This is a genomic window from Synergistes jonesii (assembly GCF_000712295.1).
In the GTDB taxonomy this organism is placed as follows: Bacteria; Synergistota; Synergistia; order Synergistales; family Synergistaceae; genus Synergistes; species Synergistes jonesii.
In genome coordinates this window covers 1-57671 of record NZ_JMKI01000045.1, presented here as the reverse complement: position 1 = coordinate 57671, position 57671 = coordinate 1, and the positions used below count along the sequence as shown (strand labels likewise).

Sequence of the window (57671 nt, the reverse complement as noted above, 5' to 3'; positions counted from 1 at the left end):
TGGCCACTTTCATACCGATAAAGCCCGTCAGACCGCTGCAAAGAGCGCCTGCCACAAAGCACGCCGCGCTGGGAACGTTTATCTTCCACGCAAGGATGGCCGCCACTATGATGACGAATGGGACGAGGGTCTTATACTCCCTGTAGAGGAAGGCCATGGCCCCTCCCTGTATAATGCCGGATAATTCTTTTACCCGCTCGTTCTCCACACGAAAACCGGAGATCTTACACGACGCTGCTGCCGCGAAGAGCAGCGCGATCACTCCCGTCACTCCTACTATCGCTAAAAGATTCATCTTATGTGTGCCTCCTTGATATTTTTGTATATAAAAACTGTGCCCGGCGGACGGGCCGGTACACAGAAATGCCGATATAAAGTGGCGGAGCTTTTACAAAAGCTCCGCTTTCGCCGGCGCCGTACCGCAATAATCAGGCGTGCCGGCTTACAGGGGGATGTTCCCGTGCTTGCGCGCGGGACGCTCTTTTTTCCTGCCCCAAAACATGCGCAGCGTTTGAATGATCTTCATTCTCGATTCGGCCGGCTCGATCACATCCTCGAATTTTCCAAGCTCGGCGGAACGATAGGGGTTTAAGAATTCCTTTTCGTACGCCTGCTTGTACATCTCCCGGGCCGCCGCCGGATCGTCGGCCTGCTCGATCTCATTTTTATAAAGTACCTTTACGGCGGCGTCGGCTCCGACCACGGCGCGCTCGCATGTCGGCCAGGCCATCACGAAATCCGCCTTCATGTCTATGCTGCACATCGCAGGCGTCGCCCCTCCGTAGGACTTTCTGATCGGCATGATGATCTTGGGGACCGTCGCCTCCGCCCATGCATAGAGCATCTTGGCCCCATGCCTGATGATGCCGTCATGCTCCTGGTTGACGCCGGGCAGATATCCCGGGACGTCCACGATCGACAAAAGGGGAATATTGAAGGAGTCGCAGGTCCGGATAAAGCGCGCCGCTTTGCAGGAGGCGTTGATGTCGAGACAGCCGGCCAGGGAGCTGGGCTGATTGGCGACGACGCCGACCGGCATGCCTCCCATGCGAACGAATCCCACCACGATGTTGCGGGCATACATCGGAGAAATTTCAAAAAAGAAATTGTTGTCGGCAAGCTTCGTAATAATGCCTTTCATATCGTAGGATTTGCGCTTGCTTTCGGGAATAATGTCGTTGAACTCTTCTATCCTGCGATTTGCGTCGTCGTTGGTGGCGAAGATAGGCGGCAGTTTCTGGCAGTTATCGGGGAAAAAGCCCAGCAGGCATTTGATCTGTTCGATGCAGTCGTAGTCGTCCCTCGCTACCAAGTTGCAGAGCCCCGATTTGCTGCTGTGTGTCATCGCGCCGCCCAGAGTTTCGAAGTCCACGACTTCGCCGGTCACCTCTTTGATGACGGCAGGACCGGTGATAAAAGCCTTGCTGCTCTTGTCGACCATGACGACGAAATCGGTGAGGGCGGGGGAATAACAGGCGCCGCCCGCGCAGCTGCCCATGATGGCGGAAATCTGGGGGATGACTCCCGAGGCTGTCACGTTGTTATAAAAGACGGTGCCGTAGACCGACGCTCCCGGCCCCTCCTGCAGCCTGCCGCCGCCGGAATCGTTGAGCCCAATGATGGGCGCCCCGACCTCCAGCGCCAACTCTTGCATTCTGGCGAGCTTCAATCCGTGCATTTCGCCCATCGATCCTCCCAGAACGGTGGCGTCCTGGGAGTAGGCGAAGGCTTTTCTGCCGTTGATGAGCCCGTGCCCCGTGACGATACCGTCCGCCGGCGCGTCGACTTTATCCATGCCGAAGCGCGTCGCCCTGGGCTTTACGAACATGTTGTATTCCACGAAGGTGCCGGGATCGAAGAGCAGGTCGATCCGCTCCCTCGCCGTCAGCCTGCCCTTGGCATGCTGCTTGTTGATTCTCTCTTGCCCGCCTTGGAGCATAATGTGTGCTTTTTTATCGAGCATGGTTTGAAGTTTTTGATTCATATGACCATCCTCCCTTTGATTTTTCTGGCGGCCGCCGCTGCGCGGCTCTTCCGCGCGGGGAAATCAAGCGCCGCGCAGAAGAGCCGCGATTTTCGTTAGACTAATCCCTTCCAGGGGCTCAGGTCGAGCCCGCACTTCTCAAACCTTTCGCCAAGGAAGTTGAGCGCGTTCTTATACATGACCTTTTCCATGATGCCCGGCCTGAGGTCCAACTCTTCCCACTGCTTCAGAATTTCGCTGAGTTTGAAGACCCCCCACTCGGAGCCGAAGATGAACTTGTCCTGCAGGCGCCTGTTCATGTCATAGGTCATGCACTGCGGGAAATATTTGGGCCACATGCCGGAGGTTTCGCGCATCACGTTCGTCTTATGCATCGCGACGTGGTTGATGACTTCCGGCCACGGCTCTCCGACGTGCAGCGCGATGATCTTCAGGCGCGGGAAATCCGCGGCGACTTCGTCGACGTCAAGGGGCTGGCAGTAGGTCATGCTGTAAAGCCCGTCGCCGCCGGGGGCGCCGCTGCCCATTCCGGTATAGCCGATGTGGAACTGGACCGGCGCCTCAAGCTGCTGGCAGAGGTCCCACAGCGGATAGAAGCGCCTGTCGTTGACGCGGAATTTCTGAGTGCACTGCTGGAACTTAAGGCCGATCAGCTTCAGTTCGGTGATGGCTCTTTCCGCTTCATGAAGGGCGTTCTGCCCCTGCCAGGGGTCGACCGAGCCCCACGCGCCGAAGAACGCGTCGGGGAACTCTTTCCACAGGCCGTAAACAAAATCGTTGCTGGTGGGCGGTTCGCCCATGCCGCTCGTCGCGTCCCAGGCGACCGGCTGCATCTTTACGCCGTGCGAGCGGGCGTCGTTCGCCATCACTTCGTGTCCTGTCTCGTCGAACTCCGCTTTCAGATCCTCCAGCGTTCCCTTTCCCGACTTACCGACCCAATGGGGCTGGGTGTATTTTCTGGAGGCCAGCATAGCCTTCATTGCCGGCGGATATCCGCCCTTAACGAAGGGATGCGCATGTACGTCGATGATGTGGAATCCTCTTTCTTCAAGCGTCTTTGGGGTTCTGTCTCCTTCAGGTTTGGCCATTGCTCATACTCTCCTTTCAGATTTAATGCAGGAGCATTAAAAATTCAAGCAAAAAATAATGAAAAACGCAGACGGACTAACGATACTTGGCGATGTCGGGATCTCTCTTCTCGCCGAAGGCCTTGCCGCACTCCTTGGCCTCGTCCGTGTTGAAATACATGCCGAGCGCGACGCCCGCCATGGACTGAATGCCCCAGACGGAGGCGCTGTCGGCGTTGAAGGACATTTTCAGCGCCGCCAGAGACGTTGGGCTGGACTTGACGATGGCGTCGACCCATTTGTCGGTCTCTTCCATCAGCTTTTCCGGCGGGACTACCGCGTTGACCAGCCCCATCTGCAGGCACTCGTCGGCGCTATACTTTTTGCACAGATACCAGAACTCTCTGGCCTTCTTCTCGCCGACTATGCGGGCGAGATAGGCGCTGCCGTATCCGGCGTCAAAGCTCCCGACCTTGGGTCCGACCTGCCCGAACTTGGCGGTAGAGGAGGCGATGGTAAGATCGCACACCACCTGGATGACATGGCCGCCGCCGATCGCATAGCCGTTGACCGCCGCCACCACCGGCTTGGGGATGCTGCGGATGGTGTGCAGAAGCTGGGCGAACAGGCTGGGCATCGGCAGCTTTTCAATGGGCTGAGCGTCGGCCTCCGCGTCGCCGGGGGTGCCTCCGATCGTAAACGCGCGGTTTCCCGCCGCAGTGAGGATGACGGCCCCGACTTCCTTGTCCGTCCACGCGCTCTCAAGCGCGGTGATCATCTCGTGCAAAGTGCGATTGGTAAACATATTCATCTTATCCGGTCTGTTGATGGTTATCTTTGCCCGGTCGTTATACTTTTCGTATAGTATATCCTGAAATTCCATGTTTACATCAACCTCCTTCTTCCAGCGGCCGGAGTCCCGGCCGCCCTTTTTAACTTAGGACTTTTTGAACGTTAGATGTCCTAGGACGTCTATTTTGCCTCCCAGCCTCCTCAAACAGCTTAACCTCCCCAGTAAAACCGGCGCTGCCGATGCTTTGTCAGGCCGTAATCACAAAGCATCGGCGTGGGGCGCCGGGCGGTTAGGCTTTGATTATGAAGGCTTCGCTTTCGCCGACGCCGCCGCAGATGGTGCAGAGGCCGTATCCGCCGCCGCGGCGCTGCAGCTCGTAAGCCAGCGTCATCACGAGGCGTCCGCCGGTAGCTCCCGTCGGATGGCCGATGGCGATAGCTCCGCCGTTGATGTTCGTCTTCGCGCGGATGGCTTCGACCTTTGCCGGGTCTTCATCGCCGAGGAGCAATGTCGAGGCGATAGGCATGACCGCGAAGGCTTCGTTGATCTCGATGACGTCCATCTGATCGATCGTCATGCCGGCCTTGGCGAGCACCTTCTGCGCGGCGAATGCCGGTATCGTGGCGATGTACTTCGGATGTCCGGAAGCCTGGGCGTGGGCCACGATCGTCGCCAGCGGCCTCAGCCCGCGGCGCGCGGCCTCACTTTCGCTCATCAGCACGAGCGCGCTGGCGCCGGTGTTGAGCCCGGGGGCGTTGCCCGCGGTGACGGTCGGGCTCTGGTTGACCGTTTTGAGCTTCGCGAGCCCTTCGAGCGTCGTGTCGGGGCGAGGCGGCTGGTCCTCCGAAATCACTATGTCGCCCTTTTTGGTGTGAACGACGTAGGGCTTGATTTCCTCCTTGAATTTGCCGGCCTTGAAGGCTTTCTGGTAATACATCTGGCTGCGATAGGCCCATTCGTCCTGCATCTCGCGGGTGATGCCGTACTGCAGGGCTACCTCTCCGGCCTGTTTCGCGCGGGGCTCGCCGGTGTAGGGGCAGGAGACCACCATGATGTCTTTGAGCAGGACGTCGCCGAGGCGGGTCCCCCAGCGCATGCCCTCGAGAAAGTACGGCACGTTGCTCATGTTTTCGGAGCCGCCGCCGATGGCCACCTTCGCGTCGCCCAGCTCTATCGCGCGCTTGGCCATCGCGATCGCTACCATCGACGAGCAGCAAGCGCGGTCGACAGTGGCCGAGTTGGCCTCGGGGGGCATACCGGCGGCGAGGGATATCTGCCTCGCTATCGAGCGGTTCGCCGTGGGCATGTTGATGCCGATGTATGTCTCCTCCACGTCCGCCGGGTCGACGGCGGCGCGCTCCATGGCCTCTTTCACGACGAACGAGCCCAGGGCCACCGTGTTTTCGCCCTTCATCGGGCCGCCGAATTTGTCAAAGGGGGTGCGTACCGCGGATACTATGACTACCTTTTCCATCTCTGTTTGTCACCTTTCTCTTTTTTCTTTGCTATATGACCTTTTTATCGTGCAGCTCGGCGAGACGCTCGTCCGAGTAACCGATCCGTTTCAACACTTCGTCCGTATCGGCGCCCAGGTTGGGAAGCGGCGCGTAGGTGGGCTCGTGATGCTCCATCTTTATCGGGCAGCCGACGACCGTGAGCTCGCCGACGATCGGATCGGGAATCTTGACCAGCATCTGGCGTTTCGCAGTATGCGGGTCGTGAGCTACGTTTTCCGCGTTCTGCACGGGGCCGCAGGGGAGCCCCTGCGCCATCAAGAGGTCGCAGGCCTCAAGCATCGTCTTGTCGGAGAGCCACTCGTTGATGATCGGGCGGATAAGCGTCTCCATATGGGCGCCGCGGCCGGGGCCAGACTGGATATCCGGGTTTTCGAGCAGTTCCAGATGCCCGATGGCGGTGAGGAATTTCTTCCACATAGATTCGGTCGGCACGATGAGCGCCACGTAGCCGTCCTTGCATTTGAAGGGCCCCCAGGGCGCGATCAGTTTGTCGGGGCCTCTCGTGACGACGTTCCCGGTGAACGCGTAGACGTTGTGCGAACGCTCCGCGAGTGCGATCATGCAATCGTACATCGACACGTCGAAATATTCTCCCTTGCCTGTGCGCAGCTTGTTGACGTAGCCGAGCATCGCCGCGTAGGCCGCGTAGACGCCGGTGCCGGAATCGCCGAGCGCGAAGCCGAGCCATGTCGGCGGTCCCTGAGGGTCGCTCCCGCACGTGTACATGAGCCCCGCCATCGCCTGCGCGATGATGTCGTAGGCCAGGCGCTTCGCGTACGGCCCCTCGTACTTCTTTGAGCGTCCGAAGCCGCTGATGGCGACGTAGATGACTTCCGGGTTGACTTCCTTGATCTTTTCATAGGTGAAGCCGAGTTTGTCCATGAGCCCGGGCTTCACGTTCTCGATGATGATCTCGGTATCTTTGATGAGATCCCAGAGCACGGCCTGCCCCTCCGGCGACTGCATGTCGATCGTGACGCTCTTTTTGCCGCGGTTGAAGCGCGCGAAGTAGCCGCTCTGCGCCCCTCCGGCGTCGTTTTTGAGCATCGGCGCCATCTCGCGCGCCGTGTCTCCGCTTCCCGGGCGTTCGACCTTTATGACCTCCGCGCCTTGGTCGGCGAGCATCATCGTACAGGTCGGTCCAGCGACCTGCTGCTCTATGCCGAGAACCTTTACTCCTTCAAGTATTCCTGCCATGTAAGTGTCTCCTTCCATATTTTTGTTTATATATTTGAAGCCTTGTTCGCCATATCCGACATCGCCTGTTCGGCCATCTTCTCGGCCTTCGCCATGGCCACCTGCTCGAAGGTGAACTCGGTGACCTCTTCAAGAGGAGTGCCTGGGCCGAATACGCCGCTGACTCCCTTTTCCATGAGCCCCGGGATATCCTGCTGCGGAATGATGCCGCCCAAGATGAAGACGGTGTCCTCCATGCCCTCTTTCGCCTTGACCTTATCGATCACCTTGGGCATCAACGTGTTGTGCGCGCCGGAGAGCAGGCTCACGCCCACGACGTCCACCTTTTCTTTCGCCGCTATATCCGCTATCTCGTCGGGCGTGGCCTGCAGCCCCGTGTAGATAACTTCGGCCCCCGCCTCCTCAAAGGCGCGCGCCACAACCTTCGCGCCGCGGTCGTGCCCGTCGAGGCCCGGCTTGGAAATCAAAACTTTAACCATGGTTTTACCTCCCTGAATCTAATCGCTTTGCGGGGGCCGGCGTTAATAGATTTTCAGCGGCGTATATTTTCCATACACGCCCTTGAGGACGCCGCATATTTCGCCGAGCGTCGCGTAGGCGCTCACCGCTTCGATCATATAGTCCCCCAGGTTCTCGTCGTTCCGGGCCGCCTTCTCCACGGCGGCGAGGGCGCGCTTCACCCTCTCGTTGTCGCGCTCCGCCTTCAGCTTGTTGATTCTCGCCGTCTGCTTGATCGCGACATCCTCAGGTACCGTGAACTGTGCCGGTTCTATGGGCTTGCCGTCCTTGAACTCGTTGACGCCCACGACGATGCGCTCCTTGTTGTCCACGCTTTTCTGGTACTTGTAGGCGTTATCCGCCAGCATCTTCTGCTGGAAGCCCTCCTCGATGCACTTCATGGCCCCGCCCTTTTTCTCTATCGTGTCGAGCAGCTCGAGGACCTCTTTCTCGATGGCGTTCGTGAGGGCCTCGACGGCGTAGGAGCCGCCGAGCGGGTCTACCGTCTCCGTCAGCCCCGACTCATAGCCCACGATCTGCTGCGTGCGCAGCGAGACCGTCACAGCCTGCTGCGTGGGCAGCGAGATCGCTTCGTCATAGGAGGAGGCGTGGAAGGTCTGAATCCCGCCCGCCGCCGCCGCCATCGTCTGAATGGCGACGCGGACGATGTTGTTGATGGGCTGCTCAGCCGTCAGCGCGGAGCCGCTCGTGAAGGCGAATATTTTCAGGCGCTGCGGCTCCTCCTCTGTCACATGGTAGCGTTCCTTCATGATCCGCGCGTACAGGCGGCGGGCGGCGCGGTACTTCGCGACCTCCTCCAGGAAGTCCAGCTGCGCGCCGAGGAAGAAGTAGCTGTTCGCCGTGGCCGCGACGATGTCCACCCCGCGCTTCACAGCTGCGTCATAGTACTCGATCATATCCGCCAGCGTGAAGGCCAGCTCCATCGCCGCGGTGGCGCCCGCGTCGCGTATGTGGTAGCCGGAGACCGCGATGGGCGTCCAGTGGGGAAGGTGTTTGCCGCAGTATTCCAGCACGTCCACGGAGAGCTTGACGCCGGCCTCCGGCGGGAAAATATACGTGCCTCGGCACATGTACTCCTTCAGAATGTCGTTCTGTAGGAAGAAGCCGATCGTGTTGGGGTCGATGTTGTTCTTCTTCGCGAAGGCCACGTAAAAGGCCAGCATGATTATCGAGTTGGCGTTCGCCGTCGTGCGGATCTGGCGTACTTTCTCGAAGGGGATCCCGTTGAACAGCGCCTCGATGTCAGCCAAGGAGTCGATGGCGACCCCCACCTTTCCGACCTCGCCCTCCGACATGGGATCGTCGGAGTCGTAGCCCATCTGGGTCGGCAGATCCAGCGCGACGGAGAAGCCTGTGCCGCCCTGTTCGATGATGTAACGGAAGCGCTTATTGGCCTCCTCAGCGGACGCAAAGCCGGCGTACTGTCCCATCGTCCACAGGCGGCCGTCGCGGTACATCTCCTCGCGAATGCCGCGCGTGTAGGGATAGTGCCCGGGCTCGCCGAGCTGCGCCTTGAGGTCCTCTCCTTTGATGTCGTCTTCGGTATAGACCCTCTTGAGCTCATATCCTGAAAGCGTGGTATGTTTCCGCTCTTCTGCCATTCTTATTGCCCCTTTCACCTTTTCTATAACCCCAGCTTTATTGACTTAGAAAGCTGATTTTCATCTTTTTGTCGTGGAATATCCGTTCGTCCATAAGACGCAGCTCCGGCGATATGCGCGGAGAGAATTCCATTTTAGAGAGGACGTCCCTCTCAAGGTCTACGCCGGGCGCTATTTCCGTCAGCGTAAGGCCCTCTTTTTCCAGCCGAAAGACGGCCCGTTCTGTTATGTAAAGCACCTGCTGCCCCTTCTCCAGCGCGCTGCGCGAAGAAAAGGTCACCTGCTGCACACGTTTTTTGAATTTGACTCCGGGGGCGTCCATCTCAATCGCAAGCCTGCCCCCGCCTATCCGGCACTCCATCTTTCCGGCCGTGAAGGTGCCCATAAAGCAGACCTTCGGCGTATTCTGCGTGATGTTGATGAAGCCTCCCGGCCCTGTGCAGCGCGAACCAAACTTGGAAACATTCACATTCCCCTCTTCATCTATCTCGCCCAGCCCGAGAAAGGCGGCGTCGAGCACTCCGCCGTCGTAGATATCGATGTTGTCGGTTATCGGGAGGATGGCGTCGGGGTTTACCGAAGCCCCGAATCCGACGCCGCTCACCGGAACGCCGCCGTAGACGCCGGTCTCGATAGAGAAGGTCACCTGATGGCTGACGCCCTCTTCGTTGGCGACGCTCGCGACGCTGTCGGGCATCCCGATGCCGAGATTGACGAGGTTGCCGGCATTTATCTCGAACGCCGCGCGCCTGCCGCAGACCTTGCGCGGCGTGAGCTCCATCGGCCGGATCATATCGAGCCGCATCCGCACGTCGCCGATCAGCTCCGGGCGGAAAGGAGAGCCGTCGTAGCATTGCAAATGGTTTTCCGGCTTCGCCTGTACCACGTAATCGACCAGCGCACCGGGAATCGCCACATGCCGCGGATCAAGGCCCCCTCTTTTAGAGACCCACTTCACCTGTACGATCACCGTTCCCCCGCAGCTGTGTACCGCGGCGGCCATCGCGTTCTGCTCGCTGTAAATCGCCTCTTCCTCGAGCGAAACGTTGCCGTATTCGTCGGCATAGCTGCCGCGGATAATGCAGACGTCTATAGGGAAGGACTTGTAATAGAGATATTCCTCTCCGTCGAACTCGATTAACGAAACGACGTTGCGCCCGGACTCTTTGGCTTTTTCGTTTACCTTGCAGCCCTCAAGCCGCGGATCGCAGAATGTGTGCAGCCCCACTCGCGTAATAACGCCCGGCCTCTTTCCCGCGATCGCCCCAAGCAGCTGCCCGTAGACTCCCAGCGGCACCGTGTAGCCGGCGATCTGATTCGCGCTGACCGCGCGCCCGATCGCGGGCGACATGCCTACGTGGGCGGCGTAGATCGAAGCGATGATGCCGGGTTCTCTGATAATGCTCAGGCCGCAGCCGTCTTCCGTGAGGTCGCCGGGAGAAATGCCCGAGACTACGTGGAGCCCCTTCGGGCTACCGTGGATGAAAAAAGATTTCGCCATCTCGCGCAAGATCTCGTCGGGAGCAGAAAACCCACCGAAGCCGCCGATGCCGATCACGGCATTGTCTCTAATTAGTGATATTGCGTCGGTAGACGAAATTATCTTGCTCATCCTTTTCACCTCGCAACACAACTCGGAGCACCTCATTTCCGCCGCGTGCCGGCGGCGGAAATGAGCTGTAGATATTTGATTCTGGCTACTGTTCCGCTTTCGGGGCGATGCCGCTGCCGAATTTCCCTACTATGAACTTAGTGATGTAGGGGAATATGAATATACAGATTACCAGCGTCACCGCCAGCTGCGCCGTCGCAGATTCCACATAGGGCTGATACTGCGGCAGGCGCTCGCCGATGATTCTCGGCGCGACGACCGACAGGCCGCCGAGGCAAGTAGCCGCGACCGCGGCGTATCCGGGACGTCTCAATATAAGCTTGTCCGCGGCTATCATTATCGGCAGGAAGATGCAGACGATGAGCCCGATAAGCACGATATTGGCGACTCCGGCCTGCGAAAGGGCCTTTAGGTTGATGCTCGCCCCCAGGCAGCAGCCGAGGAAGAAGAGTATCACAGGGGTAGCCGTCGAGAAGAGCTTACGGACTTTTTCATCGGCGTTCGCAAGCACCATGCCGAGGGCGAACGGGACGAGCGAGGAGACGGCGCTCATGTAGTCGAATCCCGTGCCGTCGGCCACGCCCAGAATCACCAGCGGCGTGGCGGGGACGGCTATCAGATTGAGAATGCCCATCGCGGACTTGTCGACCGTATCTCCGTAAGACTGCATCAATCCGGCGTAGACGCCGGGGTTGCAGCTGGCCAGGGCGATCGTGATCGCCAAAGCAGAAGCCCCCCAAACGCCCTCGGGGCCAAATAATTTCAGCGTCAGCCACGCACCGGTGAAAGCCACCGCAAGGCGCACGATGACCAACAGGCCGCCGCGGGCGCAGACCGAGCCCAGGTCGCTGTATTTGGTCTGGCTGCCGGCTGTGAAGAGCAACATGCCGATGGTGGCCATCGCGCCGGCCCCGCTGAAGGCCCCGGAGGTGGGACCGCCTATTTTGAGCGCCGCTGGGATAAAGGTGTTGACCACTGCGGTGATAATCATAGGCACTACCATTATTCCGCCCGGAACTTTATTTACTTTGCCTAAAATATCCATAGCCTGCCCCCATTTCTATTTTTTTTGCCGCACATTATTTGCGGGACTCGGCGAACTCAGGAGCGCACTTTTTAAAGGCGCCGAGCCCCTTCGGACGGCCGACGGCTATCTCGGTACGTCCATTATGTTTTACATAAATATCTTTAAATTCAAAATCCATGCTGGTAACCTCTCCTTACCCCCACGGACTCACTTTTCGCTAAGCTGGCTTGCGCTGCGCGACCTTTTCGGCGATGACGCAGTTGACGGGCTCGTGCCTCTGGTCGCGCTCAAGGCAGCCGTTGCAATAGATGCACTTGATTATCTCCTTCTCGCGGCCTTCGACCTGCTTCTTGATCCAGTCAGGATCGGCGAGCGCCGGACGGCAGACGCCTATCAGGTCGGCTTTGCCGGCTTCGAATACCTCTTCGCCGTGCTTGAGGTCTTTGATCTTGCCGGAGACGATGACGGGGATGTCGGAGCCGACCTCGCGCAGTGCATCCTTGATTCCGGCCGAGAGGTAGACGTGGCAGCCGTAGGGCAGGTTGGCCGTCGCCATGCAGCGGCTTCCGCTGTACCCCGTATACCAGGCGCCGTCTTCTGTCTTGCCGCCGGCCGATACGCTGATGAAGTCCATGCCGTCGCGCGCGAATATCTTTGCGATCTCCGTCGTCTGCTTCAGCGTGTTGCCGCCTATGACGAACTCTTCGCCCGATATGCGGCAGCCTACGCAGTAGTCGTTGCCGACTTCCTTGCGGATGCCTTCCATGATCTCCGTAACGATGCGGCAGCGTCCCTCGGTGTTGCGTCCGTACTTGTCTGTGCGCTTATTGAGCAGAGAGATGAAGGAAGAGAGCGTATAGCCGTGCGCCACATGCAGTTCTACGCCGTCGAAGCCGGCCTTTCTGGCTCTGACTGTGCTGTCGATGAACTGCTGCTTGCATTCGTCGATCTCTTCGTAGGTAAGATCCTCAATGGCCTGTTTCCAGCCTGTGCGGACCGACTGCTTCACATAGTGGATGAGCTGGACCGTCATTTTGCAGCCTTCGGCGTGCACGGCGTCCGTCATCTCTTTGAGTCCGGGGATGAATTTGTCGTCGCAGATGCGGAGGAGGTGGGGGCTCTTTCTGTCGAGCACGCCGCAGGCTTCAACGTCGATAAGGCCGAAGCCCCCCTTCGCGCGCGCCACATGGCGTTCGATGAGCGGGTCGGTGACGAAGCCGATCTCGTCGGCGAGACAGGTGACGGCGGGAAGCCATACGAGGCGGTTTCTCAGTTCCAGGTTTCTAAATTTTACGGGTTCCAGTATTTTCATAGTCATGATATTTTCCTCCAATTTTAATAAAAATTAGATTTGAACGGTGAAGGGCGAAAGCGCCCTTCACGCATTTTATGGTGGCCGGGCAGAGAGGTGTCCGGATGTCAGGCCTTTTTACTTTTTCTTGTTTTCTTCCGCCATTATCGCGTATATCTCGGCGCGGAGCTCATCCTTCTTGACCTTGCCGATATTCGTCTGCGGCAGGTCGTCGCGGATCTCAAGGCGCTCGGGAAGCTTGAATTTCGCGAGCTTGCCTTCAAGGAACTTGACGATCTCCTCCAACGTAATGCTGTCGCCGGGATCCCTCATCGAAACGAAGAGGCAGGCCTTTTCGCCGAGTATCGGGTCGGGCATCGGGACGAGCGCCGCGTCGTGGATTCGCTCGTGTTTCAGCACAAGATTCTCGACCTCTTCGCAGCTGAATTTCTCGCCGCCGCGGTTGATCGCGTCCTTGATGCGCCCCATGATGACGAAGCCCTTGCCGCTCTTGTGCATCGCCGCGAGGTCGCCCGAACGGTAGAAGCCGTCCTCCGTGAAAGCCTTGGCGTTGTGGTCGGGCGCGTCATAGTAGCCGCGAATCGTGTAAGGGCCGCGGAAGATTATCTCGCCAGGGCGCTCTGCTTCGCCGCGCCAGCGCGCCGTCCCGTCGTGTACGCTTTCGGCTATTACGGCGCCGTTGTCCTTGTCGACGATCTTCCACTCGTCGGCGGGGGAGACCGGAAGTCCGATCGTGTTGTATATGACCTCTTCGTCGTCGAAGAGGCTCGTCTGCGTGATGGTACCTTCGGACATGCCGAACTGCGAGATCAGACGGCAGCCTAATTCGGGATACACGCGGGCGGCGACGGTGGGCTCGATCTTCGAACCGCCGTTGATGACGATCTCCCATGATGAGAGGTCGTACTTGCTTCTTTCCTCAAAGTTCAGCATGTTTATAACCATCGCCGGAACCATCGGTATGTGTGTGATTCTTTCCTTTTCGATCAGCTTGCAGATATCCTCCGTGCGCGGCGAAGTGCTCATTATGACTTTGCCGCCGAAGGTGAAGGCGCCCTGGATGCCCGGGGCTGCTAGGACCATGTTGTGAGCTACGGGCGCCACTGCGAGCTGCACCGTGTACATGTTATATCCCAGTTCGCGGCTCGACTCCTCCGCGACATAGCGATAGGCGTTGTATTCGCGCGGAATGAGCTTGGGGATGCCCGTCGTACCGCCGGAGAGCAGGATGATGCAGACATCGTGCGGGTCGGGCAGATATTTTTTCAGCAGATCGGGGTCGTCTTCGCCCTCGATCGGAGTGTCGAGCAGTTCGTTGATGTAAGAATATCCCGCGGGAATTTCCTGGTTGACTCCCGCGATCATTTTATGTTTCATATACGGCAGCTCGGCGGCTATTTGATCTACCAGCTCCACATAGTTATATTTCTTTGCGAGACCTGGTATAATATATCCGATCGCCTTTGCCTTTGCGGCGATCTGCGATATTTCCGTGTACCTGTGCTGGGGCAAGCACATAACGGGAATAACGCCGATTTTCTGTAGAGCGAGGTAGATAAAAACAAACTCCGGTATGTTTGTCAGCTGAATGACTATGCGGTCTTCGTGCTTAAGCCCCATCTTCAGGAAATGCAGGGCAAGGCGGTCAGAACCTTTTTTAAGCTCTCCGTAGGTGAAGCGTTGTTCTCCTCCTACCAATGCTTCGCGATCCCAAAAGCGTTCCGCTATGCTGTCGAAGACCTGTGAGAAAAGTTCCTTTTTCCAGTAACCTCTCTCATCGTAAAGTTTTGCGAGTTCCGGTCTGTAAGCAGTCCAATGTTGTAGCATGGTTCCCCTCCGTTCGGATAATTGATAGTTGCCGTGTGGTTATGTGTGGTTTTTTGTCCGCCGCGAAAAACTCATCTCTTTACGGTAACAAGAAGCAAACGGCACAGCATCACCTCTCACATTGTCTATTTTTAAGCATAAAACAACCGCAATGATATGTCACTAATTAGTGATATATCATCACACAATATTCCTTCAGAAAGGAAAACCCTTCTTTAACGCAGTTTCTTCAATATTGCGACAATCTGTTCCTTCTCTTCCCTCGTCAATCTTGCGAAGAACTCGGCAAGGTTGGACATGTGCCCCGCAAAGACCACATCCATCAGATCCCTGCCCTTCTGAGTTATTCCGATGAGATAAGAGCGTCTGTCATGCGGATTATCCCAACGATAAACAAGTCCCGCCTGTTCCAGATTCCTTACCACTACAGTGATGTTGCCGCTGCTTGAGAGCACTTTGTCTATTATCTGCTGTATCGTCTGTTCTCCCCTGTTATAGAGAAGCTCAAGTACTGTAAACTGCGGCAGAGTAAGCCCCCTCTCACGGAACAGCTCGTTAGACATTCGATGCGCGTTGCGATAAGTCCTTCCAAGTGCGATGATGAGTTTACCGTTCAGCCTGTCTTTGGAGTTCATATCAAACCTCGATCTACTAAATTCTCATCAAATTGACTTATCTAACGTTTGTTGTAGAATAGCACTAGTTAGTGATGTTGTCAATGTAATTTTCAGATTACTTAGACTAAACAAAAATATGATTTTACAAAGGTTTGGTTTTGTTTTTAAATACTCGTTCACAAGGGAATGACTAATATTTATGTTAAAAAAGATCGTTTTCTTCTATGGCCCCAAATATAATTTCAAGCGCCATCTGCCGAAGAGCAGGGCGCTGACCACGATCAGCGAGCTCGCGATATACAGCGACAGAAAAATGCGGGAACACACCTTCAAGATACAGAGCAGGCGCAGTTCCGACGGCGCCGCCGCGGAGAAGCAGGAGGAGCGGCTCTCCGTCCCCTGTCTCGTAGCCTACTCGGAGCAATACGCTTCGATCAGCGAGAGCGCGCTGCATTCCTTTCTGAGCTTTATAGATCAGTTCGAGGTGGAGTCGCTATATTTGCAAAACCCTCCCGCGCATCTCGCCGAACAGTTTCGCAACATGCACAGCCGCGTAAGGGTCATAAAGTATGAGTACAAGACGCTGGATATGGAGGGGCTCAAAAGAATCAACCGGGAATATCCGCAGGTAATCATCGGCCAGGAGGAAGTAAAGCGGCGGCTGCTGACCGCCCTCTATCCGCTGGCGGCGAATAAGCTTGCCAAACCGCTCGTGCTGCTCTTCTACGGCCCCACCGGCGTCGGCAAGTCGGAGACGGCGAGGTATATCGGCGACGTGGTTGGGCAGAGGCTGTTTCGCCGCCAGTTCTCGATGTTTCACAGCAACGAGTTCGCGCCGTATCTCTTCGGCGGCCGCCACACCGGCGACTCTCTCGCAAAGGATCTGATGGAGCGTGAATCGTCCGTCATCCTCTTCGATGAATTCGACAAGCCCAATCCGCTCTTCCACAGCGCTTTTTATCAACTCTTCGACGAGGGGATATACGAAGACAGGAATTACCGCGCCGAAGTAAAGAACGCCGTCATAATCTGCACCACGAACTACGCCTCCGCCAACGAGGCGCGAGAACGGCTCGGGGCGCCTCTCTTCGCGCGCTTTGACGCGGTGATAGGATTTCGCCCGCTCGACGACGGCGCCCTTGGCGACATTCTCAAAAGGAGCTGCCGTGAGGCGGTGTGCAAGCTCAGCGACTGGGAAAGAAAAATCGTTTCGGAGGAAGACCTTTACCGCTCCCTCATCCCGCTTCTCTACGGCGGCGACGGCGTGCGCGGCGTTAAACGGCTCGTGCGGGAAAAAATCTCCGAAACGCTTCTCGGCGACGCGCTCCGCCGTTAAAACACGGACCCTATCAACCTCACGTCGTCAAAGACGGGAAATTCACGGCGCGTCCGGCGCACGGTATCAGCGGAAATTTCTCCGCCGACGCCGCCCTCTTCCTGTATTGCCTCCGTGACCATCTCTCCCCAAGGGTCGATGATGCCGCTTTCCCCGACCATCGTCAGATGTTTATAGGGGCCGACCAGGTTGCACGATAAAAGGTAGGCGGAATTTTCCATTGCGCGCACCTTGTTGAGGATTTTGAAAGCTTCGCTGCGCGGATAAGGCCAGGCGGCCGGCACGACGAATATTTCCGCGCCCATGCCGAGCGTCATCATGCGGAACAGCTCGGGGAATCTTATATCGTAACAGATGGCGAGCCCCAACCGTCCCAGTTCGGTGCCGACCACCGTCGGCTGCGTGCCATGCGTGAACACGTCGGCCTCGTGCCCGTAACAGGAGAACAGGTGTATTTTACGATATTCCGCTACATCCGTCCCCTTTCTGTCGAAGAGGAGGCTGGTGTTGAATAATCTCTCCCCTTCCTTATGGACGAAGCTCCCGCAGTGGATAAAGGCCCCCAGCTCCCTTGCCTTATCCGAGAGGCGGCACATAAGCGGCCCCTCTTTCTCTTCCGCAAAATCCCAGATGGTACGATAGTTGAGCACACCGACATGCCACAGCTCGGGGAGCACGACGAGATCCGAGCCGCGGCAGTCGTCGATCATGCGAAAGACGCGCTCGACGAGCTCTTCGCGAGGCTCCTCCGCCTCTATCTTTAACTGGATAAGCGATGCTTTCATGTATGTCTCCCGTTCGCATTAGATTTTCCACAGCGAGAGATGAACTCTATCCGGAGCCGGCGCACTATTTCATCAGCGGGCTGCTGAGAAGGCGCTAATTCACGTGCGAGCATTGCCGCATTAACTTTTGTCAGGATTGCCGATCACAGCGTCGTGACGTCGTATGTCGGCTCCGTTTTCTCACAGCAGGCCGCGAAGCGCCGCTTCCGCTCTTCCCGTCTTCGCGCGTTGTTCTACAACGAGTGTTTTTATACAGCGTGCCATCGCGTTTGTCAAGCCGCATGCCTTTTCCCCCCAGGGCAAACGCTTATAAAATAAATACGTCAGTACGTTGGCAGACGCCATTTCCAAGGCCTGCATAGTAAGTAGGAATGCCAAGCCAGCAGAGCTTGCGCTTACTCCTCATACCGCATTTGTATGTGCTGCAGGTTTTCAGCATCTGTAAGGCCAGTTTTCCGCAGAGTATTCATTATTTCGGCCACGTTCTTCGCTATAGCACTGCAGTCGTCCTCGCTGAAGGCTATATCCAGCATCCAGCGTAGGTTGTTCTCGGTCGCCCAGCGTTCTCTTTTGATGCGCAGAAATTCTTTACATAGAGCTCTTTCAAACTGTAGATGAAGTAACGGTCTTCAGCAGAGTTCCTTTCATTGACATGGCGTGTATTGTGGATTCAGGCGACCCCGCTATACCGCCTAGGCTTCAATATCTTCGAATCAGCTCAGCTCGTTGGATAGATAGTGCACTATTTTCTCTATACGCCTATGCTCCTTCTCCAGAATTAGGGGCAGTATAAATAGTTTGCATATTGACTTATTTAAAAGCATAGTATATGATTCGCTCATCGTATCCTATTTGGGATACAATAAAGTGAATATAAAAAATAAAAAACGACAGGAGGCTTTCATATGGAACAACACTATGGTATTCTTTCTATTCTACCCCCTATTATTGCTATATTATTGGCAATAAGAACTAAGAACCTTTTGGTTTCTCTATTTGTTGCAGGATATGTAGGTGTTCTTACAATATCTAGTTGGAATCCTGTTCTTGCGTTATTTAATTATGTTAAGGATTTTATTTATGTTCAGGCAGCGCAAAGTGGGAATGCTAATTCTTTGGTAGCACTGCTTTTTATAGGTAGCTTTGTGGCCTTACTGACACAGTCTGGTGGTTCGGCGGCATTGGCAAATAAGGTCGTACATCTGCTTGATACAAGGTGTAAGACACAAATCGCTGTGTGGATCGGAGGCCTGATTGTTTTCTTTACGGACTCTGGTAACTCCCTAATTGTTGGGCCCGCTTTTCAATCTGTTACAGACAAGTTGCGTGTGAGTAGAGAAAAACTGGCTTACATTCTTGACTGCACTTCATCTCCAATCTGTATTCTGGTTCCCTTTATCAGTTGGGGAATCTTTATTATGGGGCTTATGCAAAAAGAGTTCGACCAGTTGAAGCTTCCTCTTGTGGATTATGATGTTTTTCTTAATGTTATCCCATTTCAGTTTTACGCTATAGGGACGTTGCTTATGGTTCCTTTGGTGGCGGTTACCGGATATGAATTTAGCGCCATGTGTCGGGCAGAAAAGAGGACCATAGAAACTGGACAGCCATTTTGGCCGGGGGCGAAGTTGGCGGGCGGTGGGACAGATACAAGCTGGATAAATGAAAAAGCAACCCCGTCAGTGGCTGTAATACCGCTTATTGTGTTATTTGGATGTTTGTTCGGCTTACTGATATGGCATGGTTTTCCGTTTAAAAACATACCTGGCAGCGTCTTGCGCGCGTCTCTATCCTGCGGTTATTTTCTAGGATCACTGTGCGCTATTGCATTGATGATTAGACAAAAGATCTGTAATGCGGAGAAATGCTTTAATATTTTTATTGAGGGAACTAAGGACATGATGTTTATTATAATCATGTTGCTTCTTGCCTGGTCTCTTGGATCAATATGTAAATCACTCGGTACTGCGATATATATAGTAGAATTATTACACGGTTCTATTCCCGGCTGGATCATTCCCGCCCTCGTTTTCACTGTCGGCGCAGTAATTTCATTTACTACAGGTTCTTCTTGGGGTACTTTTGCCATACTCATCCCACTTGCGATACCAATGGCACATCACCTAGGAGCGCCAATGTATGCCACTATTGGGGCAGTGCTGTCAGGGGGATTATTTGGAGATCATTGCTCTCCTATTTCTGATACGACGTTGCTGTCTTCGATGGGAGGTGCTTGTGACCACTTCGACCATGTAGAGACGCAGTTGCCTTATGCTTTAACAGTTGCTGCCGCTAGTTTAATAGGCTATTTGATTTCAGGGATAGTGGAATCAAAATTTGTACTTGTTATTTCTATTGGACTGATGGCAGTATTTACGATTGCTTTTGGCAAAATGTTTGGAGAAAAGCTTCAGAACAGAATCAATTTATGATTTATTTGAAGAGGTGTGATTTATGAGAAAAGTGTTAGTTCTTGGTGCTGGTCGGATTGCAAGGCCATGCATTCAATATCTTTTAGTAAACTGCCGCTATGAAGTATTTGTGTCTGATATCTGCGAAAAGAATATTGACCGCTGTATCGCCCGCCATCCGAATGGGCATAAGATTGTTGGGGATTCCATTGCCAATCTTAAAGACACTATTAAACAGGTATCACCGGAGGTTTTAATCTGCCTGTTACCGGCTACATTGATAGGGAAAGTGACGCGAGCCTGTGTCGATTCTTGTGTGCATTTTATCAGCCCGTCATATTTAAAACCGGAAGTACGTGAGCTTGAAGCCGAGGCAAAAAATAATGGCGTAACGCTGTTGTGTGAGCTAGGCCTCGACCCAGGCATTGATCATATGTCGGCTTCAAGAACCATCAGGGCAATACATGCGCAAAACGGCAGAATCCTTTCATTTAAGTCTTGGTGCGGCGCTTTGCCTGCTCCTAAATATAATAACAACCCTATAGGCTATAAACTTTCATGGGCACCAACAAGTTTGATAAGGGCAAGTAGGCGTGAAGCAAAGATAATCCGCAACGGAAGAACGATAGTTTGGCCAGACGGAGAAACGTACAATCATGCAAGTTTAATTGACATTCAGGGAATGGGTTGGTTTGAAGAATATGCGAATGCGGATTCTACTCCTTACGTTCAGTACTACGGTATACCAGAGGCAAAAGATGTTTATCGCGGTACTATAAGGAATATTGGCTGGTGCGAAATGATATGTAAGATGCAGAATCTTGGACTGTTTGATGAAGGAGAACATGATTTTTCAGGCAGAACGTACGCCGACGTTACAAGAGAATTGATAGGAGCAGAAAAAGAAACAAATCTAAAAGACGCTCTTTGTGCCTTTTTAGATCTTGAACCTTACTCAGCCGTCATACTCAAACTTGAGTGGTTGGGGCTTTTTGAAGAACGTCTTGTACCGATCAATAGAGGGACAATGTTTCAGTTCGTTGAATGCCTGTACAACGAGAAACTAGTGTTTGCTGAAGAAGAACAGGACGTATCAATAATGGAGCACCGATATCTCATAGAGTACTCTGACAGAAAAGTACTTAAGCGTTCCACGTTGGTGGATTATGGAATCCCTGGAAGTGACTTTTCAGTTGCACGCCTCACCGGCTTGCCACCGGCAATGGGAGCTAAACTTATACTAGATAAGAAGATAAAACAAAGTGGCATCCTTACGCCGACGATGCCGGAAGTGTATGAACCAGAGCTTACTGCGCTTGAAAAGATGGGAATCACATTTAAAGAAACAGAAACACTTGTAGAGTAACAAAACAAAGGAAAAAGCAGCCTGCTCGCGACTTTATATAAACCTCTGAACTTCGTTTTGCCGTTGACATTACCATGTGTGTTTATTATCATCTCATTTAGTTTGTTTTTTAGGATACATGATAGTGAAGGGTGATAATAAACTATGAAAAGAGCTGAAGAGTTAGCATATGAGTCGATAATTGAAATGATACTTTCGCGTTCATATGCACCGGGCGATAGACTGGTGGAATCTGAGCTTGCAGAATTATTAAATTTAAGTCGCACTCCGATAAGGAATGTTTTGCGCAAACTTGCTGCAGAGGGGCTGCTTGAGGTACGCGGTAATAAAGGTTGCTATATTCCTCAGCTTTCACCGGAAGATATGGCAATGGTGTTTAAAGCACGAGCTCATCTTGAAGGAAAAGCCGCGATGGAGGCGGCATATTGCCGGACGGAGCATGACATTGATACATTGAAGGAGTTACTTGCAAAGGAAAAAAACAAGTATGAAGAGGGTGATAAGAAAGAATACGCTGCCGTCAATGATCAGTTCCACCTTTTAATAGCAAGCATGTGCGGCAATAAGTATATTGAAAAGTTTACAAGGCAGGTATTTTGGCGTTCGGGGTTGTACATTTTTTATTTTGACAGATTTTACGTACCGTCAGCGCCTGACGAGGTTTTACGTGATTCAAGTAAATCTATAAGCTGCATTCAGCATGCAGAGATAGTAAACGCGATAATAATTGGTGACGGTAACCTGGCTGAAAACGCTATTCGTTCACACATATACTCGACATATTCAAAGATGGTTAACCGAGTGCCGTACGTTGGGCACATTGTTGGCATAAATCATAATTTCGTTTAAGTTGCCACAAAACGGGGGGATTTACTATGAATAAAGAGTGTTTCTGCGAAGTCGATTGCGATAAAAAAACTGATGCGGCTAAATTTGCAATATTTGCTTGGGAGGCCGGTAAGATACCGCGTGGTTTAATGCAGTTGGAAACCTTACGCGGCAACAGCACCAATCCGCAAACCTTTGATTTCCCCATTATTATAGAGAGAATACCCGGTGCGTGCGCGGAGACTGTTATCCAGAATCCCAGTCCTCTGGTTCTAAAGAGTATGATTAATAGAGCACAAGAGTTGCAAAAAATGGGTATAAAGGGGATAACAACAAGTTGTGGATTTAATGCTATTTTTCAAAAAGAGATTTCTAAAACGGTAAAAATTCCTTTTTTTTCATCAAGTCTTCTGCAAATACCATATATACGCGCCGTATATGGAAATAAACGGGATATAATTATATTTACGGCAAGAAAAGCCAATCTAAGACAGGAACATTTTTTTGCTACTGGAACTACGGATATATCAAATCTCCATCTCTATGGCATGAAAGAAGAATCTAAAGAATGGCTCAAAATGAATACACATTTCGACGCAAATATAGACATAGAGGTCCTAAAGAAGGATTTTGTAAGGTTGGCAAAAAAAGCTTTGAACGAGCATCCGGACGCAGTAGCGTTTTTGTTTGAATGTACAGATATGCCGCCATTCTCACAATTGGTAAGAGATACTGTTGGGTTGCCGGTTTATGATTTTGTTACTATGACGCGTTACTTCTACAACGCAGTATGTTGCGCTTTATGATAGTAGGGGTAGCGCAGAATTTTGTGTAAACCGCCTCAGTCGGATATCTGGCCTGCCCTGAGGGTTTAGACTCCGGCATCAGGTCATCTGCCAAAATGTATCATATTGCAATTAAGCCCGCGGCGGATTTTCGCCGCGCTGTTGACAATTCCGCGCCGACTTACTACAATGTTTTCATGCTTGGAGAAGGAGGAGCGGCCATGGCGCGTTTAACTGGATATATCGCAGACAGCATGATGATGTGCGCTTTCGCGTGTGGCTCCTCTTGTGATTTGCCGGACGCCTGAGCGCGTCGTGCGGGAAAAGAAATCATAAGACCGGGGCCGTTCGAGTTCCGGTCTTTTTTATTGCGGCCAACGAAGGGGAGTTGTCATGATCGAGATTCACGATTTGGGGAAATATTACGGCGAGCAGAAGGTGCTCTCGGACATTTCCCTCGAAGTGCGCAAGGGCGACGTCTTCGGCATAGTCGGTCACTCCGGCGCCGGAAAATCGACTCTGCTGCGCTGTATGAACGGCCTCGAAAGCTACGGCGGAGGCAGCGTGCGCGTAAAGGGCAAAGAGGTCAAGGAGCTCGGCGAACGCGAGCTGAAGCTGCTGCGCCGCGACATGGGGATGATCTTCCAGAACTTCAACCTGATGAACAGGAAGGACGTCTTCGAAAACATCCTCTTTCCGCTGAAGGTCTGGGGCACGCCCAAGGCGGACGCGGAGAAGCGCGCCGACGAGCTGCTCGAACTCGTCGGGCTCACAGGCAAAAAACATGAGAAGGTGCGCGACCTGAGCGGCGGGCAGAAGCAGCGCGTCGGCATAGCGAGGGCGCTCGCGCTGAACCCCGAGATACTTCTCTGCGACGAAGCGACCTCCGCGCTCGACCCGAAGACGACGATCTCCATTCTCGAGCTGCTGATGGACATAAACAAAAAGCTCGACGTGACGATCGTCGTAGTGACGCACCAGATGGAGGTCGTCAAGATGATCTGCAACAAGGTCATCATACTGGACGGAGGAAAAATCGTAGCTTCCGGCGACACGGAGAAGCTCTTCCTGGCGCCGGGGCCGGAGCTTCGCAAGCTTATCACGGACGACTACGCGGTGATACCGTCGGGCATCAACATCAGGCTGATGTTCCCGCGCGAGGTCGCGAACGAGGGCATCATCGCTAACATGGCGCGCGAGCTGGACGTCAAATTCTCGATCGTCGGGGGGCGCATCGAAAGATACCGCGATACGGTGATGGGCTTTCTCATCATAAACGTCGCGGATGGGGACGTTCCGAAGATCGAAAAGTGGCTCGGCGAAAACAATATGTATTGGGAGGTAATGAAGAATGGGCAGTGAACTCCTGGCGGCTCTTTGGGAAACGCTCTACATGGTGGCCGTTTCGACCTTTTTCTCAGGTATTTTCGGATCCTGCGTCGCGGTGCTGATGATCATGACGGGCCCCGCGGGGCTCTCGCCGAACAGGCCGGTCTACAGGGCGCTCGACGCCGCCGTCAACCTGCTGCGCTCATTCCCCTTCATAATACTGCTCATCGCGATAATCCCGCTGACGCGCCTCATCGCCGGCACTTCGATCGGGAGCACGGCGTCGATCGTGCCGCTGACGATAGCGGCGACGCCCTTCGTGGCGCGCCTTATGGAAGGCAGTCTTCTTGAAGTCGACCGCGGCGTCGTCGAAGCGGCGAAATCCTTCGGCGCGTCGACGGGACAGATAATCTTCGGCGTGATGATAAAAGAGGCGATGCCCTCGATCGTCCTCAACTGGGCCGTCGTCGCGATAAACCTGCTGGGCTACTCCGCGATGGCCGGAGTCGTCGGAGGCGGGGGGCTCGGGGACCTCGCGATAAAATACGGCTACAACAGATTCCAGACGGACGTTATGATCTACTCCGTCGCGATTCTGATAGTAATTGTCCAGGTGATTCAGTACATAGGCAATTACATATACGAAAAAATCAGATAACGGAGGCGGTCTGCGATAGAGTATGATATGAAAATTTTCTGCACAGCGCGCCCCGGAGTCTAAAAAATAACGACAAGGAGAAGAGAAAATGAAGAAAATCGCACTCGCACTGATAGCGGCACTGCTGATACCCGCTGCGGCCTTCGCGGCCGGCAAGGAAATCAAAATAGGCGTCACGCCGTTCCCGCACAAGGACATCATGAACGTCGTAAAGCAGCTCCTGGCCAAAGACGGCTACGAGCTGAAAATAGTCGAATTCACCGACTACGTGACGCCGAACACGGCGCTCGCGGAAAAGTCGCTCGACGCCAACTTCTTCCAGCACATCCCCTATCTGGAGAACACGGTCAAAGAAAAGGGTCTGAAGCTCGTCTGGGTCGCGAAGATCCACATCGAGCCGCTTGGCTTGTACTCGAAGAAGATAGGCAAGCTCGACGAGCTGAAAAACGGCGCCCAGATCGCGATACCGAACGACGCGACTAACTGCGCGCGCGCCCTCCGCCTGCTTGAGAAGGGCGGACTCGTCAAGGTCAAGGCCGGGGAACTAGTGACGGCCAAGGACGTCACAGACAACCCGAAGAACTTCAAGATACGCGAGCTCGACGCGGCGCAGCTCCCGCGCACGCTGCAGGATGTCGACGCGGCGGTCATAAACACGAACTTCGCGGTCGAAGCGGGGCTCATCCCTGCCAAAGACGCGATAATCATTGAAGGCAAGGACAGCCCCTACGCCAACGTCGTCGCCGTGCGCGCCGAGGAGAAAGACTCGCCGGCGATAAAGGCCCTCGTCAAGGCCTCGAACTCAAAAGAAGTAAAGGACTTCATCAACAAAGAGCTCGTGCCGAAGGGAATTGTCCCCGCGTTCTAAAAAAAGCGAAAGCGGCACCGCGGACTGACAGCCGCCCGGCGTGCGTCGGGCGGCTGTTCGACGCCATACGGATTCCGCGCGGCGAAGCAAGAGCGCGCCGCTACAGCGCCACCAGCACCGACCCCCCGACGGCGAAGACTATCCCGGCCCACTGCGCCGGCTCTATCTTATCTTTATAGACCAGCGTCGAAAAGAGCGACGCGAGCACCGGATTCGACGCCCCTATCGGAGTCGCGACCGTCGGCGGCACATACTGAAGCGCCAGCGAATAAAACCAGGCGCCTAGCCCGAGAGAGCAGGCTCCGGCCGTCACGCCGAGCGCCGAGTCGCGCCTCAGGAAGGCGCGCCACGGCCGTGCTTTCTTCTTTACAAAAAACGCGTGGAGAAACCATACGGCCGACGCCGCCCCAAAAAACGCGACGCCGCGCCCCAGAACGATCGTCGCGGGGTTGAGCCCGCAGACGAGAAGCTCCTTATTCAGCAGAAGCCCGGCGGCCCAGAAGACGCTCGCCGCGGCCGCCGACGCAAGCCCCCGGAAGGATAGCGGGCGCTCCTCCTTCCCCTTGCGGCAGAGCAGAGCCACGCCGGCCACGACCGAGAGAGTGCCGCCCGCTATAGCCGGCGTCAGCGGCGCGTCGTAAATCAAATACGAGACTATCGCGACGCATATCGGATAGGTGCTGGAAATCGCCGAACCGCGCGCCACGCCGAGCAGGCGGATCGAAAAGAAGAGAAAGACGTCTCCGAGAATGTTGTTGCATATCACAAGCGCGAGAAAAATAAAAAACTCGAACCTCGTCACCGGCGTCAGCTGCGCGTTCTTCGCGAAAAGCAGAAGAGCCCCGCACAAAAGGCCGCCGCAGGCGCGCGTAAGGGACATCTCGGCTGCGTCGAGCTTCCTTATGCCTCTCATCAGGAACGAGGTGCTTCCCCAGCAGAAACAGGTCACAACGCTCAAAAATATCCCGTAAAGCAAAAACATCACCGGCGTTTCACAGAATAACCGTGCGCGATGCCGCAGGCGAATATATAATATCATACGGCGTCCGCGGTAAGGGGGGCGTCGAAAAAAAAAAGAACGAGGTGCATCGATGAAAAATAAAACCATCCGCGCAACGCTCTGCGCTGCGCTGCTTATCGCCACGGCCCTCGCCTCCGCCTCCTTCGCGCTCGACTTCAGCGCGGAGTTCGTCGAAAAAGAGGGGGAGACGACGCGCAAAGGAAAAATTTACATGACGGCGGAAAAGTCGCGCTTCGAGCTTGACGGCTCCGGCGAGATAGAAGTCACGCGCGCCGACAAAAAGGTGATGTGGCTCGTCTTCCCTAAGAAAAAGGTCTACGTGGAAGAAGAATTCTTCGGCGCTCTGCCGGGCGACGCGACGAACGGCGATCCGAAGGACACTGGAGACCTCTCGCGCGAAGACTTAGGCTACGAAATAGTCGACACTTTCCGCCTGAGAAAATATCTCGTGACGGTGAAATACAATAACGGTGAAACGCAGGACCAGTACTACGAGTGGCGCAGGAACGGCTTCCCGATTCCGGTAAAAATGCAGTCGCTGAACGGCGAATACGCCTACGAATATAAAAAAATAAAATTCGCGCCGCAGGACCCCAATCTCTTCGCCGAGCCCAAAGGCTACAGGAAAATCGGCATCGAAGAGCTGGACGAGCTGGAAACGGTAAAGCAGAATAAAACTAAAAAGAAATAAATGGAGCAAAAGTAAATATAACTCCTGTCTGCTGAGGCGGAAAGATATAAAGAGGTTGAAAGCACAGAATATATACTGACTGAGCGGGCGGCAGAAGAGGCTGCTCGCTGATTTTCTAAGAGAGCTCCTCGGCAGATGAGATGAGCGAAAGCCCGCGCGCGGGCCTTTTTTCGTCAGCCGGTTTTATTTCCGCTGAAAAGCCGCGGCGGTCACCGCAGGAAGGAGCGCAGGTAGTCGTCCACCTGGTCGAAGTCTATCAGGAAGGAGTCGTGCCCGTTTTCGCTCTCTATCTCTTCGTAATAGGCGCGGACGCCGTTTTTGGCGGCGGCTCTGACGGCCTCCTCGACCTGCCAGTTCGGGAAGAGCATGTCGCTCGACACGCCGAGCCCCAAAAGCCTGCGTCCAGCGTAACTCTTCCACGCCGCGTCCAGCCCGCCCCGCCCGGCCCCTATGTCGTGCAGGTCCATCATCCTCGTCAAATATAGGTAGCAGTTGGCGTCGAAGCGCTTCACTATCGCCTCCCCGTGATGATGCAGATAGCTTTCGACCTGGAATTCGCCGCTCCAGTCGCTCGTCGTACCGCGCGCCATTTCACGCATATAGCGGTTCGTGAAGGACTGCTCGCTGCGGTAGGTTATCATCGCGAGCATCCTCGCCGCGGCGAGCCCGTTGGCCGGGCCCGCGCCTTCGTAGTCGCCGTTTTTCCATTCGGGGTCGCCCATGATGCTCTGCCGCTGCACCGCGTTGAAGGCGATGGCCTGCGGGTAGAGGCGGTCCGGCGCGGCGATGAGCGCGCAGCGCGGGGTCTTGTCGGGGAACGACGCCGCGTGCTCGAGGGCTATCATTCCGCCGAGAGAGCCGCCGGCGACGGCGTAAATTTCTTTTACGCCCATCGCGTCGAGCGCGGCCCGCTGAGCGAACGCGGCGTCGCGCGGCGAGAGGATCGGGAATCTCATCGCCCAGCGGCGGCCGTCGGCGGGGTTTATCGAGAGCGGGGAGGTGCTCCCGTAGGGGCTTCCGAGGTTGTTGAAGCAGATCACGCAGTATTCGCGCGTGTCGAGCGCGCGCCCGTCCCCCACGATGGGGCCCCACCACGGGTCGGGCTCGCCGGCGCGCTTTTCGCCCGTAAGCCTTTGGCTGCCCGTCAGCGCGTGGCAGACGAGAATCACATTGCCGCCGTCGCTGGACATTTCGCCGTACTTCGCGTAAGCCTGCGTGAGGCTGTCGAAGCGAGCGCCGGAGGGCAGAGTCACATTCTCCAATTCCACGGAAGATAGCTCTTCTTTCATGTCGTTTTTTATTTTCCGGCCGCGTCGAGGCCCTTTTCAAGGTCCGTGATGATGTCCGCCGCATCCTCCAGCCCGACGGAAAGGCGCAGCAGCCCGTCGGAGAGCCCCGCCTCCGCGCGCTGCCCGCTTGTGAGCTGGCTGTGCGTCGTACTCGCTGGGTGGATTATCAGCGTGCGCGTCTGGCCGAGGTTCGCCATGTGCCCTATCAGCGAAAGAGAGTCTACCAGCTTGCGCCCGGCTTCGATCCCGCCCTTCACGCCGAAGGCCATCATTCCGCCGCAGCCGTCTTTCAGGTAGACCTTCGCCATGTCGTTCTGCGGATGGCTTTCAAGGCCTGGGTAGCGCACCCATTCGACCTGCGGATGTTTTTCAAGGAATTTAGCGACGGCGAGGCCGTTTTCGCTGTGGCGCGCCATCCTCAGGGCAAGGGTCGAAAGCGAAAGGTGGAGAAGGTAGGCGTCGAAGGCTGACGGACAGCCGCCCATGTCGCGCAGCACGGAGCAGTGCAGCTTGGCCGCGAGCGCCGATCTCCCGTATCTCTCGGCGAATACTATGTCGTGGTACGACGGGTCGGGGAGCGCGAGGCCGGGGAATTTTTCCGGGTATGCGCGCCAGTCGAAGCCGCCGCCGTCGACGATGGCGCCGCCTATCAGGTTCCCGTTGCCGGAGACGTATTTGGTCGTCGAATAGACCACCGCGTCCGCCCCCCATTCGATCGGGCGGCAGAGCGCCGGTGTCGCGAAGGTGTTGTCGATTATCAGAGGGACACCGCGGCGGTGCGCGGCGCGCGCGAGAGCTTCGAGAGGCGCGACGTTCATCATCGGGTTGCCGATGGTCTCCGTGATCACCCCGCGTGTGTCGTCGTCTATCGCCTCTTCGACCTGACAGGGATGGTCGCTGTCGACGAACTTCGTCTCTATCCCGAAGCGCGAGAAGACGTTTTGTAGCAGCGTCACCGTGCCGCCGTAGACCTTGCGCGAGACGACGAGGTTCGAGCCGGAGGAGCAGAGCGCCGCGACAAGGTGCGCCAAGGCGGCCTGCCCGGAGGAGAGCGCGATGGCGCCGCAGCCGCCTTCGAGCGCGTTCAGCCCGTCCTCGAACGCTTTGACGGTCGGGTTGGCCAGGCGCGAGTAGATATAGCCCTCCTCTTCGAGCTTAAAAAGGCTCGCGGCCTGCGCGCTGTCCTTGAACTGATAGGCCGACGTGGCGTAGATCGGCAGCCCGGACGAGCCCGTCGCCGGGTCGCGCTCCCAGCCCGCATGCAGAGCCTTTGTCATGAAACCGTAATTTTTATTATCCTTCACGGCGATTTCCTCCTTAAAAAATATAAAAAACGGGCCCTGCTAAAAAGCAGAGCCCGCCGGTACAGTTGCGAAATTTCCGTCTACTGTTCCCCAGGGGCTCTGCTTTTTGCGCACATCATCATTACGCACAGCGGATATGAGTTGATCATCGCGCAAAGCCCCCTTCACAGATTCATTGCTCACATTCTATCGGCGTATCTTTCGATTGTCAAGGGCGTCAAGGCGCCCCAAATCCACCAAATCCCCAGGAAGAAAAGAAGGAGGTCAAGTTCAAGCGCAAAGGGGTGTGTAAAACACTCTTAGAGACTTCGGACGTCCCACCGTACTGCGGCCGCTCTTTTTTACCTGGGAAGTCGGGTTTTCTTTTGGGGGCTTGACATAAGCCGGCCTCTGAGCAAAAATATCAACCGTGGAATAAAGGCAAATGCGACGACTGAAAAGAAGTAAGCCCGAGAACAGTCCTTGCAGAGAGCCGCCGGACGGTGCGAGGCGGCAGACGGACGGGCCGAAATACATTTCAAGAGCAGCGCCCCGAAAGAATTTTTCGAGTAGGCGGCGACGGGCGCGCCCGTTACAGCGGACAGGGTATCGGCCTTCGGCGCCCGTACCCGACGAGGGCGCGTCCCGCGAGGGAGCGCCAAACTGAGGTGGTACCACGGGTAAAAGTTTTCCCGTCCTCTGAATGCAGGAGGGCGGGATTTTTTTATATCTTCCCCTCCAAACAGGCAAAAACGGGAGGAAAGAAAAATGCCTATAACTGATCTGCTGGAAAGAAACGCGAGAGAATTCTGCAACGAGACCGCGCTGGTCGAGATCAACCCCGAGGTCAAAGAAATACGCCGCGTGACGTGGAAGGAGTACGAGCTCATCGAGTCGAGCCCGACCGAGAGCTACCGCAGGGAGATAACGTGGGGCGCATTCGACGAAAAGGCGAACCGCTGCGCCAATCTGCTGCTTTCCCGCGGGATAAAAAAGGGCGACAAGGTCGCCATCCTGATGATGAACAACCTTGAGTGGCTGCCGCTCTACTTCGGCATCCTCAAGACCGGTGCGCTCGCCGTGCCGCTAAACTTCCGCTACACCGCCGCCGAGATAAAATACTGCCTCGAGCTCGCCGATGTCGACGCGCTCTTCTTCGGCCCTGAATTTATCGGACGCGTCGAGGACATATGCGACTCGATCCCGCGCGTGAAGCTGCGCTTCTTCACCGGCGACGGCTGCCCGCGCTTCGCGGAAAACTATATGCACCTCAGTTCGAACCTTTCGAGCTGCCCGCCGCGCATAATCCTTTCCGACGAAGACGACGCCGCTATATACTTTTCCTCGGGCACGACCGGCTTCCCTAAAGCTATCCTGCACAACCACGAAAGCCTGATGCACGCGGCCAAGACGGAGCAGGTACATCACGGGCAGGGCCGCGGCGACATCTTCCTCTGCATCCCGCCGCTCTATCACACAGGAGCGAAGATGCACTGGTTCGGCAGCCTCATCTCCGGCAGCAGAGGAGTATTGCTCAAGGGGACAGATCCGAAAACGATAATCGAAAGCGTTTCTAAGGAAAAATGCACGATCGTCTGGCTGCTCGTACCGTGGGCGCAGGACATCCTCGACGCGATCGACGCCGGCAAGATAAACCTCGACGACTACGAGCTTTCACAGTGGAGGCTGATGCACATCGGCGCGCAGCCGGTGCCGCCGAGCCTCATCGCGAGGTGGCGCAGGGTCTTTCCGAAGCACAGATACGACACGAACTACGGCCTCTCGGAATCGACGGGGCCGGGCTGCGTACACTTGGGCACCGGCAACATCGACAAGGTGGGAGCTATAGGGGTGCCCGGCTACGGCTGGAAGACAAAGATAATCGACGATAACGGAAAGGCGATAACGGACGGCGGCGTCGGCGAGCTCGCGGTCAAGGGGCCGGGCGTGATGACCTGCTACTATAAAGACCCGAAGGCGACGGCGGAGGTGCTGCACGACGGCTGGCTCTCGACGGGAGACATGGCGCGCCAGGACGAGGAAGGCTTCATCTACCTCGTCGACCGCAAGAAGGACGTTATAATCAGCGGCGGCGAAAACCTCTACCCCGTCCAGATAGAGGACTTCCTGCGCGCACATCCGAGCGTCAAGGACGCCGCCGTGATCGGCCTGCCGGACTCGCGCCTCGGCGAAATAGCGGCCGCGATCGTCGAGATAAAAGAGGGCTTCTCCTGCACCGAGGAGGAGATCGCCAGATTCTGCCTCGACCTGCCGCGCTACAAGCGTCCGCGCAAAATAATCTTCGCGGAGATTCCGCGCAACCCGACGGGCAAGATCGAAAAGCCGAAGCTGCGCCAGAGGTACCGGGCGGAACATCTCGTCGCGATGCAGAGCGAATCGTAGAAACGGCGAAGCCGGCGGACGCGCGAAAATTTGCGCGCCGCCGGCCTTTTGTATCGTACACCTAAGATTCACAGCAAAGAAGCGGAAGCGCCGGGCGCCTTCCGCTTCTTTATCTCGACCTTCGCTGAATCAATTGCAGCCGTGTCTGTGTCTTTCTTGACCACAGCCGCGGCATTCGCCGGCAGGTGCGTCGTGGCTGTGATGGTCGCAGCTTCCCGCCGGGTCGTCGTGCAGATCGCCGGCGAGGAATTTTTTGACCGCCTCGTCGGTCGGGCCGCTGATCCCCGCGATAAGCTCGATGTGCTGATCCGCTAAGAAATTCCTCGCGCCTGAGCCGATGCCTCCGCATATCAGCAGATCTACGCCGTTGTCGCGCAGGAAGCCGCCGAGCGCCGAGTGCCCGCTGCCCTCCGCGTCTAGCGTGCTCTTCTTCGCGACGGCCCCGTCCTTGATCTCATAAAGGGCAAAATACCTCGTGTGTCCGAAATGCTGGAACACCTCTCCGTTCTCCTCCGTTACCGCTATCCGTCCATCTTTCACGATATTCTTCATCCTTTCCGCGAGCACCCGCTCGCTTTCGCTCCAAAAGGGGCACAGCGCGCAGCGAGGCCTTCCGCCGCACCAGCCGGCGGCGAACTCGAAATTCCCGCCGCCTATCTCGATGCACTTGCCGCGACACAAAGCCTCCGCGACCTTCGCGTGCGCCGAATAGATTATCCGCTGCAGCGTGCCGCGGGAAACCTCCATGCGGCGCGCCGCGAGCTCCTGGTCGAGCCCTTCGAGATCGCAGAGGCGCAGAGCCTCGAGCTCTTCAAGAGATATCCGTACGCTCTCAGCGGCGCCTTCCGGCGCGAAACGCTCGAAGGGCGGCCTCATGCACACTCGACGGCATTTTGTGTTTGCCGGCATCGCTCGCACCCCTTCCTGGTGTGATAATTATACGTGCATATGCACATTATGTCAATGGGCATATGCACATTTCCAACGAGATAACGTAGGATTTTCCGTTCGCAAAGCGGATGTACGATATGGGAAAGGGTGTCCGCAGTCGCCTCAGCGCCGTGCCGGAAGCTAACTAACGGATCATCAGATCCAGAAGAAAGACGACTGCGCAGGCTAGCAGCGATACTTGCAGCAGGCTGCCGCCGAACCAGGCGAGCGCCGTCGCGGCGGCGAGCGCCGAAATCGCCGTGACGGCGCTTCCCGTAGCGTCGATTATCGCAGGGAAGGTCATGACCGCGAGCGTCACATAGGGAACGTAATATAGGAACGCGCGAATGCGCCTGTTCTTTATCTCGCGGCGTATGACGGTCAGCGGCAGCACGCGGATCGCATAGGTCACGCCCGCCATTATCAGCAGATAAATGTAGATATTACGCGCCATCGGGGCCCTCCTCCTTCAGCGGGAAGATGAACGCCGCCGCTGTGGATATCACGACTGTAAGCGCTATCGTGCGCGTGCCGGTCGAGAGGCCGAGCGCGTTGAAGCGCGAGAGGGCGAAGCTCGCGCCCATCGAAAGGGCTATCAGAAGGGCGACGACCGGATTTTTGCGGGCCGGCGGGATTATTATCGCTATGAACATGCCGAAGAGCCCCGCGCTGAGGGCGGTGACCGCCCTCTGTGGAAGAGCGTTGCCGGCGATCACGCCGAAGAATGTGCCGAACGCCCAGCCCGGCATAGCCGAAGCGAACATTCCGTAGACGTAGAAGGGATTGAGGCGCTCCGGCTGCAGCACCGAGAGGCCGAATATCTCGTCGGTGAGGTCGAAGGCCATCAGCATGCGGTGATAGAGCGGGGTGTCCGGCGCTATCCTTTGGCTGATCGCGCAGGACATCAACAGATAGCGCGCGTTCGCGACCATTATCATGACGGCGAGCTCCAGATAGCCGGCGCCTGCCGCTATCAGAGTGTAGCCCGCGAACTGCCCCGCCGATGCGTTCTGCGTCAGAGAGCTGACGAAGGCCTGGATCGGAGTGAGCCCGGCGTTTTTCGCGCCGATGCCGAGAGTGAAGCCGACCGCCAGATATCCAAGCAGTATGGGTATCGCGTCGCGCATCCCTTTAAAAAAGAAGTAAACATTTCGTTTCGACATACCAAGCCTCCACCGCAATTCAGATTCAAAGACAATTATACAGGTATTTTCACAGCTTTAACAAATATGAATTCTATTAGCGCATCGGAGGCACAGAGAAAAATCTATAGCGGTATCGGCACAAAGGAAAAACTGCTCTATTATAAGTTTTTTGATCTGCTATAACACAACCTTCGTCCATAATTGCTATCCGGAAAATAACATATAAAAGCTTTTTACATTACCGTCGTTCATGTGCGCCGCATTACCATTTGTGCTGCCATCCACACTTGATTAGTGTAGACACTATCTGGTGTTATCGATCATTGTTTTTTCAAGCCTGAAATACTCTTCCCTGAATTCAGTATCTAAAACATCTGATCTCGTATCTTTATGATGTTTATTGAAAAATTCTGTTATATGGAATCCACATTTATTAACATAAAAGTTGATGTTCCTTTTTTCAAAATATGGAGTTATCAGCTCCCATACCCTGGTCTGCGGATATTTTTCTTCTATCGACTTCCAAATAAGCTGTCCGTATCCTCTGTTATGGTAGGATGGATAAATATAAAACAGATCAAGCGAGTTCCGTTGCGTAGCGGGGTCTATACTGACAGAGACGCCGCCTATTTTGATTTCGTCAAGATAAATGTGATAGACATCGGCGTTAGGCGAAAATAACGACTTGTTTATATCCTCTTCCGAAATAATATCTTCGCCGGTAGCGTCTCCAAACTCTTCTGTTGCGGCTATGGCAAAAATATCCATTACATCGCGCCTAAATGCGTCGAATTCACTCTTATCAACGGTTTCAAAACGAATATTCATGGCCTTTTCCTCCTCGTTTCTGCTTTGATCAGACCTTATCATGATTCTCCTGCCAGTCTGGGTTGTCGAATTTTAGGCCGGTGTAGTTCTTGATTTTTTCCCTGACGCCCTGAAGCACAACATACAAACCTGGGATGATGAAAATGCCGAAGACAGTCGATATCGCCATGCCGAAACACATTGTCGTCCCAACGTGGATCCGGCTTATTGCTCCTGCGCCTGATGCGAACAACATCGGAAGGACTCCGAAGACGCAGGTGAAGGCCGTCATGAGAACCGCACGATAACGTTCATGCGCCGCATTCTCAGCCGACTCCAGAATGGGGACTCCGTGAACTTCATGTTGCTCCTGCGCGAACTCAATTATCAGTATGGCGTTTTTCGCTGCGAGTCCCGCCAGCACCAGAATGCCAAGTTGAGAGTATATGCTCATGGAAGTATGCATCAGCATTATGCCGGACAGTGCCCCCAAAAAAGCGACGGGGAGCGAGAGCATCACCGCGAGCGGTACGGCCCAGCTTTCGTACTGTGCAACGAGGAACAGATATCCGAACAAGAGAGCGATGCAGAAGACTCTGGCTATCTGCCCGCCGGCCTTTTGCTCCTGATATGTCATGCCCGACCATTCGAGCTTGTAGCCGGGAGGAAGTTCCTTCACCGTTTTCATCGCCCTCTCCATGGCCTGCCCCGTAGAATACCCGTGTACAACTGAAGCGTTGATATAGGCGCCTGGGTAAAGATTGTATCGATCAACGACTCTGGGCATGAGCACTTTTTTCAGCGTTGTAAAGCTCTTTAGAGGGACCTCTGTGTCTCCGGCTGCGACGTTGACCTGCCCTACATCATCCATTTTGCTGCGAAATCTCCATTCCGACTGCAAAATAACCTTGCTTGACTGGGCGCCTATGTTCACGTCGTTGACGTATGATCCGCCAAAGTAAGACTGAAGCGTGTTGAACACGTTCCCCACAGGCACACCAAGCATTTCCGCTTTTTCTCTGTCGATGTCGAGAAACAGGTGGGGCGTATTTGCACTGTAGGTGGTGAACGCGGAGTCGATCTCAGGCGAGGCGTTCAGCTTTTTTATAAACTCGCTGACAACCGGCGTTAATTTCTTCATGTCTGTATCGTCTGCCGCCTGCAGATAAAAGCTGATTCCGCCGGCCTTGCCAACGCCGGAAACGGCAGAAGAGACAAAAGTGTTCACCTGAGCCCATGGAACCTTCGACGCCAACTCGTTTATCCTTTCTGCTACGGCATCGACGCTTCTGTCCCTGCCCTTCCTCTTTGACCAGTGGTCAAGTATGACGCTGAGCGATGCAAGATTCTCTCCATCGCCTTCCATTGTGTCAAATCCGGCTATGTTCATGGTCTCTCTAACGCCTGGAATCGTTCTGACCATGTCCGCCAGTTTGCACACTACGGTTTTAGTCCGGTTTATCGCCGTGTTTTCAGGCAGCTTTACAGAGACCTCTATCATTCCCTGATCCTCGTCCGGGATAAAGGACGAGGGGATGACCGACGCGATCACGCAACACGCTGCGGCAACTGCGGCGAGCAGAAAAAGCGTAGCTGAAGTCCTGCCAGCGATAGCCGCTGAAACTTTGACATATATCTCCCTGGACGAGTCGAGTAGCTTTGAAAAACGTTTCAACAGTTCTCCGGGCTCAGGCTGTTCTTTGCTCAGGATGTAGGCGCACATTACGGGGCTCAACGTCAATGCGACGGCGAGAGAAAACACCACGGCAAAGGAGATAGTGAGCGCGAACTGGCGATATATCTCTCCGGTCATTCCTTTCATAAACATGACCGGCGCGAACATAGCAAGAAAGACCAGCGTGGTCGCGGTCATGGGGCCTGTTACGTCCTTCATGGCCTGATACGTGGCAGCGAAAGAGTTTTTGCCGTCCCGTTCCATGATGAACATGACTCTTTCCACCACGATGATAGCGTCGTCCACAACTGTTCCTATAACAAGAATGAGCGCGAAAAGCGTGAGCGTGTTGATGCTGTATCCAAACGCCAGAAGCCCAGTAAAGGTCGCAAGAATCGAGACCGGAATAGCAACGACTGGAATCAGGGTGACCTTCCAGTTTTGCAGGAAAATATAACAGACAGAGGCCACGAGCACGAAGGTCAGAATCAGGGTCATCATTATTTCACGGATCGTCTCCACAACCATTTCGGTCGAGTCGTACACCGTTACAAACGCTGTGTCTTCCGGAAGGGACGGTTCCATCTCCTTTATGGCCTTTTTTGCCTCGCGCATGACGTCCAGCGCGTTTGAGCCGGCTGCCTGAGATAAGGAGATTATTGCAGCCGGAGCGCTGCCAACAGTGCTGATGTTGTTGTAGGCTTCAGAACCGAGCTCGACCCTCGCGACGTCCCTGAGCTTAACTCGCCCGCCGTCCTGCGTGGTTCTTACAATGACATCCTCAAATTCCTTTACGCTGCGCAGACGGCCCTTGGCCGCAAGCGAATATACCAGAGAACTGTTTTTCGCACTTGGTGCGCCGCCAATCGCCCCTACGGAAGCCTGTTTGTTCTGGCTGGAGATGGCGTTAGCCACGTCAGAGGCGCTGAGCCCCATAGAAGCAAGACGCTCGGGGTTCAGCCAGACACGGACACTGTATGTAGAGCCGTATACTTCTATCTTTCCGATTCCAGGTACGCGTTTCAACCTGTTGGCTACGTCGCTTATGGCATATTCGTTCAAAAACAACTCATCCCTCGTCCTTTTTGGGGATATTAGTGCAAAGTAACCAAGTGAACCGGAAAAACTGATTTCGGAAGTTATGCCATTTGCTGAGACTTCCTGCGGAAGCTGCGAGGCGGCCTGCTGTACTCGATTCTGCACCTTGATGAGGGCCATATCGGGATTCGCGCCTGTTTCGAAGGAGATGGTAAGGGAATAAGAGCCTGTGTTGTTTGAAGAAGAGGTCATGTTTGTCATACCGTCGACGCCGTTTATCGCCTTCTCCAGTGGAACGCCGACCGTTGCTGCGATCGTCTCGGCATCCGCACCAGGGTACGTGGCCATGACGTATATCTCAGGAGGGGCGATGTTCGGATATTGTGCAACTGCGAGGTTTTTTGCGGAAATGACGCCTGCGATCATCATAATGACAGATATGACTGTGGCAAGCCTCGGATGCTCGATTAAGAATTTAGACAGCATAGCCTAATTCTTTCCTTCGTCGCCGTTGTCAGCCGGAAGAGGCTCGATCTTCCCGCCAGGATACACGGACTGAGTCCCCTCCACTATAACCATCTCGCCCTTCTTCAACCCGGCAATGACCGCAACGGAGGTATCGGTATGCTCGCCAAGCCTGACGTAACGCTGTTTTGCAATATTGTCATCGCTGATTACGTAGACAAAATCGCCCTTTTCATCAGTAATTACGGCTGTGTTCGGCACTATTACCGTTTTTTCTGCGGCAAGCGGCTTGAGCACGACACTCACCATGCCTCCGGGAACAAGGAGCGAGTCGGTATTTTTAACCTTCAGATGCGTGAGTATCGTCCCAGTCCTTGGATCCATCCTGTTGCTCTCAAAGTCCCATTTAGCCGGATAAGGATAGCGGCTCCCGTCTGCAAGCAGTATCGCGGCAGTATACGTCTGATTTTTAGCGCCTATGCTCTTCTGCCGTTTAATATATTCCTGGTCCGGCAGAGTAAAAGAGATGCGAACCGGGTCTGTCTGCGTGATGTTTGCGAGAACGGCATCCTGCGGAGTAATATAGTTGCCCTTTGTGAACCTGACCTCCCCGATTTTCCCTGTTATTGGAGCAGTAATTTTTGTATGCCGTAAATCGATTTGAGCAATGCGCAAGGAAGCTCTTGCGCTCTCTACGTCCGCGCTGCTCTGGAGCGCCGCACCTTCAGCCTGGTCCCGCTCCGCCTGGGAGACGCCCCGGGAGTCCGCTCCTTTTATACGCGCGTAATATCTGGCCGCCTGACGGCAGTTGGCCTCTGCCTTTGCGAGTTCGCCCCTCCTTAGCTGAACCGCCGCCTCATACTGTATCGGGTCCAGCGTGAAAAGCAGGTCTCCCTCCCTGACTGTTGAGCCCTCTGCAAAATGCACTCCGGTTATCTCTCCTGACAGCCGAGGCCTGACGTCCACTGTCTGTACTGCTTCAACCCTGCCCACGTAGCGCTGTTCACTGCAGATATAGTCCATGCTCACTGTCCTGATTACGACAGTCGGGGGAAGTTCCGCTTCGGGGATCGAAGTTTCTTTGTCCGGCGCTTTTGCGGCGTGAAAAAAATGAAACAGAAGAGTTGCACATCCAAATAACAGGAGCGCTGCTACCGCTCTAAGATAGGAATGTTTCTTTCTTCTTGCGTTGTTCCGCCCATCATTCGAATCCATTATACTCTGCTCCCTTAACGTCCAAGTCCGCAATCCATACTGCCGCAACGGATACGATAAAGCGTAAGGCAGCTTTATACTCAAGCGGAAAAATCGCTTATCTCTGACGGACGGGAGAGAAAATTTTCACTAAATGCTTTTTTGGGTCGTTCTCTGACATTTCGTCGAGCGGGTACTCAATATAGATATTACCTCGAAGTTCCAGACTATTTTTGCTTACATGCCGCATAAACTTCTCGTAGTACGCGTGATTGTCGTCAAAATAGTCCTGACTAAGCTCAAATAATACGGCGAACATACCTTCTTCGATATTGTCCGAGCCTTTGTTGGTTTTCGCGTACATGCAGCCGGCAGCATCCCAGCTGCCGGCCAGCGCCGACTCCATAAACACGATCTGCCCAATCTGAGTCGCATGGCTTATGCCCACCTCCCTGCATTGCTTCAAAAAAGAATGGAAATAGGCGACGTCCAGATTTGGAGCAGAGGCGCACAGCCGTCCGATAAAAATCGTCTCGGTGCTGCGGACCTCGATAGTAAAAAGCGGAGCTTTTATGTCTTTGTGAAGGCGGATGGTTTCAGCGCGTTTTTCTATAGACTCTCTTAACTGAAGGAGATCGTCGATTTTTGCAGACAAGGCTTTTATCTGTGTCTCAAAAAGATCAAGAGTGTTTTCCGGCGTACGGTTCGGAATGTGTTCCCTAACGGCGTCCAGCGACAGTCCCATGCTTCGGAGCGAGAGTATCGCGTTGATCAGCTCGAGTTGTCTGGAGCTGTAGAGCCTGTAGTTGTTCCCAGCACGATAGGCGGGTTTAAGAATGCCTATCGCGTCATAGTACAAAAGATTAGAGCGGGTGATGCCTGACAGCTCGGCAAACTCGCTGATGGTGAACATACCATCCTGCGCCATTTTTTGCACCCCCTATCCGGCAAACATCATACAGTGAAACCTTTCAACTATCAAGCGGCATTATACTTAGTCGTCGCTGAAAAACTCAGTTTTTTTCTAAAATGTCGAACTCCAAACCAGAATCCCGACGGCGAAAACATAAAACATCGGGATTTCTGCCCTTAGCAATTTTGAATAACTTCTCTGAGGTGGTTCAGTATTTTTTCAGGTTACATGCGCGGCTTACCATCAGAGGGGTTATCTCAGCCCCCCTTCTGTCTCTCGGGTAATTACGTCAATTCCGTAATCGCTTTTCACGTGTCCTATTATCAGCTCTATGACGTTTCTCCGCTTGAGCTTTTTCATGTTGTTTCACGGACCAGGAGCCTACGATTACTGCGTTGAGCTCTTGTGGCTTGAGATTATTTTACGAGTATCGCCGTCCCTATGTTTTTTTGAAACGAATCTATACTGTGGTTTTTCTGTAGCCTCTGGCTTCCTTATCCCGGTTTTCTCCTGATGATTACAGATTTTCTAGTTGTGTTTTACCTCAATTATGGGCTTTTTCGGTGACGGATATTTAAATCATCTATCCTGTCTCATGGGAGGTAGTACTACATCAACTATACAAGAGTAACTATAAGGCGTATCCGATAGCCATGACAATATATTCTAAAGGCCTCGGAGAACGCGCTGTGAAATACATACTTGACGGACGCTCCTTGTATAATTGACGAAGTAGATCACACGGATTTGTTCGCGGCTGACGCCGCTCACGAAAAAAGAAAAAGGGCGAAGGGCGTTGCTCTTGAGCAAATCCGCGTGACAAAAACATAAAAAATAAACAAGGCGCTCATTTCTGTCCTACGTTATCGCATACAAATTGAATGACTATAGAAAGATGAAATATGGCTTGCGGCATACCTAAGGGGAAGGCGCGCGCCTTCCCCTTTTGCGTTCAGAGCGAATTTTGATTTTTTGAGTTAGTAGCCTGTGTTTGCGGTGTGCTTTTGCAGGTGGGCCATGTTGTTGCTGACCTTTTTCAGATAGCTTTGCGCGATCCCGCCGTAATAGCGGTTGAGCGCCTTCTGCAGCGTCCCGTAGACCTTGACGTAGCGCGAGAGTATCAGGACTCCCGCTTCTACGCCGCGCTCCGGGTCGAACATGTGCTCGCGCGTGGCCGCGATGCCCCTGTTGCGCAGCATCGCGTTATGCACCTTCCACATAACCTGCATGACGCCGAGCGCGCCGGATTTGCTCTGCGCTCCTGGGTTGAAGCGGCTCTCCGCCTTCGCGACGCTGATGACGAGGTCGGAGGGGATGCCGTACTTCACGCTGTAGTAGACGAGAGCCATCGCCTCGCGCCACGCGGTTTTGGCGGAGATCTTCGGATTTACCTTCCTTATATAGGACGCGGCGTTCGCAACTTTTTTCTGCATCGCGGGTTCGAGCGTCTCAAGCTTGTTGAGCGTGCTGACCGGGTGCTCGTCGCACCACAGTTCGATGTGTTCCTTTGAAAGTCCCTGCCTCTTCAGCGCATTGTAGACGGAATCGTGATAGACGGGAGCCGGCGCTTCCTGCCGCGTATCTTCCTCTTCCGGGCGCCCCAATATAACGGCCGTCCTGCTTTCCTCCGCCGCGTTTTCCGTCGACGCGCTGTCGCTGACTGTGGAGATTACCGTGCCATCAGAGAGGGTGTTATGTGTTTTCGACGCCGCCTCTTCGCTTTTGCATTCGGCGTTCCCGAAGAGTATTACCGAACATGCGAGCAGAAGCAGCGCTGCGATTCGCGGCAGATGGAAGAGCCGCTTTTTCATTATTTTTCGCATATTTGCCTCCTTACGAGTATGAAAACGCGAAACGCGCGCGCCTGTGAAGTTCACATTAAACGATTCACGGCGCCGCTTTTCGCGGGCACTCTTAACGCATAAAATATGATAACGGCAAGCGGCGGGAAGTCAAGCTTGTAGAAGCAAATGCCGTGTTTTATAATGTTTATCTACACTTTGATTTTAATTTAAACGCGTAAAATTTGCTTTAAATGTAAATTTACTTATACGTTTTGCCATTTAAGCCGCTTTTTTATCAAGCGCGAGCAGCAGGATTCCGGCGAATAGCGCGCCCACTCCGGCTACGCCGACCGCCGAAAGGCGCTCGCCGAGCAGCGCCGTCGAGAGGAACCACGCGGTGAGCGGCTCCGAAAGCGCAAGCGTATAGCCCGTGCCGAGCTTTATTTTTCTTATGCCTATCGTAAAAAGCGTGTAGGGGATTATCGTGCTCACGAAGACGAGAAGTATGATGCAGAGCGCGCCGCGCGGCAGCAGCATCCAGGAGAGGTCTCCCGCGAGGAACCACGGCAGCGCCATCAGGCCGCTCGCCGCGCTTACCATCGCTATGGTTTCGTACGGACTGCGCCTGACGTAGCGGAGGCCGACGCCTTCGAGCGCGTAGGAGACGGCCGCGCAGAGCGCGAGCAGCACGCCGGCGAAGCTGACGGATATTTCGCCGCCGCCGCCGAGTATCAGCATCACGCAGCCCGCGACCGTCGCGGCGGTCGCGGCGAGCCAGCGCCAACCGAGGCGCTCCCTGAAGAGCAGCCATCCGAAGATGCCCGCGATCGGCGGCGCGGAGCCGATAGCGACCATCGTGCCGGCAGCGACGCCGGTCATTTTAACGGCCGAGAAGAAGGTGAGCTGATAGCCTGCGAGGCCGAACGCGGCGAGCAGCACCCCTTTGACGCTCCATTTGCCGAAGAAGATTTTCCCGCGCGTCTTAACGGCCATTGCGGCAAGCAGGATGACTCCGGAAAAGACGACTCGCGCCGAGCCGACGACGAGCGACGTTGCGGCGGCCGGCATGAAAGCCTGTATGGTGCCGGTCGTCCCCCAGCACATGCCGGCCCCTATAACGCATAAGATTCCCGTCAGAGAGTCTTTAGAAATGCTCATAGCCCCGTCAAGTAAAGCTTCATCCTCGGGCTCAGCCGCGCCCCGCCGCCATCCGGCGCACCGGGCGGGCGATGTCTGGCAGCAGCTCCCATACGAGCTCGCGCTTCTCCTCTACCGCCGCAAGCGCTTCGAATGAGAGCGTCCATATCTCAAAGGGCTCCGCGCCTTCGGTGAGGGATTCGCCGAAGGGAATCAGCGCTTCGGCGCAGCAGGCCGCGCCGCCTTCCTCCTCCGTTACGAAGAATATCTGCGAGACGCTGTCCTGCTCCTGCGTGTCGATGTCGAAAAAGCCGGGGAGGGCGGCCCGCCGCATCAGCGAGAGCCAGCGGCGGAATTCGCCTATCTTCCGCAGATTCTCGTCTCCGCCGCCGTCGAAGACGAAGGCGAAGCGGTCGGTGTTTATAAGGCGCATCGGGTCGTTCGGATGCCCTTTGAAATCCTCGTAATATCTGTAATCGTAGCGGCATACGAAGAATATGTCGGGAGAAAATTTCCCTATAGACTTTTCGTTTTCACGCATCCACTCGGCGCCGGCCGCCGCGGCCGCGGACATTTTTTCATAACGCCCCTCTATGCCGGCAAGCGGAAATTTTTCTTCCATTTCGCGCTCTTCCCGCGAAGCCATATAGGGCCAGACGATTTTTCCCCCCTCGACGCGGAAGGGCTTCTCGCCGGGGAGCTCGGGGAAAGTCGGGAGCTCCGGGCGCGCGTAATATTCTTTTATCCCCCAGCGCTGCGCGAAGGCGGCGTCGAAGAGCCGTAAAAATTTCGCGCCCCGCGCCGAGCGCGCGCGATCCTCCGGCGCGTCGCCGGGCTGCGCGTCGATGAAGCTTTCGCGGGCGGCGCGGAGGAATTCGCCGCGCCCGGCCTCCGTCAGGAAGTAGACGCCCTCTTCGCAGTAGAGCATCCCTCGGCGCACGAGCGACGAAAGCTCGGCTTCGCCCACGCCCTCATCCGCGAGGATTTCGGCGGTCAGGCAGGGATGCAGGGAATCAAAAAAGGTTATCGCATAATTTTCATCGTTCATCTTGCCACGCTCCTTCAGCTAAGGCCGCCAGGGCAGTTTCACGACTATCTTTCTGACGTGCCGCGGCGTTTTTCCTGCGCTTGTTCCGGGGCGGTGCCCCTCCCACGGCGCAAGCAGGATCGCCAAGCCGCGCGCCAGCTTCAACTCCTGCCCTTCTCCTTCGTAAAACGCCACGTCGTTTTCTTCGTCGTAGGGTGTCTTCGGTGAGAGGCTTTCAAGCGGCGCATAGCCGATAAGCTCTTCGCCCTCTACGACTATCTGTAGGTCCCAATATCTCTTATGCGCCTCGAAGGGTATCTCTTCCGCCGGCTTCGTGTCGTATTCGCCGAAGCGCAGATCGAGCGGGGAAAAATCCGCGCCCTCCAGCTCGTCGAAGCTTTTCTCCCGCGCCGCGGCAAGAAAGGCGGAGAGCTCCGCCGCGCGCGGCAGGAATTTAGGGAGCTCTTTGATAAAGTTGTCGATGGTGTCGTAGATCATTATTTCACCGCCCCTGCGAAATCTAAGACGATATTATGATAAAATCTGCCCATTCTTTAGTCAAACGGCTTATTTTATCGCTTCGATCCTTGTTCCGAGCTCTTCCCATTCGCCGTAGAGCTTTTTGAGAAGGTTTTCGGTGTCTTTCAGCTCTATCATAAGGCCCTGTATCTTCGCCGAATCGGAGAGCAGCTCGGGCGAACAGAGCCGCGCGCTTATCTCCTCTTTGAGGGCTTCCTTCTCGGCTATTTCCTTTTCGCACTCCGCCAAGCGCTCGGCGAATTCTTTCTTCGCGCGGTAGAGCCTATTGCGCTCCTCAGCCTCGGCGCGCTTCCGCTCCCTGCTCCTGTTCTCGGAGGGCGCGCCGCTTTTTTTCGCCGCGTCGCCGCTCTGCTCTTCGCGCTCCCTTTCGGCGCGCTTTTCGATGAAGCGCGAGTAGTTGCCTCGGTAGTCGTAGAGGCGCCCGCCGCGAATTTCCACGACGCGCGTGACGAGGTCGTCGAGGAACGCGCGGTCGTGCGATACGATCAATATCGTTCCGCCGTAGCGCAGCAGAGCCTTCTGGAAAAGCTCCTTAGTCGAGTAGTCCAGATGGTTCGTCGGCTCGTCGAGTATCAGCAGGTTCGATTCGGAGAGCAGCATCTTCAGCAGCCCGAGACGCGACTTTTCCCCGCCGGAGAGCACCGAGACCGGCTTATATATGTCGTCGCCTGAGAAGAGGAAGGCTCCGAGCAGATTTCTCTTATCGCCCTCGAGCAGCTTCGAACCGGCGTCGTTTACTTCCTGCCACACGCTGCGGCCGTAGTAGAGGTTCTGCGCGCTCTCCTGCGAGAAGTAGGCTTTTTTTACGTTGAGGCCGAGCTCCGTCCTCCCCGCCGTCGGCGCTTCGCTTTGATTCAAAAGGCGCATCAGCGTCGATTTTCCCGCGCCGTTCACGCCGACGAGCGCGACGCGCTCCCCGCGCTCTATCGTCAGATCCACATCGGAAAAGACGGTGTCGCCGCCGTAGCGCTTCGCGAGGCCGCGGGCGCTCACGACGACGCGGCCGCTGCGCGGGCTCTCCGGGAAGCGGAAGTTCACGTTCCTGGGCGCTCCTTCGAGCTCCGTGAGCTCCATCTTTTCAAGCTGCTTTATACGGCTCTGCACCTGCCTCGCCTTCGTCGCCTTGTAGCGGAAGCGCTCGACGAAGCGCTGTATATCCTCTATTCTTTCCTTCTGCTGTTCGCGCTCGGCTTCGAGGCGCGCGCGGCGTTGCTCGCGCTCCGTCAGGAATTTTTCGTAGCCGCAGGAGTAAAGGTTCAGCCTGCCGTTCGCGAGCTCCGCGACGGAGGTGACGACGTTGTCGAGAAAGCGCCTGTCGTGCGAGACGGCGATTATCGTGCCCTGGTAGTCGCGCAGCCACGACTCCAGCCACTCCATACTTTCGGTGTCGAGATGGTTCGTCGGCTCGTCGAGCAGCATTATATCCGAGCGGGATAGCAGCAGCGCGGCCATCGCGACGCGCATCTTCCAGCCTCCGGAGAACTCGGAGGTGACGCGGGAGGCGTCGCGCTCGGGCGCGAAGCCGAGGCCGTGAAGCACCCGCTTCGCCTCTATCTCGAATTCGAAACCGCCCTTCGCCTCGAAGCTGCGCTGCAGCCTTTCGTGCTGCGAGAGGAGCGCGCGGAGCCCCCCGCCCGCCGCCTCCGCTCCGGACATACTGCGCTCGCAGTCGGCAAGCTGGCGCGAGAGCTCCGAGAGCCCCGCGCTTTCCTTCAGATAGTCCATCAGCGGCATTTCTTTTATCTCCACGAGGTCCTGCGGAAGATAGCCGACGGCGTGCCCCTTCGGCATGGAGATCGTCCCCTCGTAATCCGCGGCCCCCGTCAGCGCGCGCAGCAAGGTCGTCTTGCCGGCGCCGTTGTCTCCGACGAGCCCTATCCGGCTCTTGGGCGTTATGAACCAGTCGATGCCGCGCAAAACCTCCTGCTCGCCGAAATGTATTTTCAAATCCCTTATCTCTATCATCAGCAGCCGCTGTCCTTTCGCCGCGGTGCGGCTTTATTATTATAAGTTGAGCGGCGTTTTATGGAAATACGCCGCGGGCGGTGGTTTTTTCCGCGCGAAGCGCTTCGCGAAAGCCGCGCTAAACGCCTACGAGTTCGTAGCTCGTGCTTCCGAGGCCGAGCTTTTCGGCGTACCGCAGCTGCTCCGTCCCTTTGAATCCGTGCCCCGCGGCCTGCGCGGCGGCGCAGCAGGCGCTGTCTACCGCTACGGCGTCGGCGCCGGCGAATATCCCGATGTCGCGCATCACGGGCGTCATCTTCTTCGAGACGCAGTCGCAGTTCGCCGTGATGTTCACCGCGAAGTTTATATAGACGTTGCGCCTGCCGCGCTGAGCGGCGTATGCGTATTCGGCGAGGCGCTCGTAAAAGTCGCCGCGTCTGAGCAGCGCGAAGCAGACGCTCTTCGGCGTGTATATCGACACGGCCCTGTTCGGGCAGAGCGCGAAGCAGGCGCCGCAGCCTATGCACTTTTCGCCGTCGACCGCCACACTGCCGCCGGCGCTTATCGCCTGGGGCGGACAGTTCGCGGCGCAGAGCCCGCAGCGCTTGCAGAGGAAGCTTATTATGTAGGGCTTTATCCCCATGTGCATCGCGAGCTTGCCTCCCTTCGCGGCGCAGCCCATCGACAACTGCTTGACCGCGCCGCCGAAGCCGGCGAGCCTATGCCCCTTGAAGTGGGCTATGACGATCATCTGAGCGTACTTCCGATACTCCGCGCCGATTTTGCAGCTTTTGAAATGGCGGCCGTTTATCGGGACTTCGTCGAAATGCTCGCCGGCTTCGCCGTCCGCTATCACGACCGGCAGGCGCGTGAAGCCGTGTGCGAGTGCGAGCCTGGTATGGCTTTCGCGCCTCCTCCGCGGCCCGGCGTATAGCACCGAGGTGTCCATGAAGGCCGCTTCGGTGCCGCGCTCCACGAGGAGGTCTATAATGCCGTTGAAGCACGCCGGCTTTACGTAGGTCGCGTTCCCCTCCTCGCCGAAGTGTACCTTCAGGGCGATTCTCTTTTCCAGCGCCACGGCTTCGCGTTCGACGACCGCTTCCAGCAGTTGCCGCGCCGCCGCAGAAAGCTCTTCTTCCGTAAAACTCTCATCCGTCTTCCTGTAATATACCCTCGACATATCCCTCACCGCGAAAAATTATTTTTTCAAGACACATTTATTATATCCGACGGGCAAGGCGGCATAGCTTCCGAAAAAAATATTTTTATGCCGCATTTATATGAAATTAAGCGCCAAAAACCGCTTGATTTTTCGCTTAAATAGCAGTATAACCTCCCTATTGTTAAAAACGCGCGAGAAGAGGGGATTTATGAAATGCCGGAAGCGAAAGAGTACCCTAAGATGAAAGATATTTACGGCTCGCTCGTCTTTGACCGCAGGGAGATGAAGCAGCGCCTGCCGAAAGACGTCTACGAAATGCTCGCCGCCGCGATAGAGGGCAGGCAGAAATTGGATTCCAGCGTCGCCGACACCGTCGCCCTCGCTATGAAGGACTGGGCGGTATCGAAAGGAGCCGACCACTGGGCGCATTGGTTCCACCCGCTCTCGGAGACTACCGCCGAGAAACACGCCGCCTTCCTCACCGCCGACGAAAACGGCAACCCGCTGAACTCCTTCCGCGGCAAGGACCTGATGCAGAGCGAGCCGGACGCCTCCTCCTTTCCCTCCGGCGGCACGCGCAGCACCTTCGAGGCGCGCGGCTACTCCGCGTGGGACCCGACGAGCCCTGCGTTCATAATCCGTTCTAAAAAGGGGGGCACGCTCTGCATCCCGTCGGTATTCTTAGCCTACGACGGCTCTCCGCTCGACCTCAAGACATACCTGCTCCGCGCGATGCAGGCTGCGGAGAGCCGCGCTATGAAGATGCTGAAGCTCTTCGGCAACCGCGGCGTCCGCTACGTGCACGCTACGGTCGGGGCCGAGCAGGAATTCTTCCTCCTCGACCGCCCGCGCGCGCAGAAGCGCCCCGATATAAGATTCTGCGGCCGCACCCTCGTGGGCTCGCCGCCGCCCCGCGACCAGAAAATGGAAGACCATTACTTTGGGGCCATACCGGCGCGCGTGCTTTCGTATATGGAAGACGTGCAGCGCGACTTAGCGCGCCTCGGCGTAGACATAGCGACGCGCCACAACGAAGCGGCGCGCTGCCAGTTCGAATTCGCGCCGAAATTCACCGAAGCGAACCTCTCCTGCGATCAGAATCAGCTAATAATGGAGACGATGCGCAAAATGGCGCGCGAGCACGAGCTCCGCCTGCTCTTCCACGAAAAGCCCTTCCAGGAGATGAACGGCAGCGGCAAGCATATAAACTTCTCCTTCGAAGACAGCGAGGGGCGCAACCTGCTGAAGCCGTCGACGAACCACAGGAGGAACGTGATATTCCTCTCCTTCCTCTCCTCGTTCATATTGGGCGTTTCCAGGCACTTCGGGCTGCTCCAGGCCTCCGTTTCGACGCCAGGCAACATGTACCGCTTAGGCGGGCATGAGGCGCCTCCGTTCATCATCAGCGTCTACCTCGGCGAGACCGTCGCCGGCATGATCCGCGCGATCGAAGAGGGCTACGGCGACGACAGCGTCAGGCCGGCGAAGGGCACGCTCGACCTCGGGCTCCCGAAGCTGCCGGACATCGTCGCCTTCGACAGCGACAGGAATCGCACGAGCCCGATCGCCTTCACCGGAAATAAATTCGAATTCCGAGCGCCGGGCGCCTCTCAGGCGATGGCGACGCCCGTCATGGCGCTGCTTTCCGTGTGGGCCGCCGGGCTCGATGAATTCATAAAGCTCTTCGAAAAACGCATAGACGACGGGGAAGACGCGGTCGAAGCGGCGATACAGACGATACGCGAAGTCTCAGAGATGAGCCGCAACATCCGCTTCGAGGGGGACGCCTACACGGAGAAATGGCATAAGGAAGCGGAGGGGCGCGGCCTCGTAAAGGCGCGCACGATACCGCAGGGCATCGACCTCTTCATGGAGCCCTCGACGGTAAAAATGCTCGAAGAGATGGGCGTCTTCACGAAGAAGGAGCTCGAAGCGTTTCACACGATCAAGCTGGAGAACTTCGTGAAGAACATCGAAATAGAGATGTCCGTGCTTCGCGACATGGTGTGGGAGGGCATACTGCCCGCGATATCGAAGCAGCTGATACTCGAACGCGATTCCTGCGCTGCCGCCGAAGAGCTGGGAACGGAGGGGACTGATGGGTGGAAGCAAATCCTCTCGCACCTAGCGGCGTCAAAGATAAAGCTCATCAAACAGACGCAGGAGCTCGCGAAGCTCCGCGAGAGGATGGCGGCGATGACGACGCGCGAGCACGCGGACGCGATAGTGGACTCCGCCGTGCCTCTGATGGCGGAGATTCGCAGGAGCGCGGACTCTGTCGAGGTCTACCTTTCGAACGAGATAATGCCATATCCGAACTACCGCAACCTCCTATCTCTTTCGGCGTAGCGCCCTGCGGCGATCGTTTGACGGCGGCCCCGGCGATTTTCGCGGAGGCCGCTGATTTTTATTCTTTTACGTTACTAATGTTCACGGTCTTCTCGCGTTATGGCGATTTATTTTGCCAAGTTAATGGTATAATTTCAGAAAATAAGGGATGTATCATAAACGATTTGATACGTTTTATATTTTTGTGTCTTAAATAACATTAAGGAGGCGTATCTTGATGAGCAAGAAAGCGGAACTGCAGAAGCAGTATGGATTGTTTATCAACGGAGAATGGCGGCCGGCGTCCGACGGAGCGACGTTCAAAACATATTGTCCCGCCGACGGCGAGCTGCTTGCGGAATGCGCGGAGGCGACGCGCGAAGATGTCGATCTTGCGGTATCCGCAGCCTGGGAAGCGTGGAAGAGCTGGAAAAACGTAGACCCGGCGCAGCGGGCGGATATCCTCATAAAGATAGCCGACGTGATCGACGCGAACAAGGAACACCTCGCGATGGTGGAGTCGATGGACAACGGCAAGCCGATCCGCGAAACGATGGCGATCGACGTCCCCTTATCATCCGACCACTTCCGTTATTTCGCCGGAGCGGTGCGCACCGAAGAGGGAAGCGCGACGATGCTCGACGGCAACACGATGTCGCTTATCTTCCGCGAACCGATCGGCGTAGTCGGCCAGATCGTGCCGTGGAACTTCCCCTTCCTGATGGCGGCGTGGAAGCTCGCGCCGGTGCTCGCGGCCGGCTGCTGCACGGTATTCAAGCCCTCCAGCCTGACGCCGCTATCGGTGCTCGAATTCGCGCGCCTCATCGGCGATCTCCTGCCGCCGGGCGTCTTCAACGTCCTCACGGGCAAGGGCTCGCGCGCGGGGCAGTACATTCTCGAACACAAGGGCTTCCGCAAGCTGGCTTTCACCGGTTCGACGGAGATCGGCGGCGACGTCGCGAAGGCGGCCGCTGAAAGGCTCATCCCGTCGACGCTCGAACTCGGCGGGAAATCCGCTAACATCTACTTCCCGGACTGCAAATGGGATATGGCGATGGACGGCCTACAGCTCGGCATCCTCTTCAACCAGGGGCAGGTATGCTGCGCCGGCTCGCGCGTATTCGTCCATGAGGACATCTACGACAAATTCATCACGGACGCAGTCAAGGCCTTCAACAGGGTGAAGGTCGGCATGCCGTGGAAGGAAGATACGCAGATGGGCAGCCAGATCGACAAGAACCAGGTCAAGAAGATTCAGAAATGCGTGGACGAAGGGCTCAAGGAAGGCGCCAAGATCGCCTGCGGCGGGCATCCTCTCACAGAGGGCGAATTCGCGAACGGCAGCTTCTACGCGCCGACGCTCCTCGTCGACGTAAAGAACGAGATGAAGGTCGCGCAGGAAGAAATCTTCGGTCCCGTCGCGGTCGTCATCAAGTTCAAAACGGAGGAAGAAGCCATCGCTATGGCGAACGATAACGGATACGGACTCGGAGGCGCGGTGTGGACGCGCGACATCAACCGCGCTGTGAGGGTCTGCCGCGGTATCGAAACGGGACGTATGTGGGTCAACACCTACAACTCGATCCCGGCGGGCGCGCCCTTCGGCGGCTACAAGGCGAGCGGCATCGGACGCGAGACGCACAAAGTCATCCTCGAACACTACACACAGATGAAGAACATAATGATCAACCTGAGCGAAGCCCCGAGCGGCTTCTACCCCGAAAAGTAAAAGCGCCGCGCTTACGCGACGGGGGCGCTCCGCGAAAGCGGGGCGCCCCCGTCGCTCGTTAGTAAGCAATATAAATGAAGTTACTTTAAGGCGATAGCTGATATAATCCCATTGGATAGCATGCTGTGAATAATCGTAAGTATAAGACCAATCCTAAAGAGTTACTTAAACAAGGAGTATGGGGGGAAATAAGCGTCAAAAACCGGTTCCATTTTTGCGGCGCCCAGCCTCTGTAGCTTTTGTCTTGAACAAAATAACCCTACTAAGAGATTAGCCGTAGATATTTCTTTCTATTTATAACTTAATTTTATAATTATCAAAAAAAATTGATAAAAAGTAAGCTTATAACAGGTTTTATGGGGGTATTGGCAGAATAATTGTCAAAATCTTTAATATTTTCATATGATTCAAAATGTATTTTAGGGCTTGATTAAAATATATATATAATTTATACTATTAGCGCAAAATATGTGTATTAAAAGGTTAAAAAATATTTATAGTAAATTTATTAAAATTTATTTAAAGTTAAGCGCGTTTTATTAAGTTTTTAAAGGAGAGGCGGAAGTAATGAATAACAAATTAGCAAGCCCGGGGCCTGCAGGAAGCATGGTTCTCGCTTTCTATCTTGGCGGCCTGTTCCCCATTTTCACAGGGCTAGAGACCTCTCCCACGGGATTTGTTATCCTGGTGGCGTTAGGCGTGGGCGGCGCAACCGTGCAGCTTTCGGCCGGACTGGTATCGCTCAAGAAAAACAATATATTGCTCGGTAATATGCTTATGGCTTTCAGCGCGTTTATGTGGCTGGGCTCAATAAGTAATTTCTTAAAGCTGGCCTATCCCGAAGCGTCCATAAACACCGCTGTATGTGACGGCGTGGTATTTTTGGTGATGGGTATATTCATGATAGGTTTTACAAAACCTTTCCTTAAAATGGGGCTGTTCAATGCTTTGTTTATGTTGGCAACCGACGTGTTCTTCTTAACCTCAGCCTTCGGCTTCATGCTGGGAGTGCCTATTCTCACAGTTATAGGCGGCTGGACATGTCTGCTTGTAGTCATATCTATTATGGTCAACGTGCTTAGAGAGGTATACGCCGGAATGAAAGATTTCGCCGAATAAAACAATAAACCGCTTATGGTGAACGCAGTGGGTGTTTAAGAGAATAAGAATTACCAGTCCAAGTGGTTGCATGCGTTGTACAAGAACTGATACTTCTTGCTTGGCTTGCACTATTTAATTATGAGGGGGTAAAAAATATGGCATTTATTTTCAGAGTAAACATGGAAAATAAAACCGTCAAAAAAGAGGCTGTACCCAAGGCCTATGCCAGTTTAGGAGGAAGGGCGCTTATAACGCGCATTATGGTGGATGAGACCAAGCCGGATATTGACGCGCTGGGTAAAGAAAACAAGTTGATTATCTGCCCAGGGCTTTTGGGCGGTACGATCTGCACCTCTACCGGAAGAATATCCATAGGCGGGAAAAGCCCTCTTACCCAAACGCTCAAAGAGTCCAACGCAGGTGGAATCGTCTCGCAGCAACTTTGCCGTATTGGCGTAAAAGCTATCATCATCGATGATTGTGCTAAAAAAGGCGAATGGTATCTGCTAAAGGTCAACGCGGATGGTATCGAATTTATAGACGCGTTGGAATACGTAGGCAAGAACAACTATGAGCTTTCAGAGCTCCTTAAAAAGCGCTTTGACCCCAAATCTGGAATCCTTTCCATAGGCGTTGCGGGCGAGCGCTGCTATAAAGCGGCCTCCGTACAGGTCACCAGCACAAACGGTTATCCCAGCCGCGCGGCCGCACGCGGCGGCATGGGTGCTGTCATGGGCTCCAAAGGTTTGAAAGCCATAGTAATAGATCCTCCTACCGGCTTCAGCGCGGTCACTTATGCGAACAAAGAAGCTTTCTTAGCTGCGCATAAGGTTTTTGTGGAGGGTGTGCGCGCAAATCCCAACTCGGGTGTGGGTATGCCAAACTTAGGTACCGCGGTGCTTGTGAATCCCGTCAATATGTTCGGGATGCTACCAGTCAACAACTACTCATCTTCAAAATTTGATTCTGACGGCGTCAAAAAACTCTCGGGTGAATATATAGCCGAGAAAATGGCGGCACGCGGCGGAAGAGTAGGGCACGCCTGCAACCCCGGCTGCATTATCCATTGTTCCAACGAATATGTCGACGAGAACGGAAAATATGTGACCTCGGGACTCGAATATGAAACCCTTGCCCTTTGCGGTTCGAACTGTGGCATCGGTGACGCCGATATTGTCGCCAAAATGGATTATATGTGCGACGATATAGGCCTTGACACCATGGATATTGGCGCAGGTATAGGCGTGGCAATGGAGGGCGGAAAGGCCTCTTTCGGAGACGCTGAGGCGGCGATTGCGATGCTTCAGGAGGTCAACGACGGAACGGAGTTCGGTGCGATACTAGGCAATGGAGCAGAAAGCGTAGGCAAACACCTTGGAGTAAAGCGCATTCCCACCGTAAAAGGGCAGGCCATAGCGGGCTATGACCCCCGCTCACTCAAAGGTACTGGCGTAACGTACGCCACCTGTCCGCAAGGCGCGGATCACACCTCAGGAAATCTACTTGGCGCAGCAAATCTGAACCCCATCGATAAAACGGGCACACCCGAGGCCTCGTTCGGCATTCAGGTAGCCATGTGCACCATGGACAGCATAGGCATCTGCATATTTGCAAGCTTCTGCACGGCGGATGACCCCAAATATGCCGTGGCGCTTGCCGATATGCTTACCGCACTGACGGGTGAATCGTGGGATGTTGACAGGATGATGGGTCTCGGAGTGGAAACCATCAGGTTGGAGCTGGAGTATAACCGCGCGATGGGTATTTCAAAAGACAAATTGCCTGACTTCTTCTGCACGGAACCTAACGACGTGACAGGCGCCGTTTTCGACTTAACGGATGAAGAACTTAAGAGTGTGTTCCCCTTTTAGGAGGTAAACAAAGTGATAACCGTAAAGCTCTATTCAGCATTGCCATTCATCTATGAGAAAAAGAAAGGTTTTTATAACTCGGAGACAGGAGTGTCCCTCGAATGCGGCGGGGGTGTGACTGTAAGGGATATATGCGGCATCCTGGATATTCCTATCAACAACGTGGCGTTTTACAGCCTTCACGGCAAGGCGCAAACCGATATGGATGCCAGCGTCGGCGATGAAGAAGAGCTCTGCCTCTTTTCCCCGCCTCCCGCGGGAGGATAGTCGACGTTTACATTGACTCAAGCCGGAGTTCGGCCTGAATAATACAAAATACTTAAAACGAGGGGAGAGCAAAAAATGTTTTACACTTTTCATCAGCCGGTTAAGGTTCTTTATGGTGTAGGTGCAGTTGCAAAAATAGGAGAAGTGGTCAAAGACGGTAACTATACGAAGGCATTCGTCGTGTATGATAGCGGCGTAAAGGGCGCGGGCATAGTGGATAAAGTGACTAAAGGGCTCGAAGCCTCGGGTATTGGCTATGAGCTTTACGACAAGGTCATTCCCGATCCCCCGTCCTATCTCGTGGACGAAGGCTTCAAGGTCTTTGAAAAATCCGGCTGCGACTGCGTTATTGCCGTAGGCGGCGGCAGTAGCATAGATACCGCGAAAGGTATTAACATATTGCGTTTCAACGAAGGCCCCATACTCAGATACGCCAACCCTGAAAACGTGATTGGACGTTCGCCCGGTTTGATTACGATCCCGACGACAGCCGGCACGGGAAGTGAGGTCTCAAACGGCCTTATCATAAGCGATCCCGAAACTCATATAAAGAATCTGCTTGTGTGCTACAACGCCATGTCGGAGTTCTGTGTGATCGATCCCGAGCTTATGATGGGAATGCCCAAGAAGCTTACGGCTTATACAGGCAGCGACGTGCTTGCACATCTTGTGGAGTCTTATACCACCAACGTTTCTACAAAGCTAAATGAGCTTATATCCGAAAAATTTATCTCTGTAGTTTACGAGTGGTTACCTCAAGCGGTGGATAACGGCCAAAACATCGAAGCCAGAGAAAACATGGGCATAGCCTCCTCTATGGGAGGCTGGTGTCTGTCGCTTGCGTTTGCGCACGCAGGGCACTCCATAGCACACACTCTGGGTGCTAAATACGGTATGGTTCACGGCGCCGCATGTGCGTATGCCGATCCCGAAGTGCTTCGTTGGATAGCCCCCACTTGTCCCGGCAAGATCAAAAAGATAGCCGAGATGTTGGGCGCGACCTTCAAAGGGAACGAGACGCCCGAACAGATCGGCGAGAAGGTCTGCGAGGTCTACAAAGCGTTCAACGATCGCATAGGTATTCCACCGATCGAAACTTGGAACTGTGACCTCTCGCGTCTTGACGAAGTCGCCGAAGCAGTTTCGGTTGAAGCGTGCGGCAATTTCTCCGTGCAACCCCTGACGTTTGATGCCGCAAAGATGCTTCTCAAAAAGATCTTCGGTGTAGCATAAGTCAACTGTTAAATCATATACTGTAGGTAAAAATGGGCTGTTGCACTAAGGAAATAAGTACAGTCCGAAAAAGTTTCAAGTAAAGCACGGCCCGGGCCCGCAAAAGTCCGGGCCTTCGTGCGGAATTTAGACATATGAAATCACAAATTCTCACACAGGGACCGTACAGTAAACGCGCCGTGTTATTAACTGTGCGTCTTCCCCTGGGAGATATAAAGGCTTTTATTCCAGAGGGCGATTTTGTCAGGTTGCTGGAACACAACAGATACATGCCTACATCAAGCCGCAGAACTACGAACAGGGCAGAAGGCGTTCTTTTGCCAAATACAGGCTGTGCTGAAAAGCAAGTTAAACAGGTAGTGTAACTTATTCTGTGTAAACCCCTTGCCCCTGGATCGATGTAAGACATCAAAGGGTTACCGTTACTGCTTCAGTATCACCATAATGACATACGCTATCCGGGCTGTCAATGGACTGCAGCCCGGACTTTTCTTATAGGCGTTTAGGGCTATTCCAGATCTCCGGGTTCTATGCGTTCCTCAAAGTAAATGCACAGCTGTGACAGAATTTTACTCCAGTCCCTGTCCCTGCCGGTCCACTTTTCAGTGATGTCCATCGTCGCAAGATAAAGGAGCTTGAAAAGGGCGTCGTCTGAGGGGAAGATCGTACGTGTTTTTGTCACTTTCCTGAGCTGCCGGTTGTAGTTCTCGATCTGGTTTGTCGTATAGATCATCCGGCGCAGCTCATAGGGATACTTGAAATAAGCGGATAACTGAGGCCAGTTGTTCCGCCAGCTCGCTACCGAAGACGGGTATTTCGAGCCCCACTTCTCTTCAAGTCTGTCAAGCCCTTCCTCGGCCTGCTCCAGTGTAGGAGCCTGATAGACACCCTTCAAATCATTCATAAAAGCCTTAATGTCCTTGTAAGAGACGAATTTTGTCGTGTAACGGATCTGATGGACAATGCAGCGCTGGATTTCGGCCTTGGGATATACGGCGCTTATCGCATCTGCAAAGCCTGTCAGGCCGTCGACGGAGATAATGAAAATATCTTCGGTGCCGCGATTACGGATCTCGTTAAGGACACCGACCCAGTACTTGGCGCTCTCATTTCCGCCGACCCACAGGCCAAGGACTTCACGATGCCCGTCCAGTCTTGTCCCAATAGCAACATAAACGGCTTTCTTGACGTTCGGCCGTCCTGCCTCACATTGAAATGCACGGCGTCCATAAAGACGACTGCATACTTTTGGCCA

At 54.9% G+C, this 57671-nt stretch carries 48 protein-coding genes and 1 other annotated feature (1 of these 49 running past the window's edge); of the genes, 16 read left to right on the top strand and 32 right to left on the bottom strand.

Going from position 1 to position 57671, the window contains the following annotated elements; genetic code table 11:
- From EH55_RS10755 to EH55_RS10695, 14 genes are all read right to left on the bottom strand, one after another.
- On the bottom strand, positions 1-295 hold part of the coding region annotated (locus tag EH55_RS10755; protein WP_037977712.1) for a sodium/proton-translocating pyrophosphatase (this coding region is incomplete at its 3' end). The annotated region extends 420 nt beyond the left edge of the window; 295 of 715 annotated nt are visible.
- Between the two features lie 147 nt (positions 296-442).
- Entirely contained in the window at positions 443-1984 is a 1542-nt protein-coding gene (locus EH55_RS10750) for an acyl-CoA carboxylase subunit beta (protein WP_037977711.1), read from the bottom strand.
- A gap of 95 nt (positions 1985-2079) precedes the next feature.
- Complete coding sequence (locus EH55_RS10745; protein ID WP_051682844.1) at positions 2080-3072, bottom strand: amidohydrolase family protein; 993 nt, start codon at positions 3070-3072, stop codon at positions 2080-2082.
- Positions 3073-3148: 76 nt separating this feature from the next.
- Complete coding sequence (locus EH55_RS10740) at positions 3149-3934, bottom strand: enoyl-CoA hydratase-related protein (protein WP_037977710.1); 786 nt, start codon at positions 3932-3934, stop codon at positions 3149-3151.
- Between the two features lie 199 nt (positions 3935-4133).
- A complete protein-coding gene (locus EH55_RS10735) occupies positions 4134-5318 on the bottom strand; it encodes a thiolase family protein (RefSeq protein ID WP_037977709.1) in 1185 nt (394 codons plus the stop codon).
- A gap of 31 nt (positions 5319-5349) precedes the next feature.
- Positions 5350-6558 (bottom strand): CaiB/BaiF CoA transferase family protein, encoded by a 1209-nt coding sequence (locus EH55_RS10730; protein ID WP_051682843.1) that lies wholly within the window; start codon positions 6556-6558, stop codon positions 5350-5352.
- Positions 6559-6584: 26 nt separating this feature from the next.
- Positions 6585-7037, bottom strand: a complete 453-nt coding sequence (locus tag EH55_RS10725; protein WP_037977708.1) for a cobalamin B12-binding domain-containing protein — start codon at positions 7035-7037, stop codon at positions 6585-6587.
- Between the two features lie 42 nt (positions 7038-7079).
- Positions 7080-8678, bottom strand: coding sequence for an acyl-CoA mutase large subunit family protein (locus tag EH55_RS10720; RefSeq protein WP_081839556.1), 1599 nt, complete (start codon positions 8676-8678; stop codon positions 7080-7082).
- A 37-nt stretch (positions 8679-8715) separates the two neighbouring features.
- On the bottom strand, positions 8716-10290 hold the full coding sequence (locus EH55_RS10715) for an acyl CoA:acetate/3-ketoacid CoA transferase (RefSeq protein ID WP_037977705.1): 1575 nt from the start codon (positions 10288-10290) through the stop codon (positions 8716-8718).
- Between the two features lie 85 nt (positions 10291-10375).
- On the bottom strand, positions 10376-11335 hold the full coding sequence (locus EH55_RS10710) for a 2-keto-3-deoxygluconate permease (protein ID WP_037977704.1): 960 nt from the start codon (positions 11333-11335) through the stop codon (positions 10376-10378).
- 34 nt (positions 11336-11369) lie between these two features.
- Positions 11370-11495, bottom strand: coding sequence for a hypothetical protein (locus EH55_RS14800; protein WP_256261475.1), 126 nt, complete (start codon positions 11493-11495; stop codon positions 11370-11372).
- Between the two features lie 39 nt (positions 11496-11534).
- On the bottom strand, positions 11535-12635 hold the full coding sequence (locus tag EH55_RS10705) for an oxidoreductase (protein WP_037977702.1): 1101 nt from the start codon (positions 12633-12635) through the stop codon (positions 11535-11537).
- A 111-nt stretch (positions 12636-12746) separates the two neighbouring features.
- Positions 12747-14456 carry a (2,3-dihydroxybenzoyl)adenylate synthase gene (locus tag EH55_RS10700; RefSeq protein WP_037977700.1) on the bottom strand — a complete coding sequence of 570 codons (1710 nt, stop codon included), beginning with the start codon at positions 14454-14456 and terminating at the stop codon, positions 12747-12749.
- Between the two features lie 215 nt (positions 14457-14671).
- A complete protein-coding gene (locus tag EH55_RS10695) occupies positions 14672-15091 on the bottom strand; it encodes a MarR family winged helix-turn-helix transcriptional regulator (protein ID WP_037977698.1) in 420 nt (139 codons plus the stop codon).
- 181 nt (positions 15092-15272) lie between these two features.
- On the opposite strand from EH55_RS10695, the gene EH55_RS10690 reads away from it, so the two are divergent.
- Entirely contained in the window at positions 15273-16409 is a 1137-nt protein-coding gene (locus EH55_RS10690) for an AAA family ATPase (protein WP_037977696.1), read from the top strand.
- Here the strand turns inward: EH55_RS10690 and EH55_RS10685 are convergent.
- Positions 16406-17194 carry a nitrilase-related carbon-nitrogen hydrolase gene (locus tag EH55_RS10685; RefSeq protein WP_037977695.1) on the bottom strand — a complete coding sequence of 263 codons (789 nt, stop codon included), beginning with the start codon at positions 17192-17194 and terminating at the stop codon, positions 16406-16408. The two genes, EH55_RS10690 and EH55_RS10685, sit on opposite strands and share 4 nt — an antisense overlap.
- A gap of 905 nt (positions 17195-18099) precedes the next feature.
- Between EH55_RS10685 and EH55_RS10680 the strand changes: the two genes are divergently transcribed.
- The 7 genes from EH55_RS10680 (at position 18100) to EH55_RS10650 (ending at position 25439) form a co-directional block, all read left to right on the top strand.
- Entirely contained in the window at positions 18100-19626 is a 1527-nt protein-coding gene (locus EH55_RS10680) for a Na+/H+ antiporter NhaC family protein (RefSeq protein ID WP_037977693.1), read from the top strand.
- Positions 19627-19648: 22 nt separating this feature from the next.
- Positions 19649-20971: a saccharopine dehydrogenase C-terminal domain-containing protein gene (locus EH55_RS10675; protein ID WP_037977689.1), complete on the top strand. Its 1323-nt coding sequence runs from the start codon at positions 19649-19651 to the stop codon at positions 20969-20971.
- A gap of 144 nt (positions 20972-21115) precedes the next feature.
- Positions 21116-21820, top strand: coding sequence for a GntR family transcriptional regulator (locus EH55_RS10670; protein ID WP_051682842.1), 705 nt, complete (start codon positions 21116-21118; stop codon positions 21818-21820).
- Between the two features lie 26 nt (positions 21821-21846).
- On the top strand, positions 21847-22605 hold the full coding sequence (locus tag EH55_RS10665) for an aspartate/glutamate racemase family protein (protein WP_051682841.1): 759 nt from the start codon (positions 21847-21849) through the stop codon (positions 22603-22605).
- Between the two features lie 372 nt (positions 22606-22977).
- A complete protein-coding gene (locus EH55_RS10660; RefSeq protein ID WP_037977687.1) occupies positions 22978-23946 on the top strand; it encodes a methionine ABC transporter ATP-binding protein in 969 nt (322 codons plus the stop codon).
- The gene (locus EH55_RS10655; RefSeq protein WP_037977685.1) at positions 23936-24571 is read left to right on the top strand and encodes a methionine ABC transporter permease; all 636 of its coding nucleotides are present in this window, start codon (positions 23936-23938) and stop codon (positions 24569-24571) included. Before EH55_RS10660 ends, EH55_RS10655 begins: the two co-directional genes overlap by 11 nt.
- 88 nt (positions 24572-24659) lie before the next feature.
- The gene (locus tag EH55_RS10650) at positions 24660-25439 is read left to right on the top strand and encodes a MetQ/NlpA family ABC transporter substrate-binding protein (protein ID WP_037977682.1); all 780 of its coding nucleotides are present in this window, start codon (positions 24660-24662) and stop codon (positions 25437-25439) included.
- Between the two features lie 100 nt (positions 25440-25539).
- On the opposite strand, the gene EH55_RS10645 is transcribed toward EH55_RS10650, so the two are convergent.
- Positions 25540-26421, bottom strand: a complete 882-nt coding sequence (locus tag EH55_RS10645) for a DMT family transporter (RefSeq protein ID WP_037977679.1) — start codon at positions 26419-26421, stop codon at positions 25540-25542.
- 109 nt (positions 26422-26530) lie between these two features.
- Here EH55_RS10645 and EH55_RS10640 point away from each other — a divergent pair, with 109 nt between their 5' ends.
- Complete coding sequence (locus EH55_RS10640; protein ID WP_037977676.1) at positions 26531-27151, top strand: hypothetical protein; 621 nt, start codon at positions 26531-26533, stop codon at positions 27149-27151.
- Between the two features lie 209 nt (positions 27152-27360).
- Here EH55_RS10640 and metX read toward each other — a convergent pair whose 3' ends face one another.
- Both metX and EH55_RS10630 read right to left on the bottom strand, forming a co-directional pair.
- The gene (metX, locus tag EH55_RS10635) at positions 27361-28440 is read right to left on the bottom strand and encodes a homoserine O-acetyltransferase MetX (protein ID WP_037977674.1); all 1080 of its coding nucleotides are present in this window, start codon (positions 28438-28440) and stop codon (positions 27361-27363) included.
- An 8-nt stretch (positions 28441-28448) separates the two neighbouring features.
- The gene (locus EH55_RS10630; RefSeq protein ID WP_236617122.1) at positions 28449-29744 is read right to left on the bottom strand and encodes an O-acetylhomoserine aminocarboxypropyltransferase/cysteine synthase family protein; all 1296 of its coding nucleotides are present in this window, start codon (positions 29742-29744) and stop codon (positions 28449-28451) included.
- 420 nt (positions 29745-30164) lie between these two features.
- Positions 30165-30426: a binding site (T-box leader), on the top strand.
- A gap of 65 nt (positions 30427-30491) precedes the next feature.
- On the opposite strand from EH55_RS10630, the gene EH55_RS10625 reads away from it, so the two are divergent.
- Complete coding sequence (locus EH55_RS10625; RefSeq protein WP_037977671.1) at positions 30492-32126, top strand: class I adenylate-forming enzyme family protein; 1635 nt, start codon at positions 30492-30494, stop codon at positions 32124-32126.
- Positions 32127-32255: 129 nt separating this feature from the next.
- Here the strand turns inward: EH55_RS10625 and EH55_RS10620 are convergent, their stop codons facing one another.
- From EH55_RS10620 to EH55_RS10560, 13 genes are all read right to left on the bottom strand, one after another.
- A complete protein-coding gene (locus tag EH55_RS10620) occupies positions 32256-33035 on the bottom strand; it encodes a NifB/NifX family molybdenum-iron cluster-binding protein (protein WP_037977668.1) in 780 nt (259 codons plus the stop codon).
- A 166-nt stretch (positions 33036-33201) separates the two neighbouring features.
- Positions 33202-33510 carry an AzlD family protein gene (locus EH55_RS10615; protein ID WP_037977666.1) on the bottom strand — a complete coding sequence of 103 codons (309 nt, stop codon included), beginning with the start codon at positions 33508-33510 and terminating at the stop codon, positions 33202-33204.
- Positions 33500-34219: an AzlC family ABC transporter permease gene (locus tag EH55_RS10610; protein ID WP_037977663.1), complete on the bottom strand. Its 720-nt coding sequence runs from the start codon at positions 34217-34219 to the stop codon at positions 33500-33502. The genes EH55_RS10615 and EH55_RS10610 overlap by 11 nt, the downstream gene beginning before the upstream one ends.
- 285 nt (positions 34220-34504) lie before the next feature.
- Entirely contained in the window at positions 34505-35029 is a 525-nt protein-coding gene (locus EH55_RS10605) for a GNAT family N-acetyltransferase (protein ID WP_037977661.1), read from the bottom strand.
- Positions 35030-35057: 28 nt separating this feature from the next.
- Positions 35058-38207 carry an efflux RND transporter permease subunit gene (locus EH55_RS10600; RefSeq protein WP_051682839.1) on the bottom strand — a complete coding sequence of 1050 codons (3150 nt, stop codon included), beginning with the start codon at positions 38205-38207 and terminating at the stop codon, positions 35058-35060.
- 3 nt (positions 38208-38210) lie between these two features.
- The gene (locus EH55_RS10595) at positions 38211-39401 is read right to left on the bottom strand and encodes an efflux RND transporter periplasmic adaptor subunit (protein ID WP_051682838.1); all 1191 of its coding nucleotides are present in this window, start codon (positions 39399-39401) and stop codon (positions 38211-38213) included.
- Between the two features lie 97 nt (positions 39402-39498).
- Positions 39499-40308, bottom strand: coding sequence for a MerR family transcriptional regulator (locus EH55_RS10590; protein ID WP_037977658.1), 810 nt, complete (start codon positions 40306-40308; stop codon positions 39499-39501).
- A 962-nt stretch (positions 40309-41270) separates the two neighbouring features.
- Positions 41271-42116, bottom strand: coding sequence for a lytic transglycosylase domain-containing protein (locus EH55_RS10585; protein ID WP_051682837.1), 846 nt, complete (start codon positions 42114-42116; stop codon positions 41271-41273).
- Between the two features lie 240 nt (positions 42117-42356).
- On the bottom strand, positions 42357-43235 hold the full coding sequence (locus EH55_RS10580) for a DMT family transporter (protein ID WP_051682836.1): 879 nt from the start codon (positions 43233-43235) through the stop codon (positions 42357-42359).
- Between the two features lie 31 nt (positions 43236-43266).
- Positions 43267-44262 carry a hypothetical protein gene (locus tag EH55_RS10575; RefSeq protein WP_037977656.1) on the bottom strand — a complete coding sequence of 332 codons (996 nt, stop codon included), beginning with the start codon at positions 44260-44262 and terminating at the stop codon, positions 43267-43269.
- Positions 44263-44280: 18 nt separating this feature from the next.
- On the bottom strand, positions 44281-44739 hold the full coding sequence (locus tag EH55_RS10570; RefSeq protein ID WP_051682835.1) for a YhcH/YjgK/YiaL family protein: 459 nt from the start codon (positions 44737-44739) through the stop codon (positions 44281-44283).
- Between the two features lie 69 nt (positions 44740-44808).
- Positions 44809-46746, bottom strand: coding sequence for an ABC-F family ATP-binding cassette domain-containing protein (locus EH55_RS10565; RefSeq protein WP_037977654.1), 1938 nt, complete (start codon positions 46744-46746; stop codon positions 44809-44811).
- A 118-nt stretch (positions 46747-46864) separates the two neighbouring features.
- Positions 46865-47905 (bottom strand): DUF362 domain-containing protein, encoded by a 1041-nt coding sequence (locus EH55_RS10560; protein WP_037977651.1) that lies wholly within the window; start codon positions 47903-47905, stop codon positions 46865-46867.
- Between the two features lie 195 nt (positions 47906-48100).
- Between EH55_RS10560 and EH55_RS10555 the strand changes: the two genes are divergently transcribed.
- The 6 genes from EH55_RS10555 to EH55_RS10530 all read left to right on the top strand — a co-directional run bounded on the left by EH55_RS10555 (position 48101) and on the right by EH55_RS10530 (position 56416).
- Positions 48101-50236 (top strand): glutamine synthetase III family protein, encoded by a 2136-nt coding sequence (locus tag EH55_RS10555; protein WP_037977650.1) that lies wholly within the window; start codon positions 48101-48103, stop codon positions 50234-50236.
- Between the two features lie 217 nt (positions 50237-50453).
- Positions 50454-51944 carry an aldehyde dehydrogenase family protein gene (locus EH55_RS10550; protein WP_037977647.1) on the top strand — a complete coding sequence of 497 codons (1491 nt, stop codon included), beginning with the start codon at positions 50454-50456 and terminating at the stop codon, positions 51942-51944.
- A 567-nt stretch (positions 51945-52511) separates the two neighbouring features.
- Positions 52512-53063, top strand: coding sequence for a hypothetical protein (locus EH55_RS10545; RefSeq protein ID WP_037977645.1), 552 nt, complete (start codon positions 52512-52514; stop codon positions 53061-53063).
- A gap of 137 nt (positions 53064-53200) precedes the next feature.
- Positions 53201-54916 carry an aldehyde ferredoxin oxidoreductase C-terminal domain-containing protein gene (locus EH55_RS10540; protein WP_037977643.1) on the top strand — a complete coding sequence of 572 codons (1716 nt, stop codon included), beginning with the start codon at positions 53201-53203 and terminating at the stop codon, positions 54914-54916.
- A gap of 12 nt (positions 54917-54928) precedes the next feature.
- Positions 54929-55183 (top strand): hypothetical protein, encoded by a 255-nt coding sequence (locus tag EH55_RS10535; RefSeq protein WP_037977641.1) that lies wholly within the window; start codon positions 54929-54931, stop codon positions 55181-55183.
- Between the two features lie 75 nt (positions 55184-55258).
- Positions 55259-56416: an iron-containing alcohol dehydrogenase gene (locus tag EH55_RS10530; RefSeq protein WP_051682834.1), complete on the top strand. Its 1158-nt coding sequence runs from the start codon at positions 55259-55261 to the stop codon at positions 56414-56416.
- Between the two features lie 508 nt (positions 56417-56924).
- Here EH55_RS10530 and EH55_RS10525 read toward each other — a convergent pair.
- The coding region (locus tag EH55_RS10525; protein WP_201769372.1) for an IS256 family transposase at positions 56925-57671 on the bottom strand (747 nt) is incomplete at its 5' end.

Bases quoted from the DNA above. Each gene is read 5' to 3' on its own strand.
- EH55_RS10750 (WP_037977711.1), bottom strand. From the start codon at position 1,984: ATGAATCAAAAACTTCAAACCATGCTCGATAAAAAAGCACACATTATG.
- EH55_RS10745 (WP_051682844.1), bottom strand. From the start codon at position 3,072: ATGGCCAAACCTGAAGGAGACAGAACCCCAAAGACGCTTGAAGAAAGA.
- EH55_RS10740 (WP_037977710.1), bottom strand. From the start codon at position 3,934: ATGGAATTTCAGGATATACTATACGAAAAGTATAACGACCGGGCAAAG.
- EH55_RS10735 (WP_037977709.1), bottom strand. From the start codon at position 5,318: ATGGAAAAGGTAGTCATAGTATCCGCGGTACGCACCCCCTTTGACAAA.
- EH55_RS10730 (WP_051682843.1), bottom strand. From the start codon at position 6,558: ATGGCAGGAATACTTGAAGGAGTAAAGGTTCTCGGCATAGAGCAGCAG.
- EH55_RS10725 (WP_037977708.1), bottom strand. From the start codon at position 7,037: ATGGTTAAAGTTTTGATTTCCAAGCCGGGCCTCGACGGGCACGACCGC.
- EH55_RS10720 (WP_081839556.1), bottom strand. From the start codon at position 8,678: ATGGCAGAAGAGCGGAAACATACCACGCTTTCAGGATATGAGCTCAAG.
- EH55_RS10715 (WP_037977705.1), bottom strand. From the start codon at position 10,290: ATGAGCAAGATAATTTCGTCTACCGACGCAATATCACTAATTAGAGAC.
- EH55_RS10710 (WP_037977704.1), bottom strand. From the start codon at position 11,335: ATGGATATTTTAGGCAAAGTAAATAAAGTTCCGGGCGGAATAATGGTA.
- EH55_RS14800 (WP_256261475.1), bottom strand. From the start codon at position 11,495: ATGGATTTTGAATTTAAAGATATTTATGTAAAACATAATGGACGTACC.
- EH55_RS10705 (WP_037977702.1), bottom strand. From the start codon at position 12,635: ATGACTATGAAAATACTGGAACCCGTAAAATTTAGAAACCTGGAACTG.
- EH55_RS10700 (WP_037977700.1), bottom strand. From the start codon at position 14,456: ATGCTACAACATTGGACTGCTTACAGACCGGAACTCGCAAAACTTTAC.
- EH55_RS10695 (WP_037977698.1), bottom strand. From the start codon at position 15,091: ATGAACTCCAAAGACAGGCTGAACGGTAAACTCATCATCGCACTTGGA.
- EH55_RS10690 (WP_037977696.1), top strand. From the start codon at position 15,273: ATGTTAAAAAAGATCGTTTTCTTCTATGGCCCCAAATATAATTTCAAG.
- EH55_RS10685 (WP_037977695.1), bottom strand. From the start codon at position 17,194: ATGAAAGCATCGCTTATCCAGTTAAAGATAGAGGCGGAGGAGCCTCGC.
- EH55_RS10680 (WP_037977693.1), top strand. From the start codon at position 18,100: ATGGAACAACACTATGGTATTCTTTCTATTCTACCCCCTATTATTGCT.
- EH55_RS10675 (WP_037977689.1), top strand. From the start codon at position 19,649: ATGAGAAAAGTGTTAGTTCTTGGTGCTGGTCGGATTGCAAGGCCATGC.
- EH55_RS10670 (WP_051682842.1), top strand. From the start codon at position 21,116: ATGAAAAGAGCTGAAGAGTTAGCATATGAGTCGATAATTGAAATGATA.
- EH55_RS10665 (WP_051682841.1), top strand. From the start codon at position 21,847: ATGAATAAAGAGTGTTTCTGCGAAGTCGATTGCGATAAAAAAACTGAT.
- EH55_RS10660 (WP_037977687.1), top strand. From the start codon at position 22,978: ATGATCGAGATTCACGATTTGGGGAAATATTACGGCGAGCAGAAGGTG.
- EH55_RS10655 (WP_037977685.1), top strand. From the start codon at position 23,936: ATGGGCAGTGAACTCCTGGCGGCTCTTTGGGAAACGCTCTACATGGTG.
- EH55_RS10650 (WP_037977682.1), top strand. From the start codon at position 24,660: ATGAAGAAAATCGCACTCGCACTGATAGCGGCACTGCTGATACCCGCT.
- EH55_RS10645 (WP_037977679.1), bottom strand. From the start codon at position 26,421: ATGTTTTTGCTTTACGGGATATTTTTGAGCGTTGTGACCTGTTTCTGC.
- EH55_RS10640 (WP_037977676.1), top strand. From the start codon at position 26,531: ATGAAAAATAAAACCATCCGCGCAACGCTCTGCGCTGCGCTGCTTATC.
- metX (WP_037977674.1), bottom strand. From the start codon at position 28,440: ATGAAAGAAGAGCTATCTTCCGTGGAATTGGAGAATGTGACTCTGCCC.
- EH55_RS10625 (WP_037977671.1), top strand. From the start codon at position 30,492: ATGCCTATAACTGATCTGCTGGAAAGAAACGCGAGAGAATTCTGCAAC.
- EH55_RS10620 (WP_037977668.1), bottom strand. From the start codon at position 33,035: ATGCCGGCAAACACAAAATGCCGTCGAGTGTGCATGAGGCCGCCCTTC.
- EH55_RS10615 (WP_037977666.1), bottom strand. From the start codon at position 33,510: ATGGCGCGTAATATCTACATTTATCTGCTGATAATGGCGGGCGTGACC.
- EH55_RS10610 (WP_037977663.1), bottom strand. From the start codon at position 34,219: ATGTCGAAACGAAATGTTTACTTCTTTTTTAAAGGGATGCGCGACGCG.
- EH55_RS10605 (WP_037977661.1), bottom strand. From the start codon at position 35,029: ATGAATATTCGTTTTGAAACCGTTGATAAGAGTGAATTCGACGCATTT.
- EH55_RS10600 (WP_051682839.1), bottom strand. From the start codon at position 38,207: ATGCTGTCTAAATTCTTAATCGAGCATCCGAGGCTTGCCACAGTCATA.
- EH55_RS10595 (WP_051682838.1), bottom strand. From the start codon at position 39,401: ATGGATTCGAATGATGGGCGGAACAACGCAAGAAGAAAGAAACATTCC.
- EH55_RS10590 (WP_037977658.1), bottom strand. From the start codon at position 40,308: ATGGCGCAGGATGGTATGTTCACCATCAGCGAGTTTGCCGAGCTGTCA.
- EH55_RS10585 (WP_051682837.1), bottom strand. From the start codon at position 42,116: ATGCGAAAAATAATGAAAAAGCGGCTCTTCCATCTGCCGCGAATCGCA.
- EH55_RS10580 (WP_051682836.1), bottom strand. From the start codon at position 43,235: ATGAGCATTTCTAAAGACTCTCTGACGGGAATCTTATGCGTTATAGGG.
- EH55_RS10575 (WP_037977656.1), bottom strand. From the start codon at position 44,262: ATGAACGATGAAAATTATGCGATAACCTTTTTTGATTCCCTGCATCCC.
- EH55_RS10570 (WP_051682835.1), bottom strand. From the start codon at position 44,739: ATGATCTACGACACCATCGACAACTTTATCAAAGAGCTCCCTAAATTC.
- EH55_RS10565 (WP_037977654.1), bottom strand. From the start codon at position 46,746: ATGATAGAGATAAGGGATTTGAAAATACATTTCGGCGAGCAGGAGGTT.
- EH55_RS10560 (WP_037977651.1), bottom strand. From the start codon at position 47,905: ATGTCGAGGGTATATTACAGGAAGACGGATGAGAGTTTTACGGAAGAA.
- EH55_RS10555 (WP_037977650.1), top strand. From the start codon at position 48,101: ATGCCGGAAGCGAAAGAGTACCCTAAGATGAAAGATATTTACGGCTCG.
- EH55_RS10550 (WP_037977647.1), top strand. From the start codon at position 50,454: ATGAGCAAGAAAGCGGAACTGCAGAAGCAGTATGGATTGTTTATCAAC.
- EH55_RS10545 (WP_037977645.1), top strand. From the start codon at position 52,512: ATGAATAACAAATTAGCAAGCCCGGGGCCTGCAGGAAGCATGGTTCTC.
- EH55_RS10540 (WP_037977643.1), top strand. From the start codon at position 53,201: ATGGCATTTATTTTCAGAGTAAACATGGAAAATAAAACCGTCAAAAAA.
- EH55_RS10530 (WP_051682834.1), top strand. From the start codon at position 55,259: ATGTTTTACACTTTTCATCAGCCGGTTAAGGTTCTTTATGGTGTAGGT.